The sequence below is a fragment of the Pseudomonas sp. MS15a(2019) genome (genome assembly GCF_013277805.1).
In the GTDB taxonomy this organism is placed as follows: domain Bacteria; phylum Pseudomonadota; class Gammaproteobacteria; order Pseudomonadales; family Pseudomonadaceae; genus Chryseomonas; species Chryseomonas benzopyrenica.
In genome coordinates this window covers 278,902-336,572 of record NZ_VBTN01000011.1, presented here as the reverse complement: position 1 = coordinate 336,572, position 57,671 = coordinate 278,902, and the positions used below count along the sequence as shown (strand labels likewise).

Below are 57,671 nucleotides of genomic sequence, written 5' to 3'. Positions count from 1 at the left end.
GTCGGGGTCAGGTTGAGGACGTTGAAGTCGACCGCGACGCCCGGATCTCCCACTTTGAACACCTGAACCACGGTGCCGGCCTGGTCCACCAGTTGGATGCTGCCGCTGCCCAGCGCGATGCCTTCATCGAACGTCAGACTGATGCGGCTCCCGGTGGGGACATCCTGCGCGTCCAGCGCTGGACTGCTGGCCACCAGGACGGGAGCGGCAAGGTCCACGGTCGGCATACCCAACGAGATCAGGTTGCCCTGGAAGTGCTGCTGCGCCGGGGCGAGGTCCTTGGACACCTGCGTCTGCCCTTGCCACAGGGTATCGCCGTTGTCCTGCAGCAGTAGGATCTCGGTGCCCGGTTTGACGCTGGCGGGGGACGCGATGGACTCGAAACTGCCTCCGGTGGCGGCCAGCAAGGCATCCAGATCGTTGTCGAGCTCGATGGGCGCGCGGGTCGGGTCACCGCTCCAGGTGAACAGGCGGAAATCATGGGTGACCGCGGCGGAGGCGCCGCCGGAAGGACCGGCCAGAATCAGGTAGCCACTGCCATCCAGGGCCCGGTCAATGGAACGAATACCCCGCCCGCCCAGATTCAGCTCGATTGCTTCAAAGGTAGGCGTGATGTTGTTGTCGGTCAGCACGGCCTGATAATTGGTCACGGCCACCAGCAACGCCTTGTCGCGCGATCCGGTATCCAGCTGCGGTGCGCGAAAACCCAGCCAGAGCTGGCTGTCATCGGGGGAAGTGGTCAGGCCTTCGATGGAGAAGCCGTTGACGTTCTCGGGGGCGATACCGGCAGCGGAGGAGACCTTCAGGCCATAGTAGCCCGCCGGCTTGCCGCTGCTGCCACTGGCGTCCCAGGCATCGAGCGCCGCGACCAGGCCCTTGTAGGTCTGGATGCTTGCCGTATCGAACACCGGTTTGCCTTGGGCGTCGGTGGTCAGCTTCACGGCCAGGATGGCTTCGCGTCCCGGCGCCTCCTTGCCGCTCTTGCTGTTGCTGTGCGAACCGGTGAGATACAGGGTGCCCTCGGTACCGAGGGTGCCGGTAAAGGTCATGGCCTCGAAATCCAGTTCGTCGGTCAGACCCAGCACGCCGCCGTAGTCGAATTCGTCGAGCGCCTGGCCACCCTCCCGGTCGTAGACCCTGAGCACATTGCCCTCATCATCGCCCACGATGAGGTATTGGCCCCAGCTTATGACTCCAGACGCATCCGAGGCACCGGCTTGGGTGCCTGCCTCCGGCGTGAAGGTGAAGACGCTGGGCTGAGGCTCGATAGGCGCGGGGGAGGGTACGGCATTGTCGATCAGACGCTCGGTCGTACGGGTGACCAGCTCGGTCAGGGACTGTTCCCCCTGTTGCGCCAGGATGTCGTTCAACTCGGTCAGGGTCGGTGATTCGCCACTGACACCTTGATAGGCAAGGGTCAGTTGCGCCTTGGCCAGCGCATGGGGCTGACCTTCCGGCGAACCCGCCAGTGCCGCCAGCACCTCCGCACGGCTGGTGCCGGCGGCCAATTGCTGGGTCCAGAACTGCAGGCCGTCCGCATCGGCGGGCCGCCCCAGGGCATTCTCATAGGCAGTGGTCAAAAACGCCGTTGCGGAGCCGGCGGCCACCGTTGCGAATTCCGGCGACTGCAGGAACGCCTGCTGGATGTCCTCCAGCGTCGTGCCGTTCTGCAATGCCTGGGTCCAGTACTGTAGCCCCTCGGTATCCGGTAGCCGGCCAAAGCTGCTCAGGTAGAGGGCGACAACAGGGACCATGCCAGTGGCCGCTTCGGTCGAGAGCGAAAGGCCGGTGGCTACCTGGGCAAGGCTGGCATTGCCCAGCTCGACCTGCGCGGTCCAGTACTCGAGTCCGGCGTCATCCGGGGTGCGGCCGAGAATGCTCTGGTAGTAGGCGCTGATGGCTTCGCGAGTAGTGGGCATGGCGCAGGTCCGTCTGATGAAAAGGAGAGACGGAGCCTAACGGGCTGAGTGTTGCAGAAAGATTGCAGGAGCGGAGCGGCTGTCGTTTCCCTTGTCGAAGCTCCACAGCTGGAGGTTCGAGCTGACCCTGTTGGGCTTCGCTACGCTCAACCCAACCTACGTATCGTTGTAGGTTGGGTTGAGACGGCCTCAGCGTCGAAGCCCAACAGCCGGAGATTCAGGCTAGGCCCACTCGTTCTGCCCTACCAGCAGAATGAAGCCATTGCTACCGGTGGTCAGGGCCTGGTTTTCCGTTGAGTCGGAAAAGGATTGCAGGACATTGGCGCGGCTCTGGCCGGTGCCTAGATCGTGCAGCCAGTAGTCGATCCCGGCGGTCTCGCCCGTGCGGCCGAGCACGTTGGCGTACAGCTGAGTGACGTAGGAGCGATCGTCCGTTCCAGAGAACAACCCCTTGAACTCGCTCGACGCGGTAAAGGACTGCGCGATGGTCTGGCTGGTCGTACCCTTGGCGTGGTCGTACATCCAATAATCGAGGCCAGAATAGTCCGGCACCCGGTGGAAGGCCGCGTTGTAGAGACGGGCGATCTGCGCTTGATCTGCAGTCAGGACGTACAGGTTACGATCGCTGAAATTCAGCAGGTTGATATCGTGCAGGTTGACTGCCAGATCGCCGCTGTTGCTGGTCAGAGTGACTACGTTGCCCGCGGCCTGCCACTTGTAGGCACTTGCCGCGTTTTCCAGGCTCAGGACATCGCCGCCGCCGTAACCATAGAGGCTGCCGCGATGATCGCCATCCAGCGACAGGCGATCCTGGAAGAAGAACTCACCATCCTTGCTCCCGCTGTTGACGCCCAGGCCCACTGGTCGCGAGCCGGCATTGAAGGCCGCGCTGTCGTTATTGATGCTGGCCTTCTGGTACCACTGCCAGTTGCCGACATCGCTCATGCTGGCGTAGGTCGACAGCGTATCGCTGGCATTGCCCGAAGACAGCACGCCGCGCAGGTTGCCGCTGCTGTCCAGCAGCGGTCCGCCCGAGGCGCCACTGCCCAGTCCAGTGGAGAACTGATAAGCGGCGACGCCGCTGTACTGGGTCGCCGTGCCGGTATCTTCCATGAGACCAGTGCCCCGACCAGGATAGCCGAGCACGGTGCCAGCGAAGGAGGTGGAGCCACCCAGTGTGGGAGTGAGAGTGCCGGTTACCGAGCCCAGATTGACGTTGAAGCCCAGCAGCGACATGTCGTACTGCGCTTCCGAAGGAGAGACCAACCCGTCACTATTGGCATCCCAGTTGACCACCCGGCTCGACCAGTTGGTCGCCAGATAGGTACCCAACGGAGCCGACCAGGCGCCGGTGGCGTCATTCACGAAGGCGCCCGGCGCGACCATGACCTGGATGGCACCACCGCCGTGATCGGCGTTGTAGACCATGTGGTTGGCGGTAAGGACGTCATTGTTGCCGACTACGCTGCCCGAGCCGCGAAACGTTGAGCCATCTGGAAAGATGGATTCGAGGTAGACGATGCTGCTGTAGGGTGCCGAACGACTGGTGATTTCACGCATGTCAGGAAGATTTCCTGGTATCTGAGCGACAATATTCTAACCCCCGTCGAGTGCTCTATCAGGACATTCGTCGGCTCAGGCAGCCGCCTGGCACCGGCATTCTGGATACTTTGCCTGCCGAGCACCGCACGCTTCCGGCCATATATCTGTGGTAGCATCGCCGGTCTTTTTTGTGTGAGTCGCTCGCACCTCGTCTCATAACTTTCGGAACCGTATCGCGATGGCCCAAAAAACTGCTCTGATCACTGGTATCACTGGCCAGGATGGCGCCTACCTGGCGCAGTTTCTGCTCGGCAAGGGATACAAGGTACTAGGCCTCAACCCCCGGCGTAGCACCTCCGACGTCAACCTGGCACGTCTGGAGTGGTTGGGTATCGCCAAGGACGTCGAGATGATCGACGGCGACCTGCTCGACCTGTCGGGTCTGATCCGCCTGTTCCAGCAATACCAGCCCGACGAGGTGTTCAACCTGGGCGCCCAGTCCTTCGTCAAGACCTCCTGGAACCAGCCGCTGCTGACCGGCCAGGTCAGTGGCATCGGCGCCGTCAACGTGCTCGAAGCGGCCCGTCTGATCAAGCCCGACGCCCGTTGCTACCAGGCCTCCACCTCCGAGATGTACGGCCTGATCCAGGAGCCGGAGCAGCGCGAGACCACCCCGTTCTACCCGCGCTCGCCCTATGCGGCCGCCAAGCTCTATGCCCACTGGATGACCGTCAACTACCGCGAGAGCTTCGACCTGTTCTCCTGCAGCGGCATCCTGTTCAACCACGAGTCCCCGCTGCGCGGCCTGGAATTCGTGACCCGCAAGGTCACCGACGCCGTCGCCCGCATCAAGCTGGGTCTGCAGGACGAATTGCGCCTGGGCAACATCGACGCCAAGCGTGACTGGGGCCATGCCCGCGACTACGTCCAGGCCATGTGGCTGATGCTGCAACAGGACGTCGCCGACGACTACGTCATCGCCACCGGCCGTACCACCACCGTGCGCGACATGTGCCGCATCGCCTTCGACGTGGTCGGCATGGACATGGACAAGCACCTGGTCATCGACCCGGCCTTCTTCCGTCCCGCCGAGGTCGACGTGCTGCTGGGCGATCCGTCCAAGGCCCGCGCCAAGCTGGGCTGGCAGGCCACCACCACCCTCGAAGAGATGATCACCGAGATGGTGGAAGCCGACCTGGCGCGCCTGAAGCCCCTCGCCCGTGCGTGATTTCGCCGGTCAGCCGGTCCTGGTTACCGGCGCCAGCGGCTTCGTCGGCAGCCATCTGCTGCCGGCGCTGGCCGCCGCCTTTCCGGCCGCCGAGCTGCACGGCACCTGCCGTGACGGCTCGCTGCCAAGCCAGGCGCAGGTCGTCGGCCATGCCCTCGACCTGAGCGATACGGCTGCCACCCTGGCACTGGTGCAACAGCTGCAACCGGCCGCCATCGTCAACCTGGCGGCCTTCGCCAGCGTCTCCGGCAGCTTCGCCCAGCCCGAGCGCTGCTGGCAGATCAACCTGCATGGCACCCTCAATCTGTTGACCGCCGCCGCTGCCCTCGAACAGCCCCCGGTGTTCCTGCAGATCGGTTCCGGCGACATGTATGGCGCCAGCTTCAAGCGCCATGCCGAGGTCGACGAGCAGGTGCCCCTACATCCGCTCAACCCCTATTCCGCGAGCAAGGCCGCTGCCGATCTCGCCGCCGCCCAGTTCGCCGCTACCTCCCGGGTGCGGGTGATCCGCGCGCGACCCTTCAACCACAGTGGCGCGGGCCAGGGTAAGGGCTATGTGCTCACCGACTTCGCCAGCCAGATCGCGGCCATCGAGCGCGGCGAGCAGCCGTCCGTGCTGCGCGTCGGCGATCTCAGCGCCCAGCGCGACTTCCTCGCCGTCCAGGACGTGGTCGCCGCCTATGTGGCGCTGCTGGGGCACAGCGAAGACATCCCCAGCGGCACCGCGCTCAACATCGCCTCCGGCCGTCCGCTGCGCGTCCAGGAACTGCTCGACGCCCTGATCGATCAGGCCGCCTGCCCGATCCAGGTCGAGCAGGATCCCGCGCGCCTGCGCCCGAGCGATATCGCCCGCGCCGTCGGCGATGCCGGCGAACTCCGCCGCCTCACCGGCTGGCAACCGCGCATCGAGCCTTCTGCACTCGTCGCCCAGGTCCTCGCGGACTGGCGCCAATCCGGTTCCTGATCTCTGCCCATGAACTACTCGCTGATCCTCAACTTCACTCGGCAGGATCTGATCGATCGCCATTCCGCGTCGGTACTCGGCGCGGCCTGGACCTTCATCCTGCCGCTGGTCAACATCCTCATCTTCACCCTGGTGTTCTCCAACATCATGGGCATGCGCCTGGATGCCATGGGGATGCAGTCCCTCGGCCAGTACAGCTACAGCGTTTACCTGGTCACCGGGCTGCTCGCCTGGAACTGCTTCTCCAACACCCTGACCCGCATCACCCAGGTGTTCCACGAGAAGGCCCACCTGCTGGGCAAGGTCCGGCTGTCGCTCTGGTCGCTGCCGCTGTACATCCTGCTCAGCGAGACGGTGCTCTATGCCATCTCCATGGGCTTCTTCGTCGCCTTCCTGGCGATCATCGGCTTCCATTTCCCGTCCACCGTACTCTGGTGGCCGGTGATCTTTCTCTGCCAGCAGCTGCTGGCCTATGCCCTCGGGCTGATCTTCGCCATCCTTAGCGTCTTTCTGCGCGACATCGGCCAGATCGTCGGCGTGGTCATGCAACTGTGGTTCTGGCTGACCCCGGTGGTCTATGTCATCACCATCATGCCTGAGCGCTGGCACCCCTGGTTCGCCGCCAACCCCTTCTATTACATCGTCGAGGCCTACCGCGCCGCCCTGATCCAGGCGAGCCGGCCGGATCTGCTGGCGATCGGCGTTCTGATCCTGGCGGGCGCCGTGCTGCTGGGCCTGGGCATCGTTCTGGGTCGCAAGCTCGAACGCGACATCCGCGACTTCATCTAGCAGGCCTTCGTCATGCTCCGCGTTTCCCATGTACGCAAGGAATTCAAGCTCTATAGCCGCCCGGCGCTGCGCCTGAAGGAAATCCTCTTCCGCCGCAGCTACCACACCCGCCATGTGGCGCTGGAAGACATCAGCTTCGAGGTCCGTAGCGGCGAGACCCTGGGCATCCTCGGCCGCAACGGCGCCGGCAAGTCCACCTTGCTCAAGATCCTCAACGGCGTGCTGCTGCCCGACGGCGGCGAGATCGACATCAAGGGGCGCGTCACCGGCCTGCTCGAACTGGGCACCGGCTTCGACGGCAACCTCACCGGGGTGCAGAACATCCTCGGCAACGGCCTGCTGCTGGGCATGAACCGCGAAGAGATCGAAGCCAAGCGCGCCGCCATCATCGAGTTCTCCGAGCTGGGTCGCTTCATCGACGAGCCCATCCGCACCTATTCCTCCGGCATGGTCATGCGCCTGGCCTTTTCCATCGCCATCCATGCCGATCCGGACATCTTCCTGGTCGATGAGGCCCTGTCGGTGGGCGACGGCCACTTCCAGCAGAAGTGCATGAGGCGCATCAAGGCCTTCCGCGCCTCCGGCGGCTCCATCATCTTCATCTCCCACGACCTCAACGCCATGAAGATGCTCTGCGATCGCTGCATCGTCCTGAGCGAAGGCCGTGTGGTGGCCGACGACACGCCCGAGGCGGCGGTCAATCGCTACAACCAGCTGCTCGGCGCCGACCGCGAAGAGCTGGAAGTGGAAGCCGAGGAGAGCGGCTACGGCACCGGCGAAGCCCGTATCGAATCCGCCGTGCTGCGTGGCGTGAGTTCCGGCAGCGATACCCTGGCCTGCGGTGACGTCGCCCATCTGGACGTCCGCGTCAGCGCGCGCGAGCACCTGCCCGACGCCACCCTGGGCATGATGATCCGTGACCGCTTCGGCCAGGACATCTATGGCACCAACAGCTTCCTGCTCGGCGTACCCCTGGTGCTGGCCGCGGGCGAAACGCGGGTGCTGCGCTACGAATTTCCCATGCGCCTCGCCCCGGGCAAGTACACCCTGACCCTGGCCCTGCACGAAGGCCCCGACCATACCCGCCACTGCTACCACTGGCGGGACAACTGCATCCGCTTCGAAGTGGCCGGCATCCTGGGCTCGGTCTTCGGTGGCCTCTGCGATCTCTCCGCCGGGTTGCATGACGTGACCCCCGTTTCCCAGCCCGCCTAGGCCCTGCCATGTCCGCTTCCCGTCCCGAACTCGCCCCCTGGTACGCCCTGCTGAACCTGGAGGGCGAGGCGCTGCTGCGCGCGGCCTACCCCTACCTGCTGGGTCGCGAGATCGACCCCGAGGGGCTGGCGCACCATCTGCAGCGCCTGAGCGCCGGTGAAGACAAGCTCGAATTGCTGGCCGGCCTGCGTGATTCCGCCGAGGGCCGTACCCACGGCGCTCCGGTGGCAGGACTGCGCGGCGCGCGCCTGCGCCGGCGCTGCCGCCAGTTGCCGCTGCTCGGCAGCCTGTTGCGCCGCTGCCCGAACGCCCAGCGCCAGCAGCGCGACGCCGCGCGCCACCTGGCCCTGCATGAGCGCCTGGAAGCCCATATCCAGCGCCACGAGCAGCATTACCGGGTACTCAGCGCCGAACAGCAGGTGCTTGGCGCCCGCCAGGCCACGCCCGATCCGGCCCTGGCCGAATTGCGCGAACGCCTGCGCCTGGCCGAGAACCTGAACCAGGAACTCCGCGCCCGTCTGACCGCCCTGGAAAGCGCGCCGCGCGCGGCGGCGTCCCAGCCGGCGCTGGCGACTGCCGTCCAGGCACCCGAGATGGATGCCGCCGAAACCCCGGCCAGCAACCTGCCCAGCGGCACCGTGCCCGACAGCTTCTACCTGGCCTTCGAGGATCGTTTCCGCGGCAGCGCCGAGACCATCAACGCCCGGTTGTCCTACTATCTGCCGACCATCGCCGCCAACCCGGCCCTGGCTCGCGGACTGCCGCTGGTGGACATCGGCTGTGGCCGGGGCGAGTGGCTGGCACTGCTGCCACCTGCGGTAGAGCGCCTGGGCATCGACCTCAATGCCACCAACGTCGAGCTGTGCCGCGCCCGCGGCCTGCCCGCCGAGCACACCGACGCCATCGCCTGGCTGGCCGCCCAACCGGCCGGCAGCATCGGCGCCGTCTCCGCCTTCCACGTCATCGAGCACCTCGGCTTCGAGCGCCTCAACCAGCTGCTCGACGTCTGCCTCCACGCCCTGGCGCCGGGCGGGCTGATCCTCTTTGAAACGCCCAACCCGGAAAACATCGTCACCTCGGCCAACTACTTCTGGACCGACCCCACCCATATCCACCCGCTGCCGCCGGCCTTCACCGAATTCCTGGTGCAGTTCAAGGGCTACGCCCAGGTGGAAATCCACAAGGTCAACGCCGTGGAGCCCGAGCACCGCCTGCACGAAGACAGCGAAGTGGCCCGCCACTGCGACCGCTGGTTCTACGGCCCGCAGGACTACGCGGTGATCGCCCAACGGCCTTGAGGCTTGCAGGCTTCCGGGCCTCGGAAGCCTGGAAAATACCGCTTTCGTGCTCGCTCTGACGCGACCCTTTCCCGGCAATCGGTAGCGAAGGGATAGCCTCGAGTCCGCCATAAAGTGTGAATTGGCTCACTTTTTTCTGTGATCCGCGTGACTTGTTTTGTATCCTCCCTCCGGATCGCCGAGCAAACCTGGCCGCTTCCACACTGGTCACTGCCTCGCATCAGCAACCAAACCTTCAGCTAGGGACAGCCTGAGGTCGTTGACGACCTCTACCGGAGACCAGGGACATGGCCATTACCGCATTGCAGATTCAGAATCTCTATATCGCCTATTTCGGCCGCCCGGCCGAGCAAGCCGGCCTCGATTATTGGAGCGCCCAGGCGGACCTGACCGTCGAGGGCCTCAGCGCCTCCTTTGCCGAACAACCCGAATACCAGGCCGTCTATGGCGATCTTCCCCGCGAAGAAGTGGTCGCCCAGCTCTACCAGAACCTCTTCGGTCGCAAGGCCGAGGGCAACGAGCTGGACTACTGGATCGCCAGCGATGACGTCAGCGTGGACCGCATGGCCCTGGCCCTGGTCAACGGCGCCCAGTCCACGGACCGTGAGCTGCTTGATGGCAAGACCGAATTCGCCACGGCGATCACTGCTGCCCAAGGAACAGCGGCGGACATCGCCTCGGTAAAGCAGGCCTTTAACGACACGACCACCACCATCAGCTTCCAGGGCACCACCTATACCATCGCCGATTTTGCGCGCGAGGTTGGCCCCATCAGTCAGTTCTATCAATTGGCGGCGACCGAGCTGAATACCAACGGTCCCAAGCCTGCCACGCCTGCTCCATCTTCGCCGAGTGCGCCGGCACCTGCTCCTAGCCCTGTGCCGGCGGAGTCCGAAAAGCACTCCTATTCAGTGAATGGCGAAAAGGGTCTTCAGGATGAGACGGGCGCATCGGTCAGCGCAGCGCTTTATTCCCCGAGCACTAGCAAGGCCACTATTGCGCTCAATAACGTAGGTTCTGCAAACATTGCTCTGGCGGATGCCAGCGCCCTGTCTAGCCTGACCCTTGCCGGAACAGTGAGCAATTCGAACTTTTCCAATTACTTGAATATTTCTGAAGCAGGGACTACCGATACGGTAAAGACCTTGAATCTGAAGCTGAGTGGCGGCGACGCTCCAATAACGACCTATATTTCATACGATATGGGCGCCCTAACCAAGATTGACGCTTCTGAGTCGTCAGTAAGATTGACTATCGGTGTTTACCTGGGATCAAAACTTTCTGAACTAATTTCTGGAAGTGGCGGCGACTTTCTTCATATGGGCAGCCTCGATCGAGACTTCTCACTGAATACTGGGGCTGGCAACGATTATATTAGCTTCTCTGGCTTCGGCAGCGATGTTCTGACCAGTACTCACAAGCTCACCATAACGCTTGGAGATGGACAAGACACCTTCAGTGCCATGACATTGAGCAACCTGCGCGGCGCCTACGATACGAGCACTCCAATTGGCATCGCCACAGCCCAGAGCAACCTACAGGCGGGTTTGGTCAAAATCACCGACTTCACCGCAGGTGATATGCTCAAATTTGGCTCTGAGCCCTTCACTGACGATGGAGCAGGATTTTCTGCTGGCGGAAAGTTTGTTGCTCAGACGGATGCTCAGCAGAAAGCCATCAGCACAACTGCAACGCTGGCTGAAGCCCTCCAGCTTGCCGCTAACAATGCCACTGGTGAGGACTCACACGCTCGCAGTACCGCTTTCCAGTATCAGGGTAATACCTACGTATTTGTCGATCACACTTTGAGTAACACTGTCGCGGTAGGTGATGGTCTAATTGAGCTGACCGGCTATCTGGGTAAACTGGACGCCACTAACTTTAGTTTTTTTGAAGATAGCGATGCGCCAAATTATCACATCCAAGGTTTTTCCGGCCTTCAAAATGCAGAGGGCAAAAGCGTAACCAACCTTTCCTATCAAGCGGGTGTGACAGTAGGGAGCATTGAGCTCCGTGAAGCTCAGGAGGCAAAAAATCTTTCTCTTGATGATGCCAGAACGCTCACCGAACTGGCTCTCACAGGAAGCTCATCGGCAGCGGGTGCTCAGTTTTACATCAGCGGAAATGCTGCAACCCAATTGTCCACCTTGAAACTGGCCATCAGCGGTGGCGACACCACGATTGATGCGTCCTTTATGTCTACCCTCACCAGCATTGATGCGTCCAAATCCACGGCCGACCTCACCTTGGTGGACCTGACTCCAGGCTCGCTGTCGGCGCTGTCCACGATTGTCGCCGGCAGCGGTGATGATGTTGTGAGGCTCGGTATCCATCCGGACGTATTCCTTAAAAGTGCCGCTCCTGCCTATGCCAACGGCCTCTCCATCACCCTCGGTGACGGCGCTGACACGCTCCAGCTGCAGAGCCTCGGCAATCTGGTCGGTAGCTTCGCTGTCGATGATTCCACCGAGATAAAAACCGCTAATGCAGCGCTGCAAAAGAGCCTGATAAAGGTCACGGACTTCTCCGCAGAGGACAAGCTCGATGTTGCCAGCGTGTACGGCCTGAAAAACGCGACCTTCACCCAGCAGACCGCAGATCAACAGAATGCCGTTGGCAAGGCGGATACCCTGGCCGAGGCCTTGCAGTTGGCGGCAAACAATGCAGCGGGAGTGGATACCGCTGTGCACAGCACCTCGTTCCAATACGGCGGCAACACCTACCTCTTTGTCGATCACTCCGCCGAGCAGGAGGTTGCTCCGGGCGACGGTCTGATCGAGCTGACCGGCTATACCGGCACGCTCGATAGCCAGAACTTGATTATCGCCGCCTGATCCAGCGAATGATGGGCGCCACTACCTCTCAGAATCCCTGAAGAAGAGGGGCCTGCCTACCGAAGGATTGCTGGGATTCGAGGTAACGTCTGTACGCCTTCTGCCGCTCTGCGGTGGCGTTATCCTTCGCGGCCCTGTCCATAAAAGAAGCCCCTGCGTCATGACTGAAGCAGGGGCTTCTTTATTACCGGGGTATCAGGCGACTGCGATACCCAGGCCGACGATTTCAGTGCCTTCGGCCAAGGGCGTACTCGCCAGCCTGATCAGCGTATCGTTCGCCGCATGAGCAGTACTCCTGTCTGACGCCACTACCAAGCCTTCGCCAGGGCGATGGTATCCAGGGCGTCCAGTGCCGAGTCGCTGGTAGGCGTGAACACACAGGTGTCAGCCTCTTTACCTCCAATCAGCGTATACACGCCGGCTTCGGCACCAATGGTGTCCGCGCCTTCTATTGCCCCCGAGCCCCCTTGAGGATCAAGGGTGTCGTTGGCCAGCAGCACCTTGCCCAGGACGTCGGCTGTGAGCTTGTCGGTCAAGATCGCGCTGTTCAGGCGTATAGCCAACAGCCTCGCCTCTGAAGTGATGCCTGCTAAGGCGCCTTGCGCACCGCTTAGCTTGCCGGGGAGGGCGGTCAGGCTAGTAGTGCTGACCTTGCTCGTGGTGGTACCCATTGATGGCCGCTTGATCCCTAATTGCTTCATTCCAGGCTAAGGCGGAGGGGCGATGACTGAGCCCTAGCCTTTCAAGGGCATGTCATCAGATGGCTATAGATAGAAGGATGCCTCGGCAACCAGACGTGAAGCAGGTCGGTAGCGCCAGATATCGGCAGTTTTTAAGGCTGAGACAAGTTAGAGAACGACCAAATCAGCTTTTTTGCACAGCTCAGGTCGCGGTCAAGACTCGATGAATAGCGGCATCTGGCCAGCTTTTGGCGGCTTTTAAGCGCTTTTCACCAACTTCTGGCTGCTTTGGACACGACCGTTCGTCCGTCCGCAAACGCGACCATTGGTTATGGGAAAGGCAGGACGTGGATCGCAGGCGGTCGTAAAAGTGGAGCGAATGGTCCAGGCGCAAAAGCCAGCAGAAAAATGGCTAGCGTCAGATTTATGGCTTTTTACCGTGGTTTGTGTCCGTTAAACGACGATTCCCCCGGCTATGTCAGCAGGTTGAGAACTTTAGCCTCTATATCAGCGCTATTCACATTCTGTCGACCCAGCAGGTCTCGGTAGGATGAATCCAGCTGAGTAAAGCGTGAAAGGCTCTGAAGAAACGCTTGTTCCCGTCACAAATGTCTGTGTAGGATTGCCGCCGATACCGCTGCTTTGTACGACGAACGCACATCCTGGATGTGAACCTCTTTACAAAGCCGATATCGAAACGAAACCCATCATGGGGGCTTCGCCCCAGCAGTTGGGGTGAGGCGACAGGCCGGTGCCGACGGGCGCCATCCAGTGACGGAAGGCCTGGAGTCGAATTCGACAAATCTTAGGAGATGCAAGGAAATGGCTGTTACCTCTACCCAAGTTCAGAGCCTGTACGTGGCCTATTTTGGTCGTCCCGCCGAGCAGGCTGGTCTGACTTACTGGACCTCCCAGGCTGATGCGACCGTTGACCAAGTCAGCGCTGCTTTTGCTCAGCAAACCGAATACACCAGTGTTTACGGCAGTCTGTCGCGCGCTCAGACCATTGATACCCTGTATCAGAATCTCTTTGGTCGCGCTGCTGAAAGTAACGAACTGAACTACTGGCTGAACAGCACCGACATTACTGTTGATCGTTTGGCTCTGGCTCTGGTCAATGGCGCCACCGGTACCGATCGCGTTCTGCTGGACGGTAAAGTTCAGTTTGCCTCTGCTGCTACTGTTGAAGCTGGTGCTGCTGCTACTGTTTCCCAGGTTGAAGCTGTCTACGATCCGGTTGTCTCCGCTACTATTCCCGCCGGTACCTCGGTATCTCAGTACTACAACAGTGCTGCTACTACTGCTCTGAACACTGCCAAGCTGTCCATCGTTGGCGATGCCGTTCAGAACGCTAATGGCGTGGCTCCTTCCGCTACTGGTTCGGCGACTTTCTTCGGTAACGCAAGCGCCACTCTGGCAGCTACCAATGCCGGTAACGCTACCGTTGCTCTGCCGGGCACCTCGGCTGTAACCGCTCTGACCGTCAATGGCACCGTTGGTGATGCTACCGGTGGTACTGCTGGCTCCAGCACTCTGACCTTTACCGAAGCCCTGGCTACTGGTGAAACCGCTCAGACGCTGACCACTCTGAACCTGGGTCTGTCGAACTCCGCTGTTGCACCGACCGCTACCAATATCGTAGCTACCGGTATCGACAGCCTGACCTCGATCAACGGCTCCAGTTCCTCCGCTGCTCTGACCATCGATGCCACTGACGGTGCTACTGGCAGCGCCGCTGTTAGTTCGCTGATCAATCTGACCAGCCTGCAGGGCGGTTCGGGTAACGACACTCTGACCGCTAGCACCGCTGCTACTGCCGGTACTACTGTTGCTGCTCTGACTGTTGATGGCGGTGCCGGTAACGACACCATCGTTGGTACCGTTGGTCTGTCCGCTCTCACCCTGAATGGTGGTGCTGGCAACGACACCATCACTGCCAACGTGATCGCCACTAGCGCTGCCAATCTGGTAGTCAATGCTGGCGACGGCAACGACACTGTTACCATCAATGCAGCTTTCAGCTCCGCCACTGCTGCCCATGGCCTGCAGGTCAACCTGGGCGCTGGCAGTGACACTCTGAAAGTTGGCACCGTTGCTAACGTTGGTACCGTCGATCTGACCACCGCTACCGGTATCACTGCTGCCAACACCAGCCTGGCTGCTAATACTGTTAAGGTCGCTGATTTCAGCGGTTCGGGTGACGTTCTGAACCTGGCTACTGGCAGCACCTTTACTGCTCTGAATAACACCCAGGCTGCTAACGTAACTGCTTCTGCTACTCTGGCCGAAGCTACTAACGCTGCCCTGTCGGCCGCTCATGGTAACCTTGGTACTACCACTGCAACTTCTTTTGTCTACGGTGGCAACACCTACGTAGCTATCGATGCCAACGCTGATGGCGCTCTGAACGCTAACGATGGCCTGATCGAAATGGTCGGCTTCACTGGCGCTCTGACTTCGGGCACCAACCTGACCATCGGCGGCTAACGCTGACCGATTTGAAAAACGGAGAGCTTCGGCTCTCCGTTTTTTTTTGCTTCAAAAAGCGCTTTCTTGTCATCGTAAATCACCGTGTCTTATCGCTGCCAATGCGCACGAGGCGCAGTCTGGTATTTGTCCAGCCGCGGCATCCTGCCGATTGACAGCGCACCACTTTTCGTCGGCTGTCACTGCAATTTAATCTCTCAGCCCTCGATTCTTAATAAATTCGTTAAATGGATAGCAAACCTTGGCGTGAGTGCCGTTGCCGGATTGAACGCCTGGTCAGTTTCCGGTTTCCTATCGCCGATAACGAGGCGCCCATGAGCTCTCGACCTTCCTTGCATCTCCTTGAGGCCAACCCGGACGCGGCGCGGCCTTTTCTTTTGCCTGTCAAAATGTGAGCTCCGTATCGTTTTCTTTCCCGACTTGCTATACAGGCAGGCTAGCACTGGCTGCCATGGGGGCGGCTGCTTCAGGGAGGAAAGGCGATGGCTACCGGAGATATTCGAATCGATGCACTGCTGGAGCCGGGGCGCATCAGCCTGGCCTACAACCATCAGCCCGGCACGGGCGCGGTCATCAGTTACAGCTTTTTGCGTCAGGTGCCTGGTAACTATGCAGTAGATGACTTTCGGCCTCTCGATGCAGGGCAGCAAGCGGCTGTGCGGGTCCTGCTGACTGAGATATCCAGCCAGATTGGCGTGACCTTCGAGGAAGTAGATCAGGGTGGCTTGCTGCAGTACGGTCTCTATAGCGGACGTACTGGCGTACCCAAGACGCCCGACTACAAGGCGGAAGGAGGTACGACGGACAATGAAGGCATTGTCTGGTTGAACTGGCAGGTTCCGGATGTCGCCAATCTCGGTGGTGGCTATGGTCGCCAGCTTCTAGTTCATGAGACCGGTCACCTGCTGGGCCTCAAACATCCTGGGCAATACAGCCAGTATGACCAAGGCCCCTATCTACCTATAGAGCTTGCCACCGCAGGCAATACCGTCATGGCCTATAACGGCGGTAACACCGAACACTTTGGGGCCTTCGATCTCTTGTCCTTGCAGTATCTCTATGGCACGCCTGGTAATGAAGCGATACCACGCAATACTTTGGCTGCGAATGAGCTTACCAACTATGGAAGCTATGCCAACGATGCGATCCAATTCGACTGGCACTCCTATACGAACCCCTATTCTCCTTCGATCAATGGGCTGGCAGGGCATGATGAGCTGACGATCAATGCCTCCTACAAAGGCGTGTCCGTCAAAACCGGGCAAACCTCTGTGCTGTACAACAAGGAGGGCGGCAGCTATGGCGCGGTCTTCCTGCAGAACGTCGAACGCGTGCACTTCACCGACCGCAGTCTGGCATTGGATACCGACGGTGTGGCTGGCCAGGCCTATCGCCTCTACCAGGCGGCCTTTGATCGCACGCCCGACAAACCCGGCCTGGGCTACTGGATTGACAAGATGGATGCCGGCGCCAGCTTGTACGAGGTAGCTGCCGGCTTTGTCGCCAGCACGGAATTCCAGGCGCTCAACGGCAGCGCGCCGGCGTCCCAGGCACTGGTAGCCAGCCTCTACGGCCATGTGCTGGGCCGCACCGCCGAACAGGCCGGGCTGGATTACTGGACCTCACAACTGCAAAGCGGTGCGCTGGACGCGGCGGGCCTGCTGGCCAGCCTCTCGGAGTCGGCGGAGAACCGTTTGCAGGTCTCCGGGCAGATCGCCCAGGGGATCGAATACCAGCATGTATAGGACGCACACCGCTCGTACAGCTTGTACGAGCGGTGATAGTTGGGCTTATACGAAGTTCTTGAAACCCGAACCGAAGGACGTTACATCCAGCGCCACATCGTCGCTGACATTGATTTGGCTCTCGTCACCCGGGAAGGAAACGTAGCCTTTCAGCCAGAAATGGCGCTTCGCCGAGGCCAGGTGATAGCCACTGGTCTCTTCCCGACCACTTAGGCGTTGAGGGCCCTCGAAGGCGGTTGCGCGTTGGCGAGCGCAAATGGTGATGATGAGATGCGCCATCAGCGGTAGTTCTGGCATCAACTCTTCGTGGAAAGAAGGCCAGTAATCTTTGTCCTCGGGACTCGCTTGCCACCCTTTGATTGCTCTGACCTCTTCGAGATTGGCATAGGGATGCGAGTGGAAGGAGCCCACCAGATCCAACTGTGGCCAGTAACGACGGAAGATGTCGCGCTTGGCGATAATGGATTCGATGTTCGGCGCTACCGAGCCTTGGCGTCGATCAGCGGAGACCTCTACGGTCGCTGTAGTGCAGACAACCCGCGCTGGACGTTCATCGAAGGCGGGTACGCAATAGCCCCAGAGCAAGCCGAAGGTTTCGATCTGGCCGGGTGCGTCCTTCTTGCGGCTACTACGCTCGCGATCAAACTCATAGGCTTCGATGGCAGAGGTCAGCAGCTGGGGGGTTACCGCGTCGTCGACAATAATGTGCGTGGTCATGAAAACATCCTTGTGGTGGGATGCTTTCGAATCGGCCTGGCTAACGGTTTCTTGAGGAAAGATCGAAACGTCTTTGGTAGCCGTGAATTGCGCAGACCTTCTGGAGTACAAGGCTATCAGGAAAAGGCCTGCTGCAATCCTGAACGTGGATAATCCGTGTTCTTCTAAAGCTAAGTTTGGCCGATCAACAGAGCACTTCCAGTGCGGGTCAGCAGGAGAACCTGGACCGAAAGGATCACTCCCCGTAACGCCGAATTCGCGCATCGCGGCGTTGCAGGTCGGAGGTGCAGGCGGCGTCCAGGGTGCCACCGCAATTGGCCAGGTCGCGGCGTACGTCCTTGATCACGGTGGCTAGGCGCTCCGGGCAGTTCAGTTCGGTCAAGGGGATGACCTTGGTCATGGAGCTGCCGCCCTGGCTGTCCTTGACGGTAAGTAGCATGCTGCGGTCGGCAGGGCGTTGGGTGACCTGGCAGCTATGGGGTTCGAGGGCGGTGACTAGGCGGTCGATGGCGTCTTGCATGTGGGATCCTCCTTGAATCGGCACGTGCCGGGGAGGAGGGTAGAGGCCCGTCCTGGGCAAAGGTTCAGCCGCTCTAAGACGGTCCTTTGCTTCCACTCGCGTTTGCGCCTGTCTTGGGGCGGCATCCATGCCGCGCTCAGAGGACCGAACAAGGCGAGTCGTATCCGACTCGCCTTGCCCCATCACTTCATATTGCTGAAAGCCGCCGAGGTGCGGGCGTCGAAGTTGCTCTTATCGCTGTCGCCCAGGCCACGCACCATGGCCAGTACCAGGGTCTGTGGCTTGACGTTGCCGTTGTTCAGCTCGCCGACCCAATAGTTGAGGCCCGCCGTTTCGGCGCTGCGGCCGATGACGTTGGTGTAGACCTTGCTGACCAGCGCTGCATTGCCTAGGCCCTGATACTGGCCACGGTATTCGGGGCTTTCGGTAAAGCTGGCGGCGATCTGGCTCACGTTCATCTCGCCGGAGGCGACGCGGTTGGCCCAGTACTGCAGGCCGGCCAGATCCGAGGCGCGGCCCATGTACGCCAGGTACAGCTGCTGGATGCCATTGAGATCGGCCTGGGTCGCGCTCTTGGGCGTTTGCGTGCCGGGTCCGAAGCTGCTGCAGCTGCTGCCGTCCAGGTACTTGGCCAGGGTCGGCCATTGCGGACGCGTCTGGCCGTTCACCGGCTCCACCGACATGTTGTAGTTGGCCCAGCCGGGGCCGGCCGCCCAATAGGTTGCCGGGATGCAGTTCTGCTTCAGGTAGGCGAGCATGTTGTCCATGATCACGTTCCAGCGCGGATCGCTGTCCGGTATGCCGAATTCGCCAATGAAGCCGCGCTTGCCGTTCTTCTTCAGCCACTCCACGAACGGCCTTACCCGCTGCACGCCGTAGTCGTCCGGGTAGGCGGCGGCGCTGGTGTTGGAATAGTTGCCGCCGCCACCCTCGCCGTCGAAGTAGGTGTGAGCCTCGAAGATCAGGTTGTTGGCTGGATCGCGCAGGCCCAGCAGCGAATCGTTCCACTGCGGCCAGCGGGTGGCCTCGGCCCAGCCGTTGCCCTCTATGAAGATGGGTCGCACGTTGTCCACGCTGCGCACGCCATTGATGCCGTATTGGGCGGCGATGGGCCATTGGGCGGTGGCGTCGTGGGGCTCGTTCATGATGTCGTAGCCATACAGCGATGCCTGGCTGCTCCAGCGCTGGGCGATGCGGGTCAGTACATCCTGATAATGGCTGTAGCTGACGCTGCCGGTGCCGATCACCGTGCCCCGGTACTTCATGTAGTTATGCAGATCCAGGATGATCTTGATGCCGTGGTTCTGCGCATAAAGGAAGGTACGGTCGATCAGCCCGGCATAGGTCGGATCGAAGGCTCCGCCCAGGCTGGGTTGCAGACGTTCCCAGATGATGGGGAAGCGAATCAGCTTGACGCCGCGCGCGCTCCACTGCTGGAAGTAGGCCTCCACCGGAAAGATGTAGTTGCGCTCGTTCAGGCCGGGTAGCACCTGACTAGCGAAGCCGGCGCCGGAAAGGTTGAGGCCGACCAGCTCCACGGCACGCGCGGGAGCGGCGGTGCCCAGCAGGGCGCTCAGGGTCAGGATGCCGCCCAGGGCGGCCAGGGTTCTGCGAAGGGTCATGAGGGTACCGGGATAGGGGCTGCCGCCGGGCTCCTGCCCGGCCTGCCAACTACAAAATTCTGGCGACTGTCCTCAGCCAAGGTTTGGCGCTTTCTTGACGCTTACCGGTCCAGTTTCAAATCCTGTGCCAGAGCTCAATCGATTCGTCTCTGTCTGCTGATTCGGCCAGGCCACATTTTTCTTGACCCTCAATCGCCAGGGCGCCGACGAGACGTTAGGGGCAGGGTGGGGCAGAGGCGTTCATCCAGGGTGCCTGAGCGGGTATCCTTGCCGTCTTCTCGCGATGGCCTGACCATCGTCTCCCCCTGTCCGACCGAGCGCCCCCGTGATGTCTACCCCTGGCCCCGACCTGGATCTTTCCCGTCTCGACGAGCACCTGGCTGCCCTGATCGCCGACATTCGCCAGCGTACCCAGGCGTTGCAGCCTGCGGCCGAGCCCGCCGAACCCACCTGGGACGGCCTGCAGGAACTGGATGACGAGGCGCTGGTGCGTTCGGCCTATCACTATCTGACCGGGCATCCCATCGAGCCGGAGCGGCTGTCCTACTACCTGACCCGCCTACGGGGTGGGGAGGATCGATTCGATCTGCTGGCGGCCATCCATCTCAGTCCCGAAGGCCAGCGCCACGCCGCACCCGCCCCAGGGCTGCGCCGGGCGCTGCTCAAGCGCAAGCTGCGCCGTGTGCCGGTCATCGGACGGTTACTGGGCTTTATGCTGGAGGTCGCCGGTCTGCCGGGGCGGCAGCAGCGCGACAATGCTCGTTACTACCGCTGGCAAAACCAGCTGGCCTTGCAGGCAATCCTGCTGCAGCAGCAGAGCAACCTGCTGGAGTGGCATCAACAGCGCTGGCAGGTCCTGCAGGATCAGGCGCCCGAGCCGCGCCTGGGTGAGCTGGAGCGCGAGTTGGCGACGGTGAAAGCGCAACTGGCCCAGGCCCAGAAGCAGCTGGATCGTGGTGAGCAGGAGCTACGCACACGACTGAGCTTGTTGGAAACCGCGCCTGCCTTGCCCTTAGCGCCTCAGAGCGCGGCCTTGGGCGTACCCCTGGCACTGGAGCGGACGCTGCGTGAGCATTTTGCCTTGGACGATCAGGCGCTGCGTGGACTGCTGGGCTTCTATCTACCTCTGATCGAGGAGTGCCCAGCCTTGCGTCAGGGACTGCCTTTGGTTGAGCTGGGCTGCGGCAATGGTCTCTGGCTGGCCGGCTTGCCCCGGGCGATCAAGCGGCGTGGGATTGAGGCCGACGCTGACCTGGTAGCCCAGGCATGTGGCAACGGGCTGGAGGTAGAGCAGGGCGATGCGCTGAGGTGGTTGAGCGAGCAACCGACGGGCAGTCTGGGCGCCCTGTGTGCGTTCGAACTGGTGGATCGTCTGGACTTGGCGCAGCTGTCCAGTTTGCTCGACGAGGCACTGCGCGCGCTCGCGCCGGGCGGTCTGCTGTTGTTGCAGGCCCTTGATCCCGCCCATGCGTCCAGCGCTTGTGCCTTCTGGCTCGACCCGGCGCGTCAGCGGCCCTCTCCAGCGCCCTTGCTCGAGTTTCTGTGCCGCCATAAGGGCTTTGCCCAGGTTGCCATTCAACGGCCTGCGCAAGCTGAGCTACTACAGGATTTCCAGCGCTCATCGCCGCTCACCTGGCAGCATTACGCAGTCTCTGCCATTAGAGCTGAGACGCCATGAAGCGGGCCGTTACCGCTTTCCACCAGTGGATCGTGGGACCGCTGACGGGCGTCTACGGTTGGGCATATCTGCTCGAGCTGCGTGATACCGCGCGCCGTGCCGGACTGGCCGCCGATCTCTATGCTGACGAACCGCCCGAGCAATGGCGAGAGCAGGTGCGAGCGCTTGCCGATTACCCAATGGGTGGGGCAGACGATCTTCTGCTGGTGCATGGTCAGCCTCAGGCCGAGCACGAACGGCATTTGGCACGTTGCGACGGCCGCGTACTACTCTTGCCAGATGCTGACGCAGAGCCTGCAGCCTTGTCGGAGCTCATCCGACGGCGTCCTATGATCCGCGGGCTTCTGAGTCATGACTCCCAGTTGCTCGAAGCGCTCTATGCCCGAGATGTCACCGTTCCAGTTTCCCGCATCGATCATCCCTCCTGGCAGTTGCCTCCCGTTCCGCCGCCAGCGGATCTAGATCGGCTGCGCCCCTTTACCATCCTCGTGCACGTCGCCGAACTGCAGCATGAGGAGGCGGCCAAAGGGCTACTGCAGTTGGCACAGCAGCCGGGTGCCTCATGGCGTCTGTGTGTCTATGGCGATGAGCAACCATCGCACCGCGCTGATTTTCTCGCTGCTATCACTGCGTTGAATCGCGTTGAGCTAACGGTACTGCGCGCCGATGAGCCGATTCCGGCGGTAGACCTGGCGTTTAGTCTGGAGCCTGCGCCCGACCCAGCCTGGCTACTACGGCTGCTGGCGCTGGGCATTCCGCTGGTGACCAATACTCGCAGTGGGGCAGGGCTGGAAATCCTTGGTGACGGCTGCTGGCCACTGGAGGCCACGGCTCCAGCGCATACCGCTGAAGTCCTCCAACGGCTAATGAACAATCCAGCGCTGCGCTATGAGGTACAGCGGTGTGGTGACATGCAGGCGCGGCGCTGGACGGCCGAAGGCTTCTACCGATGGCTTATCACTTGGCTGGTTGTTCGCGAGGTAGTGCTGCCGCAACCGTGTCGGCAGGGGGTCGACATCCGGGTTGAAGGTCCTTTCGACAGCAGCTACAGCCTGGCGGTGGTCAACCGCGAACTGGCCCGGGGCTTCGCCGCCATCGGTGCCAGCGTGGCGCTACGGGCGACCGAAGGGCCCGGCCCCATTCCCGTGTCCACCGAGTTTCTCGCCGCCGACCCTGCCAGCGCCGCGGCCCATGCCCGTGCCGATCAGTCGGCAGCCGCCGTGTTGCGCCTGCTCTATCCGCCACGGGTGAGCGACATGGCGGGCGATGTCCGGGTGCTGTCCTGCTATGGCTGGGAGGAATCCCTGCTGCCGGTGGAGGCCGTGGCCGGCTTCAATCGCTATCTGCAGCTGGTCACCAGCATGTCCTCCTATGTGACCCGGGTGCTGGAGGACAATGGCGTCGACGTGCCCGTGGTGACCGTCGGCCTGGGCGCCGATCATATCCTGCGCACCCCGGCGGAGCCGGCGCTGCTTGGCCGCGCGCTGCCTGGCAGTGGCACGACGCTGAAATTGCTGCACATCTCGTCCTGCTTTCCACGCAAGGGCGTCGATGTGTTGCTCGACGCCTATGCCCGGACCTTCACGGCAGCAGATGACGTGGTGCTGGTCATCAAGACCTTTCCCAATCCCCATCACGATATCGCCGCCGAGCTGGCGGCCTGGCGCGCGCGGCATCCGGCGGCGCCGGCGGTCGAGCTGTTCGATCTCGACCTGCCCGAGGCGGCGATACGTGCCCTCTACGTCTGGGCAGACGTGCTAGTGGCGCCCAGTCGCGGCGAAGGTTTCGGCCTGCCCCTGGCGGAGGCCATGCTGCACGAGTGCGCCGTGGTCACCACCGGCTATGGCGGCCAGACGGATTTCTGTACGCCCGAGACCAGCTGGCTCATCGATTACCGCTTTACCCGCGCTCAGACCCACATGCAGCTGAGCGGCTCGCTGTGGGCCGAGCCGGATACCGACCACTTGGCGCGGCTGTTGGGCGACTTCGCCGCCGCGCGCCGTGAAGGACGCTGGCAGGCCCTGGTGCGCTCGCGCCTGCTGCGGGCCGACCGCCTGATTCGCCGGGACTACACCTGGGAACAGGTCGCCCGTCGCACCCAAGCCGCCATCGCCCGGGTCCGCGCGCTGCCGCCCTGCAAGCCGCAGCCGCGGGTGGGTACCGTCACCACCTGGAACAGTGCCTGCGGTATCGCCGGCTACAGCCAGCAATTGATCGCCGGCCCCCTGGCGGCCACGCAGATTTACGCCAATCGTCACGTCGCCCTGATCAATCCGGAGGGGCAGGAGATACAGCGGGTTTGGGACCAGGGTGGACAGGATTCGCTCGATGATCTGCTGGAGGCTCTCAGCCGTGAGCCGGTGGACATCCTGCTGATCCAGTTCAACTTCGGCTTCTTCGGCCTGGTCCCCTTCGCCCGCTTCCTGCACGAGGTGCATCAGCGCGGTATCCGTACCCTGGTCACCTTCCATTCCACAGCCGATCTTGATCGGCCGGGCGATCACCGCAGCCTGCGGCAACTGCGCCTGGCGCTGCGCCAGAGCAGTCGCCTGCTGGTCCACAGCCGGCACGACCTCAATCGCCTCAAAGACTTCGGCCTGGCCGATAACTTGATGCTGTTCCCCCATGGGGTGATGCCGCCGCCCAAGGCGCTGGACCTGCCGGACGAGGCCCAGGCCTTGGCCGGACGCCGCATTGTGGCCAGCTACGGCTTCCTGCTGCCGCCCAAGGGCATCCTGCAATTGATCGAGGCCTTCGCCGAGGTCGCCGCCGAGGACGACGACCTCTACCTGCTGTTGGTCAACGCCCAGTACCCGGTACCGGAAAGCGCGGCCCTGGCCGACGAGTGCCGTCAGCGGATCGCGGCGCTGGGCCTGGAAGGCCGTGCGCAACTGATCGACCGCTTCTTGGACGACCGCGAATCCCTGGCCTGGCTGAGCCTGGCCGAGGTCGTGGTCTTTCCCTACCAGCACACCCAGGAGTCTTCTAGCGCCGCGGTGCGCTGGGGTCTGCTGGCCGGCAAGCCGGTGCTCTGCACGCCGCTGGACATCTTCGAGGACGTCGACGAGGCGGTCTATCGGCTCCCTGGCACCGATGCCCAAGCCATCGCCGAGGGGCTGCGCGAGCATCTCGCCGCTGAGCGTCCAGCCCGGCAGGTCGAGTGGCTGCGTAGCCATGCCTGGCCAGCCATCTCTACCCGCGTCGACGGGCTGTTTCGCGCGCTGGCTCAGGAGGCCAGCTTCGATCATTCAGGTATTCAGCCTTTGCAGGACCGATCATGACCGCTGTCGCTGGCCGCCTGGCCGTTCTCGATCAGCCAATGGGCCGTGCCCTCTACTATGGGTTGGCCCTGTTGCTGGGCGTGCTGTACATCGCGCGCATCTTTCCGTGGGACTTTCTAACCGGTCACTCGGGGTTCTTCTTCGACAACCGCACCGATCCGACGCAACACATCACCGGCATGTGGGCCTTCGTCCAGGATCGCTGGCGCTTCCCGCTGCTCTATACCCGGCTGCTCAACGCGCCCGAAGGCCTGTCGGTGGCCTATACCGACAGCATTCCGCTGGCCGCCATTCTGTTCAAGGTGATCTATCCCTGGCTGCCGCCGGGCAGTCACTACTTCGGCGTCTGGACGCTGGGTTGCTATCTGCTGCAGGGACTCGCTGGCGCCTATGCCGCCGCATCCTTTCGCGGCCGTACCCCGGCAGCGCTCCTGGGCGGTACGCTGTTCGCGCTGATGATGCCGGCGCTGATGATCCGAATTCCCCACGCAGCGCTCAATGCGCAATTCCTCATGATCCTGATGCTGGCGCATTACGCCCGGCTATCGCGCGGACAACTGGTTCCGGGGCAATTCTGGCGTTATGGCACGGCGTTGTTGGTGCTCTCGGCCACCATCCACCCCTATCTGATCGCCATGCTCTATCCGCTGTATGGCGCTGTCTCCCTGGCCATTGGCGTTCGTAAGTCCAGTCCCTGGCGTACGGTCGCCGTGGCCCTGGTCGCGCCTTTGCCCCTGCTGGCACTGGTGCTGTACGTGCTTGGCTATCTGAGTTTCAGTCAGGGCATGCCCCCGGCGGAGGTGGGCTACATCGAATCCTCGATGAACCTGCTGTCGCCGTTCCTGGGAACCCATCTGGCGCCCAGCGTGTTCCTGCCGTCCGGCGGGCTGGTCCTGGATGCGACCGGGCTGCAGATTGACGGCCACAACTATCTCGGCGTTGGCCTACTGGCCATGCTGCTGAGCATCCTGGTGCTGGCACCGCGCTGGTTGCTGTCGCAGTGCCGTCAGCACTGGGTGCTGTTGCTGATCTTCATTGGGCTGACCCTCTATGCGCTATCCAATCGCGTGTATCTGGGCGGGACGGCGCTCTTCGAGTACCCGTTGCTACCCGGCGTCGAACAGCTGGCGCGCATCTTCCGGGGCTCGGGACGGTTTTTCTGGCCGGTGGGCTACGGCCTGCTGATCCTGGCCCTGGGCTTCTACCTGACCCGGGCGTCCAGTGTCTGGCGTCTGGCCCTGCTGGCGCTGATCGTGGTGCAGTACGCCGATACCCGCCATCACCGCGGTTACCTGGTGGAGGCGGCCAGTCGCCAACCCCATTTCGACTATGACCGTGCGACCTGGGATGCGCGGGTCGCCTCGGCGACCGAGGTCCACCTGCTACCCAACTACGGCTGTGGCGGCAAACCCTTCGATGCGCTGTTTCTTCAGTACTTTTCCGCACTCCATGCCGTGCCGCTCAACACCGGTTTCATCGCCCGGGTGGTCGGCGACTGCGCGACCAAGGCGGCGGTGCTTGATCGACCCTTGCGGCCTGGCCAGCTCTTCGTCTTCGGGCGTAGCGAGAATGCCTATTCGCGCGAACGGATCGAGCAGGCCATGGGCGGGCACTACGGCCAGTGGTGTCGCGAGGAAGACATCGGCACGGTGTGCCGGATCGAGGCGCCCTGACGGGCGCCTGCATTCAACGCGATATTTCTTTTTCGGTCACCGATTGCTCCGCAGTACCGCGGGGCTTCTGTTCGCGTTTGATCACATAGCGTGGCCGGCGCTTGCTCTCGATGTAGATGCGGCCGATGTACTCGCCCAGCACGCCGATGCCGATCAACTGCACGCCGCCGATAAAGAGGATGGCGGTCATCAGCGAGGGATAGCCGGGTACCGGATTGCCATACAGCAACTTCTCGAAAACCATCAGAGCGGCATAGGCCAGGGCGAACAACGCCACGGCGCCGCCCAGATAGGTCCACAGCCGCAAGGGGAGGGTGCTGAAGGACGTGATGCCTTCCAGAGCCAGGTTCCACAACTTCCAGCCGTTGAACTTGCTGGTACCGGCGCTGCGTTCGGCACGCTGGTATTCGACGATGCGCGTCTCGAAACCGACCCAGGACAGGATGCCCTTCATGAAGAGATTGCGCTCGGGCATCTCCTTGATCGCTTCCACCACCTCGCGACTCATCAGGCGGAAGTCACCGACATTCTCCTCGATGGGGGTATGGGTGATCCGGTTGTGCAGGCGATAGAAGCATTCGGCGGTGAAACGCTTCAAGGTCGTGTCGCTGCTACGGTCGACACGCTTGGCCAAGACCACGTCGGCACCGTCGTGCCACTGCGCCAGCAGGCGCGGCACGACATCCAGGGGATCCTGCAGATCCACGTCGATGGGGACCACGGCATCCCCCCGCGCGTGCTCGATGCCGGCGAAGAGCGCCGCTTCCTTGCCGAAGTTACGGGAAAGATGCAGCACCACGACGCGCTCGTCACGGGCTTGCAGCAGGTCGAGCTGCTGCGCTGTGGCATCACGGCTGCCATCGTTGATGAAGACCAGCTCCAGCGACAGCTGGCTGAGCTCGGGATGATGGCAGACCGCGTCGTAGAACAGGCCAATGGCCAATTCTTCGTTGTAGACCGGAACAACCAGGGAAAGCTGCGGCGTCGTTTTCATCGGAAAGCCCAAAGCGAAGAAGCCAGATAGCTGAAGACGGGGACCAGTGCGGTGGCCACGACGATCGCCAGGAACGCGGACAGTCCCAGGGCGAGCAGACCCGTCAGAAGCAGATTGTTGAGCGCGAAGCCGGCGATAGCCACGACGAAGAAGCGCAGGATCGAGCCTTGGCGAGCAAAGGTCAGGTAGCGGTGACCGCAGTAGGACACGCCGAAAGCCACCAGAAAGGCGACGAGGTTGGCCACGTAGGGCTGCAGCTCGAAGAGCGCCAACAGCGAGCCAGCGACCAGGATATGGACCAGGGTGGCAAGGCCACCCACTAGAATGAAACGCAGCGGTCTGAGCCGGTCGTCATTAAGCATCTGCATCAGGGACATTGGGGTAGGTGACCTCCGGGGACGCGGCAGAATGAATTGAACGGCAAAGTCTACCGAGGGTGTCTGTAGCCGTCTGCCGTACCTGGGCTGGTGGCATCGGGGGCTATCTGCGCATAGACCGTCGCGAGTCGTCGGCCCAGTTGATCCGCCTGGAAGTGCCGCTCGAAATGAGCGCGCGCGGCAGCGCCGAAACGGGCCCGCTCCTCAGGTGCCTGCCACAGCCGCAACAGGGCTTCCCGGATCGCTGCAGAGGTGGGCGCCACATCGAGACCGGTCTGCTCGTGCCGGTTGATCTCGCTCATGCCCGAGCCTATGGCGCAGCTGATCAGCGGCTTGCCGTACATGGCCGCCTCCAGCAGGGCCATGCCGAAGGCCTCCGAACGCAGATGCGAAGGAAAGACAAAGGTCTCGGCGAGGTTGTAGAGCGCCGCCACGTCTTCTTCCGGCAGGCGTCCAAGGAAGTGGCAGTTGCGCAGGCCCAGACGGTGCGCCTGGGCTTCCAGCGCGGCCCGTTCCGGCCCGTCGCCGACGATGGCCAGCGGCATGTCCAGGCCGGCCAGGGCGTCAAGTAGCAGGTGCAGGCCCTTGTAATAGCGCAGCACGCCGACAAAGAGCAGGAAGCGCAGACCCAGGCGCTGGCGCCACTGCGCCAGGCAGGCCTGGGAAGGTTCGGGGTAACTGGCTTCATCGAGGCCATAGGGAATGACCTCGGTGTGCGCCTCCAGTCCGCGCAACTCCTGGCTGCTTCGTCTATAGGGCTCAGTGGCCACGATGATCCGGCTGGCGCGACTCAGGAAGTGGTGCTGCAGAGGGCGATAGAGTTGCAGCAGATGGCGTTGCTTGACGATATCGGAGTGGTAGCTGACCACATAGGGCTTGCCCGGCCGGACCGCCAGTTGCAGGACGTCCATGAACGGCCAGGGGAAGTGATAGTGGATAACGTCGCTGTCGCGCGCTGCCCGGGCGAAGGCCCCGAAGGCCGCCCGGGACAGGCCGGTGGACGCGATGTTGGCGTCTTGGCGCACCCGCTGCACCGGAATGCCCTCGACCTCGATGCATTCAGGGGAGGGCTGTTCGCTAAGGGTCAGGATCCGATTGCTCACCCCCAGCTTGCGCGTCGCGCCGCACATCTGGCGTATTACCTGCTCGATACCGCCATGGGTATCGGGGAGGTAGGTCTTGAATACATGGAGGACACGCATGCGGATCCTGCGCCACGGCTGCCTGAGGGGCGCGAAGTCTAACATGCGGTTTGGCCTGGCTCCCTGACGCCTGGCCGCCTTGGCTTCATGCTAGAGTGCCCGGCTTCACGCCAGCGCTGTCCAGCCCTCGTCCAACTGCTGCCACTCTCGCCATGGTCTTCAGCTCTTTCGCTTTCCTGCTGGTCTTTCTGCCGCTCGCCTTCCTGGGCTTTCTAGGGGTGCGCCGGCTGGGGCGGCAGAGCGCAGTCTTCTTTCTCCTGGGAGCCTCCTGGCTGTTCTATGCCTTCTGGGACTGGCGCTACCTCTTTCTGCTACTGGCCTCCATGCTGGTCAACTACGGGCTGGGCGTGCAGGTATGGCGACAGCGCAGCCGACGCTGGTTGATCTGGGCCCTGGTGTTTAATCTGGGGCTGCTGGCCTACTACAAGTACCTGGGCTTCTTCGCCGGCATGGCAGGGCTGAGCCTGCCTGGCCAATGGGTACTGCCGCTGGCCATTTCCTTCTACACCTTCCAGCAGATCGCCTGGCAGGTGGATCTCTATCGCGGCCGGCTGGCGGCGCCGGGCCGGCTGTGCGACTTCATGTTGTGCGTGAGTTTCTTTCCGCACCTGATCGCGGGCCCCATCTGCCGCCCGAGCAGCCTGCTACCGCAGATCGAGCGCGGTTTCGCTACTCGCCCCTGGCATTGGCAACTCGGCGCAACGCTGTTCGTACTGGGGCTTGCCAAAAAGGTATTGCTCGCCGATAGCCTGGCGCCTGGGGTAGATGGCCTGTTCAACCTGGCCCAGCCGGCGGCGCCCCAGGTTGTGCTAGCCGCCTTGAGCTATGGTCTGCAACTGTATTTCGACTTCTCCGGCTATGCCGACATGGCGGTGGGTCTGGGGCTGATGTTCGGGATTCGCTTGCCCATCAACTTCCGCTCTCCCTATCGCAGCCGTTCGATCATCGAGTTCTGGCGGCGCTGGCATATTTCGCTGTCCCGCTTTCTGCGGGATTACCTCTACATCCCACTGGGCGGTAGCCGCCATGGTCGGGGGCGGCAGTGGCTTAGCCTGCTGATCACCATGCTCCTGGGTGGGCTCTGGCACGGCGCTGGCTGGCAATTCATCCTGTGGGGCGCCGCGCACGGCACGTTGCTCTGTCTGAATCATGCCTGGCGCTGGCTTTCGCCCTGGCGCCTTCCGCAGCCCTTGGCCTGGGCCTTGACGCTGGTGGTGGTGATGCTTGCCTGGATCCCTTTCCGGGCCAGTGACGTCACGCATACCCTAACCTTGTTCACCGCCCTTGGGCAGTGGAGCTGGCCGAGTCTGCCTGGGCTGGGTGTGTTGCTGGTGGAAGCATCTGCCCTGCATCTCGATCATTCGCTCTGGCTGGCAGTACCCCTGCTGCTGGGCGTATGCGTGGTGGCGCCCCGCGCGTTCACCATCGCCCTGCGGTTGTCGTCAGTCTGGCGGGGTCTGGTTTGCGCCATCTTGGTACTGCTGGTAACCAAGGCGATGCTCGCCCGTCCTGATCGGGCCTTTCTCTACTTCAACTTCTAGCGATCATCATGCGACGTACCAGACGCTTTTTCCTGGGGGTATTCATCGGCTGCCTGTGCTTTGGTACTGCCTGGGTCGCGCTAGTCGCAGGCCAGCTCGGCCGGCCCTTCGTCAACAACCTTTGGGTCGAAGGCGCCTATGCCAAGAAGCTGGCCCGCGCGGCGAATGTGCAGGTGCCCAAACTGTTGGTGGTCGCGGGATCGGGGGCCATGTTCGGCATCGATTCACCTCAACTCGAGCAGGCCTTCGGCCGGCCTGTGGTGAACCTAGGGGTCAATGCCGGCATCCTGAGTCCCTACCTACTGATCTACGCACGTCAGGCGGTAAAGCCTGGGGACTGGGTACTGCTGCCGCTGGAATACCCGCTCTATCACGATCGCTTCGAAGTGAATCAGGTCTACCTGGAATACTGGCTGAGTCATCCGGTGACCTATGGCCTGAACCCCTGGCGACTGGCCAAGCTCTTGGCGATGACGCCGCTGGAGCGCGTGATACAGGGCTATCGCGGCGTGCCGGCAGGCTTTCAGGTGGCCGGACTCTACGGTGCGCAGCATCTGGATGATCGCGGCGACCAGACGCTGAGCCGGCATGAGGAGCGCAGTCCTGAGCTGTTCGCCGGCGCGCTTCACTCAGCGGTCCAGCATTACGGTGCTCAGGCCACCGCGCTGAGTGGCAGCTGGAAGCTCTGGCAGACCTTCGCCCAGGAGGTGGAAAAGGCCGGTGGCTGCGCTGTGTTCGTACCGCCTGCCATGCTTGATCGCCCGGCTTACCATGACGATCCGGTCGAGCGGGCTTTTTATGAGGACCTTCCTGCAGCGGCCCGCGCGCATGGTTTGATGTATCTGGGGCGTCCGCTGGATTTCATGTACCCGGCGGATGACTTCTTCGATACCAACTATCACCTGACGGCCGAGGCGCGCCAAAGACATACCGCACGGCTGATCGCCGTGTTGCGATCTTCTTCGGCGCATTGTGGTTTCGTCAGGGCCGCTGGAGGCTGACCGGACCCTTCCAGATCAGCAGGAATTTGCCATCGACCCTTTCCTGGTGTTCCGGCACGCCAAGTTGGCGAATGGCATAGATGACCTGCTGCTCGGTATCGCAGATTAGAAAACTGCCGCCGTTATGGTGCCATTCGGACTTTGATAGCCAGTCGAAGGGTTTAGCCCCTTCGGCATCGATAATGATCGGTGATATTTCGGCGTCTGAAACGACCGCGTTGACACTAGCATTCCAGAACGTTGCATAACCGTCCTGCAGGTTGTGCTTGAGCAATACCTGGGCAAGCGGAAAGCTGCGGTTGGGCGTCGTGTAGTCCCACTTCGGTATGGCCAGAATGGTGGCTGCATAGGCAAGGGCAACACCGCTGCCCAGGACGACCACCCTGCGTTCAACCAGGAGATGACGTCCTAGGACGATAGAGCCGAGGATGAACACCGGGACCATATAACGCGTAGTCATCAGGTTCACCGGCAGATTGCTCAGCACATAGGCGCCCAGCAAAATGGCCGCGCCTAGCAGGCAGCCGATGCTCAGCGTATCCAGTGCCCGGCGTTGCCTGGCGATCCAGTAGAGCGCGCCGAAGAAACCAAAGGCCATCGCGGCATGGAAGGCCTTGCTCAGGCCGCCGCGCGAAAAGATCCGTTGATCAAAGAACTCAGCGTCGAAAAACGCCAGAACGCCTTGCAGAGTCAGTTCAAGGTTTTGCCACAGGGCGGCGTAGCTTGCGAATCTCAACGGTGGTAAGCCGGGCGTGGTGAAGCCGCCTGCGGCCTTGACCACCAGGGCCAGAAGCTTGGACAGGAGCACCGCCACGACGCAGCTGGCAATGATCCACCACAGCTTCGGGTTGTGGCGCGCCTTGATCAGGACGGCGGCGAGCAGGGGCAGCAGCAGAACGTAGCGAACGATGTCGTCACTGAAGAGCACGAGGCCCAGCAACAGGGTCAGCAGAGCCAGACGCCAACGACCCTGGCACTCCTCGTAGGTCTCCACCAGCCACCAGGCCAGCAAGGTCGCCAAATAGGCGCCCATGTGGATGCAGGGAACCAGCAGCAGATTGCTGGCGAAAAAGCCGGGTGCGGCGACGATCACCAAAGGCGGTAGCCCCGAGATACCGCGCTTGCGCACGATGAGATGGGCCGCGACCACCACCACGGCCGCGAACAGCATCCCGGGGACGATATAGGCCCAGCTCAGGTGCCAGCCGAACACCTTGATCAGCACCGCGTACGGTAGGACTTCGGTGAAATAGAAGGAGACCGTGGACAGATTCCAGCCGCTCAGCAGCACGTTGCCGGCAGCAATATCCTGGGCTTCGAGCAGCGCCGATGCGGCATCGGAGTTGAGCGGAACCTGAGTGGCGAAGCAGGAATAGAGAACCGACAGCGCGATGAAACTCAGCAGGTACCAGGCGGTACTGGACTTCAATGAAACAGACATCAACCCCTCCCGTATAGGTTTTGCCGGTTATGCACAGGCGCTCACAGCGCGGCCGCTGTAAGGCTGGCAACGAGAGCCTCGACCCGACTGGCCCAGGTCATTTCTCGTGTACGAACAGTGCCCGCCGTGGTTAGTTGATTGCGCAGCTCCGAATCTTCGAGCAGTCGCTTGAGGCCTTTTGCTATGGATGATTCATCCAGAGGATCGACCAATACCGCGGCGTCTCCTGCAACTTCAGGCATCGAACTCACGGTGGAGGTCAGGACCGGACAGCCGGCGGCCATGGCTTCAGCGATGGGCATGCCATAGCCCTCATAGAGCGAGGGGTATGCCAACAGGGTCGCGTTGGCATAGAGCGCGGGAATATGGCGTTGATCGACATAGCCGAGGAACAACAACTCGCCTGCCCCTTGCAACTTGTCCATCAGCTCGGCCAACTCTGAATTCTGCCAGCCGGGTGCACCTGCCAGGACCAATGGATATCGCTGGCGTAGGGCAGGGGGCAGGCTTTCGAAGGCTCGCAGCAGGCGTGCGAGATTCTTACGGGGCTCAAGTGTCGCCACTGAAAGAATGAACTGCTCCGGAAGGCCCAGGTGCTGGCGGCATTCCTGCCGCTGGGCGTCGGTGATGTTGAAGAAGTCGGTGGCGATACCAGGGCTGACCAGGTCCACAGGCTTTTTCAACTGAAGTGTGTCGACCAGATCGTTACGGATGAATTCCGAGATCGTGATCAGGCGAGTGGAAGCCTCGATGGTGTGTGGGATCAAACGCCGCATTTCATCGATGCGAGCCGGGGGGTGCAGTTCTGGATGACGAAGGTGGGAAAGGTCATAGAGCGTGGCAACGCTGGGACCTTTGAAAGGCAGCAGGAAATAACCGGGCTCCCAATAAACGTAGCCATCCAGCTGCGCACCCCAAGGGCGGAACGCCTTGTTCAACCGTGCCCGATAGAGCCGGCGCAGCCAGGGACGATACCCGAGCCACCGTCGGAGCCGACCGTAGCGTAGCCGGCTGGGCGACGGCGCCTCGCCTTCAGCCAGTCGCTGGAGCTTCGTGCGCAAGGCGGCGCGGTCCATGAGCCCGTCGTCACCATAGGCCTTGATGTCCTCCACCGCGGGATGATCAACGAGCTGCTCCAGCAAATGCAGCGTATAGCGCCCAATGCCGGTCATTGGTGGCTTGAGAACATTGATGGAAACGAAGACCTTCATGTTTGCTCGACAGCTCTGGTTGAACGCGCCCTTCACACGAGGGTGGGGGAGGGGCGTCGGGACGACTCTGCTGCGGGAATCGGTCCGGATGCCTTTCCAGCGCTCTGAACCGACCGGGCAGCCCTGGCGGAAAGGCAGGCATTATCCGGGCTGACCACGATTAGTCCACGTCTGGTAGCAGTTTTATGACCGGCCCCGACGCTGTCGAGACGACCGGACTGGGCGCTGTGTGCCCTGGGCCTTATAATCGCCCGCCAATTTTGGCCCTACGGATCCAGACGCCGGCCCCCGCAGTTTTCCGGTTGGCGCTCCTTCATTTCGGCCTTCCATCGGCCCTTCTCTGGCAGGCCTGCCCGGGCCTAGCGAGGATTTGCGAGTTGCCATGCGTCTACTGATCGAATGCACCTACGTCTACGAACACCCTTCCGACAACTCCGGTATCCAGCGGGTGGTGCGTAACGTCATCAAGCAGCTGCCGCACCTGGATCCCTCGGTCGAGTGCATTCCGGTCATGATGAAGCACGATCAGCTCTACCGGGTGAACAGCCTGGAGCCGCTGGAGGTGGACGAGGGGCGGATCCGTCGCCGCCAGTGGATCGGCCGCCTGGATCGTCTGCAGGATCGCTTCTGGCGCTGGCACGATCGTGTCGAGCAGAAGCTGCCCTACGCTGATCGCTCGCTGCTGCTGCGCCGCCTGTGGTACTGGCCGTGCCGCGCGACCAGCCAGGTCATCCAGTGGCCGCTGAACATCCTGCGCGAGCAGGACTATAAGGCGGGTGAAGAGCCCGAGCGCGCCACCCCGCTGGACATCGAGCCCGGCGACCAGCTGGTGCTGCTGGACTCCTCCTGGCACGCCGATTTCTTCAAGCTCGCCGAATCGCTCAAGGCGCGTGGCGTGGGCATCGTCTCGGTCATGTACGACCTGATCCCGCTCACCCATCCGCAGTTCTGCGACAACCACCTGGTCAAGGTTTTCGATGAGTGGTTCGACTGGATCGCCCGCACCGCGGACGGCTTCATGGCCATCTCCCAGACCATCAGCCAGGAAGTCGAGGCGGAATTGCGCCGGCGCCGCGGCGCCGCGGCCGAGCGCCAGTGGCACGGCTACTTCCAGCTGGGCTCGGAGCTCGACCTGAATGGCAGTGGTGCGGCCTGCGATCCGGAGGTCAAGCGCCTGTTCGACGGCAAGACCCCGGTGTACCTGATGGTCAGCACCATCGAGCCGCGCAAGAACCACGCCTATCTGCTCGACGCCTTCGACCTGCTCTGGGCCAGGGGCGCCGATGTGCGCCTGTGCATCATCGGCAAGGTGGGCTGGAAGACCGAGGCGCTGATCGAGCGCATCAAGATCCACCCGGAATACAAGCGCCGGCTATTCATGTTCAATGGCGCCAATGACACCAGCCTGGAATACGCCTATGCCAATGCCCGGGCCCTGGTGTTTCCCTCCTATGTAGAAGGCTTCGGTCTGCCGCTGGTGGAGGCCATGCAGCGCGGCCTGCCGGCCATGGCCAGCGACATTCCCGTGTTCCGCGAGGTAGGCGGGGATTTCATGGCCTATTTCCAGCTGCAGGATCCGGCCTCCCTGGCCGCGCAGGTGGAGCGCTACGAAGCCGAAGGTACCTTCCCGTCCGCACGCCCGCTGCAGGACTGGGCCTGGGTCGGTTGGCGCGACGCCTCGCTGCAGCTGGTGGAGCGCACCCGCCAGGGCATCCTGCAGCAGCGCCATCTGCCGGCCAGCGATGCCGTGGAAACCCCGGACGTAAGACAGGCTTAAGGCTCTGGCTCCGGTCATCGGGTAGGATCGCGGGCTCCGCGGGTAGGGGGAACACCCCTGAAAAACCTGTGATAGAGTCCGCACCCTGCGGTTTTGTTCCTTCTTGTCCCCGCTGGTATCTGCATGCAATCCAAACCCAAGACAGATCTCGAGCAGGCGTTGATTGCCTGCAAGGGCAGCTTTCTAACGGTCGGCTTTTTCAGCCTCTTCATCAACCTGCTGCTGCTTGTCCCTTCCTTCTACATGCTGCAGGTCTACGACCGCGTCCTGAGCAGCAGCAGCATCACCACGCTGGTGATGCTCACCCTGATCATGCTGCTGCTGATGGCGACCTACGGCGCCCTGGAATGGATCCGTTCGCGCATCCTGGTGCGGGTTTCCACCCGCCTGGATCTGGTGCTCAACGAGCGCCTCTATGACGCCAGCTTCAAGCAGGCGCTCTACACCGGCGGCGCCCAGGCCTCGGCGCAACCGTTGAATGACCTGACCGGCCTGCGCCAGTTTCTGACCGGGCAGGGCCTGTTCGCCTTCTTCGATGCCCCCTGGCTGCCGATCTACATCGCGGTGATGTACTTCTTCCATCCATTGTTCGGCGCCCTCACCGTGCTTGGTGCGATCCTGTTGATCCTCTTGGCCTATGCTAACGAGAAGCTGACCGGCAAGCGGCTGGCCGAAGCCAACCAGGAAAACGCCCGGGCGACCCAGTTCACCAGCAAGAATCTGCGTAACGCCGAGGTGGTGGCCTCGATGGGCATGATGCCCAGCCTGTTCAAGCAGTGGCGCAAGCGCAACACCAATGTCCTGGCCCTGCAGGCACGTGCCAGCGAGCACGGCGGCGCCCTGACCAACCTGTCCAAGACCCTGCGCATGGTGCTGCAGTCGCTGATCCTTGGTCTGGGTGCCTGGCTGGTGATCGATCACCAGATCACCCCCGGTCTGATGACCGCCGGTTCCCTGCTGCTGGGCCGTGCTCTGGCGCCTATCGATCTGATGATCGGCAGCTGGAAAGGCTTCATTTCCGCCCGTGGCCAGTACGCCCGCCTCAACGAGATGATGCGCAACGTGCAGGCCGAGCCGCCGCGCATGTCGCTGCCGGCGCCCAAGGGCAATATCTCGGTCGAGCAACTGATCCTGACGCCGCCTGGCGCCTTCCAGCCGATCCTCAAGGGCATCTCGTTCAACGTCACCGCGGGTGCCTCGGTCGGCATTCTCGGTGCCAGCGCGGCGGGCAAGTCGACCCTGGCGCGGGCGCTGCTGGGCATCTGGCCGGCGCAGAGCGGCAAGGTGCGCCTGGATGGCGCTGACATCGCCCAATGGAAGCGCGAAGAACTCGGTCCGTACATTGGCTACCTGCCCCAGGACATCGAACTGTTCGACGGCAGCATCAGCGACAACATCGCCCGTTTCGGCCAGGTGGATGCCAAGGCCGTGGTCGAGGCCGCCGAACTGGCTGGCGTGCACGAGATGATCCTGCGCCTGCCCCAGGGCTACGACACCATCATCGGCGCCAACAGCGGTGCCCTTTCCGGTGGTCAGCGTCAGCGCATCGGCCTGGCCCGTGCCGTCTATGGCAATCCGCGCCTGGTGGTGCTGGACGAACCCAACTCCAACCTCGACGAGGCGGGCGAGAAGGCCCTGGGGGCTGCGCTACTGCGCCTCAAGCAGACGGGCGCGACGCTGTTCATCGTGACCCACCGCGTCAGCGTCCTGGCCTACGTCGACAACCTCATCGTGATGAACGACGGCCAGATCGTCATGTCCGGCCAGCGTGATCAGGTCCTGGCGCAATTGCAGGGCCGCCCCGCGGCAACGCCCGTGGCCGCCGCTGAAACCGAGTCCCTGCCCAGAACCGATGGCAGCACTGAGCAATCGGGAGGTATGGCCTGATGAATACCCAGTATCTCGCTGAAGCCGAGGCCGAAGGCCTGAAGGTTTCCGACAAGCCGGTCCGTCGACTGGGCTATATCATCCTGATCGTCGTCTTCGGTCTGGGCGGTCTCTGGGCCGGCCTGGCCCCGCTCGACAGCGCCGTGCTCGCCCAGGGCTATCTGACCATCAAGAGCTCACGCAAGACCGTGCAGCATCTGGAAGGCGGCATCGTCAAGGAGCTGATGGTCCACGACGGTGACCACGTCAAGGCCGGCGATACCCTGATGCGTCTGGACGATACCCAGGCCCGTGCCCAGCTCGAAGCGGCGCGCAGCCAGCTGATCGCCTCCCAGGCACTGGAAGCGCGGCTGATCGCCGAGCGCGACGATCGCAACGACGTGACCTTTGGCACCAGCGACTTCCCTGAGGATGACAAGCGCGTCCAGGAAGCCCGCAACAGCGAACGGCAGATTTTCCTGGCCCAGCGCAATGCGCGTCTGGGAGAAATCGACGTCCTCAAGAACAAGAGCGCCGAGCTCGAGCAGCAGATCCGCGGCTTCTCGGCGGTCATCCAGAGCAAGCAGGGTCTGTCGCAGTCCTATGGCAGCGAGATCAAGGACCTGAGCGAGCTGCTCAAGCAGGGCTACGTCAACAACGAGCGCCTGCGCGACCAGGAACGCAACCTCTCGCGCCTGCAGGCCGAGATCGCCGATCAGCAATCTGCCATCGCCCGCGCCAAGGTGCAGATGGGTGAAACCAAGCTGCAGATCCTGCAGACCACCCAGAAATTCAAATCCGACGTGGCCAACAAGCTGGCCGAGACCCAGTCGCGCATCTATGAATTGCGCGAGCGGGTAGGGGCCTTGCAGGACACGGTGAATCGGACGGTGATCAAGGCGCCGGTGGACGGCATGGTCATGGGCCTGGCGGTGCATACCATCGGCGGCGTCGTGGCACCCGGTACCCACCTGCTGGACATCGTGCCGCTCGGCGCCGACCTGCTGGTCGAGGTCGAGGTGCAGCCGAACGATATCGACCGTATCGAACTGGGCAAGCTGGCCGAAGTGCGCTTCAGCGCCTTCAAGAACGCCACCACCCCCATCCTGGAAGGCGAAGTCGTCTATATCTCCGCTGACCGCTTCACCAACGAGCGGACCGGTGCGCCCTACTACCTGGCACGCGTGACCCTGACCGACAAGGGCCGGGCCGACCTGGGCCGTCGCGAGCTGGTGCCGGGCATGCCAGCCGAGGTGCTGATCAACACCGGCGCCCGTACCCTGCTCAACTATCTGCTCAAGCCGGCGCGCAATGCCATGGCGCGTTCGATGATCGAGGAGTAAGGCGATGTTCAAGCCCGCCCGACTGCTTCTCGCCCTGGGTCTGGCCCTGCCGCTGCTGGGTCAGGCGGCGCCTGTCGCCACCCATGAGCCGGCCGCCTACCTGGATCTCTGGCAGCTGTACCAGAAGACCATGGAATCCGATCCCCGCATCGGCGGCGCGGATGCCCAGGTCAAGGCCAGTCAGGGGCAGCAGGACGGTGCCTTCGGCCAGATGCTGCCGCAGCTGAGCGGTGGCGCCTCCACCAGCCGTATCAAGCGCACCGAAGGCCCCCAGACGCTGTTCTACGACGGCCAGACCTACAACCTGAGCCTGACCCAGGCGATCTACAACCCAGCCGCCTGGCGTGGCTTCAAGAAGTACAGTGAGCTCACCAAGCAATATCGCTCGCTGGCCGAAGACACCCGCATCCAGTCCGCCGCGGATGTGGTCCAGCGCTACTTCGCCGCTCTGGCGGCCGAGGATGAACTGGAACTGGCCACCGCCGAGCGCCAGGCGACCCAGCGCAACCTCGACAGCGTCTCGGCGCTGTTCGACCGGCAGCTGGCGACCATCACCGACAAGCTGCAGCTGTCCGCGCGCGTGGACAGCCTGAAGACCGCGGAAATCGAAGCCAAGAACCAGATCCAGGTGACGCGCGAAGCCCTGGCCGAGCTGGTCGGGCGCGATATCTACCAGCCCTTCAAGCGCATCGATGACCGCACCCTCTTCACCGCGTTGCCGGGTACGGAAACCGACTGGGTGCAGTCGGCCATCAATCACAACCCGGCGTTGCAGGCCAAGCAGGAAGCCCTGAATTCGGCCGAGTATGCCGTTAGCGAGGCCAAGGCCGGCCATCTGCCTACCCTGAGTCTGCAATTCGGTGCGCAACGCAGTGACTTCGCCTACGAGAACGTCATCGCCGCGGACGTCGTCGATACCTACTCGGCCAGCCTCAATCTGCAGATTCCGATCTACAGCGGTGGTTCGGTGAGTGCCCGGACGCGCAGTCTGTATGGTTCCCAGGAATCGGCTGAAGAAGACTACGAAGCGGTGCGCCGCCAGGTGGTCAAGGAAACCAAGACCGCCTACCTGAAGAGCTTTGCCAGCCTGAGCAAGATCGAGTCGTCGCGCAATGCGCTGAACTCGGCGGTCAAGGCGCGCGAGGCGAGCGAGAAGTCCTTCTCCTTCGGCGCGGCTACCGCGGTTGACGTGCTGAATGCGGTGCGCCAGGAGTACAGCGCCCGGCGCGACTATCTGCGCGCGCAATACGATTTCATCACCAACCAGCTGGTCCTGCTGCGCTGGAGCGGTGACTTCAAGGATGCCGACATCCAGCGCATCAATGCCTGGCTGACCGTGCCCAAGCCCGACGAGACGCGCAAGACCGGACTCAAGCCGGAAGACGCCGAGCGCGGCTGAAACCTCTCGCAGCGGCAACCAGGGTGTCGGCCTCGAAGCACCGATACCCTGGTTGCGACTCAACCGGCACGGCTGCCGGATCTCTCCCTGCCTCTGCCTGGGCGCCTACGCGCCGCGCCTGGCTTGGCTCAGGCGTCATCTCGCGTTAGGTCCACCTGTTTCTACTTCTTCGTTCCACCCTGTGCGCGATCGGGTTTTCCGAGTAGCCGCAATGGAGTGTTCCGCGTGAATCAGACACATTAAGTCACAATTTTTTAGTCTGTCTATACCGCTCTATTTCGGGCTTCTTGCTGAAGTAGAGTGCTGGTGCGTCCGGGAAACGAGCCGTCTGTAGCCCCTTTTTGCCCGCTGATCGGTTTATCACAATAAATGCGATGTCTGTCACACTTTTTGGGTGATCTTAGCGCCCTGAGCGTTAATGACCATAACCGTAGCGAGGCTAATCAGGTGCAGGATCTGAAGGAATTCACCTTCAAAACTCGCTTGTTGAGCCTGGAGCCGGGCCTGTACATCGCGCGCTATGCCTCCTTGCACGATGCCGAGCGCCCCTGCCTGATCAGCCTGCAACCGACCCTGATCGGCAAGAGCACCGTCGATTTCTTCCCTGGCGAAAGCGTGGTTCGCAACACGCTGGCGCAGCTGGGCGACACCTTGATCATTCGGGTGAAGAACGGCTGCGGGACGCTGCTGATCACCGAGTATCAGCTGCAAGGAGTCAGCCTGCAGACCGTCGACCTGCGGATCGATCGCATCGACACCTCCGAGTCGATCCTGCGCCCAACATCCGGAAATGCCGACATCGGACAGCCCGGGGCCCGGGCAGCGACCGTTGCACTCGAGCTGACCGGACACTTCGCCGAGGGCGTCTCGAGCGTTCACGCCACGACCCTGGGCGACCCTGCGCGAACTCAACGCCTGGAAGGCTTCCGCATCGATTGGCCCGGACGCCCCGCAGGGGTCGATCTCGCCTATGGCTGCCAGATTGCCGGCGTGCTGCAGCCAGCGGTCACTACCGGCCAGTTTCTCGGCGCCTCGAATAAGCAGCTACCCATCACCGCGATCGCCCTTGCCCTGGTCGGTCCGCGCCGGGCCGACTATCGGCTCGAGGCCTGGGCCGGTTTCGCCGGTTTGGCGCCGCAACCCCTTTTGCCCGGTGAGGAGTGCGTTGCCCCGGCGAATGCCTTCCTGACCGCGCTGCACGTATCGATCAACCCTGGCGTCGAGATGAACGCTTGCTGCTACCAGTCTCCCTGGGATGGTCATGACCCCCACCGTTCGATGTGCGCCTTTCGTGAAGAAGCGCTTCAGGAGACTTAACCATGCAATACGATCAGCCCGTCAGCGCTCAATCCGTTCAGAATTCCCTGACCTCCACGTCGCTGAGCTCCAATACCCTGGCGGCCATCTCCTCGGTACTGGGTCTGAACAGCTCGACCAGTGCCAGCGCCAAGGTCGCCGTGACCAACTACGACGGCAGCACCGTCAATACCGTCCACAACAGCAACGGCGAAGCCGTCGCACCGCAGCTGGTCCTGCTCAACAACCTGGGCTCCAGCGGTAGCCAGGTGACCCTGAACATCCCGAACGCGCTGGCCAATGCCCATGCCTTCGTGTTCGATACCCAGGCTACCGTTACCGTGACCTTCGGCGCCTCGGCCCAGACCGCGCAATCCGCACAGGTCATCAAGGACGCACCGGTCAATACCGCCGATTTCGATCGCGTCATCGTCGGTGGTACCGGTGGCAACACGATCACGGTCACCGACAACGTGAATACCTACATCGATGGCGGGGCTGGCAACGGCACCATCACCCTGGCGGGCGGCAGTGATACCGTGGTGCTCCATGGCGGGGTTAACACCATCAAGACCGGTGCCGGCAACGATACGGTCTATGCTGGCAACGGTCATGACACCGTCGACGGCGGTGCGGGTTTTGACGTCGTGGTGGTGAACGGCAAGCTGGCCGACTACGGGGTCAAGGTCGGCAGCGATGGCACCGTCACTCTGAGCAGCACGTCCAGCACTGCGCCTGGGGTCGTTACGGCGAAGGACGTTACCTTCTTTACCGACGCCGATGGCAAGAATTCCCTGACGGTGACCTCCACTGAAACTGAGGCGAGCGCCATTCGGCTGTACGAGGCCCTGCTTGGCCGTGAGGCCGATCAGGCGGGGACGCACTATTGGCTGGACAATGTCGCGGCCAATGGCGGCAACGTGACGGCCATCGCCAACGCCTTCCTGGGCTCCAGCGAGTACCAGAGCAAGATGGGCGGCGCCTCCGACGCGACCTTCCTCCAGTCCCTCTACCAGAACATGCTCGGCCGCAGCGCCGATGCGGCGGGTCTGGCGTACTGGGAGAGTGCACTCGCCGATGGGGCCTCGCGGGCCTCGGTGGTGGTGAGCATCGTGGGCTCGACAGAGGCCCAGAATCACGACACCGGGGTGCTGGTCATCGCCGGCCAGGTCTGACGCCTCACCCCCGACGACGGACCTCCGGCGCGCAGCCGGAGGTCCTCTGTCGTTGGCGCGGGTCCTTGCACGGGAGTTTCGATCTTGAGCTCTGCATCGCTCATGGAGGACTATCAGGCGCTCCGGCAGACCGGCTGCCTGGGGATCGCCGCCGAGCGCCTCGCGCTGGCCCTACGAGTCACCGAACAACGTCCGGTTGCCCTGGTATCCGAAGGGCTGGAGGCCTTGCAGCAAGGCCGGCTGGAAGATGCCTTCCTGGCCTTGGCCGAGGCGGCTACCCGGCTCGGGCCTCAGGGCGAGGTCTGGGCCCTGCTGGGCCATGTGCTGCTGGCGAAGGGTGAACACCAGACTGCCTTCGACCTGCTGTCGGCGCCGGCCAATCCCGCACGCATGACCACCGCGGTCCGTCTCCTGCGCCTGCGCGCCCTGATCGCCTTGCCAGGATTCAAGAATGAACAGCTGGCGGCCGAATTGCCCTATGCCGGCAGTGCCGCCGAATTGGGTCTGCTGCTCGCACATCTGCCGCCGGGCTGCTGGGGGCAGGTGGAATTCGATCCGCTGCGCCGGGAGATCCACGGCTGGGCTCTGGATACCCGCCGCCCTCGACAGTCCCCCCGGTTGACTCTGACGCTGGAGGGGCAAGCGCCGAGCCTTCTGATCGCCAGACAATCCTGTCCGCTCCTGGCGGAGGCGGGCAATGCCGGTACCCATGGCGGCTTTCGTCTGCAGCTGACCGAGGATGTCGCAAGCCTGCGGCTGCAGTGGCCCGACGGCCAGGACCTGAGTGGTAGTCCCCTGGCCACTGGCGTCTTGAGCGTCCCGACCCCCGCGATCCCGTCCGGGCAGTCGCCTGATCCGGTCGTCGATGTGCTGATACCGGTCTATGAGGGGCGGACGGCTGCCCTGGCCTGTATCGAGAGTGTCCTGCGCAGCCGTGCGGCCAATCGCACGCCCATGCAGCTGGTCGTGCTCGATGATGCCAGCCGGGATGCGCATCTTATCCAGGCGCTGGAGGCCCTGGCCGCGGCGGGTGACATCGAGCTGCACCGGCGCCCGGTCAACCTGGGCTTCATCAGGAACATGAATCGCGGCATGACGCTACACGGCCAGCGTGACGTGGTCTGGCTCAACGCCGATACCCTGGTCGCCGGAGCCTGGCTGGACCTCTTGCGCGAGACGGTCCAGGAGCGCCCGGACGCCGCGACCGCCACGCCGTTCAGCAACAACGGTGAGCTGCTGAGCTTTCCGGCCCCTTGCGAGGGCTATCCGCTGCCGACAGCGGACGAGCTGGAGATCCTCAACACCCAGGCGGCAGCGAGCAACGAGCCGGCGCCCGAGGTCGAGGTGGGCTGTGGCTTCTGCCTCTATATCAGACGCTCCGCGCTGGACGATGTCGGCCTGCTCGATGAACTCCATCTCCAGCGGGGCTATGGCGAAGAGACCGACTGGTGCCTGCGTGCCCGCGAGCGTGGCTGGCGGCATCTGGCGGCCCATCGGGTCTTCGTCGGTCACCAGGGTGGGGTCTCCTTCGGCCAGGAGAAACTGGCGCGGGTCGCCTTCAACAATGCGCTGCTGCGCGAGCGCTATCCCGCAGCTGATCGCGCCTTCGAGCGCTACCGCCAGCAGGATCCACTGCGGTCCTATCGAGATCGTCTGCAGCGCGCGCGCCTGGTCTTGCTCGGCCCCCGGATCGCGACGGCGGGCATCATTGCCCAGGTCGCGCCGGCCAGCCATTTCGCACGGCTGGCGTTAGCGGGCGGGGAGGCGCCGGCTTGCACCCTGGCCCATCGGCAGCACGACGGCCAGTTGCTCATCGAGCTACGCCTACATGGCTACGGCTTGCCTGTGCTGCTGGACTATCGCTTGCCCGCCCAGGCCGAGCTGCTGCTGGAGGATCTGGGGCAGCTGGCTCCGGCCCGGTTGCGCTATCTGCAGGCCGCGGACTGCCCCGATGCGCTGCGGGCGCTGCCCCTGCAGTTGAACATTCCCCATGAGGTACAGGGCAGCGATGACTTTGCCTCGCCCTTGCTGGAATCCGCTGCGCTGTTCCTGCAGCGGGCCAGGGCACTACTGACGCCCTATGCGACCCTGACGGCTTCCCTGCACCTGCGCTGTCCGGCAGTACCGGTTATCCAGCTGGCCGCGCCCAGGGCCGGGTCGGCCCTGCCGCGGACGGAGCTGGGCAATGTGCTGATCGGCGATCCTCTGCAGGCACCGGGCCTGGCGCAGCGCTGGCTGGTGGTCTTGCGACGCTGTCGGCGGCGTGGCCTGAAGTGCCGGTTCCTGCTCGGCGATTCCTCACCCTGGACGACGGCGCTGTTGGCCATTGGCAATGTCCGGATGCTTCCCGAGGTCCCCGGCATCGCGCCGCAGCGGCTGCCAGCGCTGGCGGGATGCACCCTCGTCCTCAGTCTGGAGCAGGCCCCGACCACCACCTGGTGGGCCCCCGAGCGCGCCCGTACCGCCGGGCTGGTCTTGCACGCCCCGGCAGGCCGGGTGGCCCACGAGGCGGGCGCCCAGCGCCTCAGTGCACTGCCGCCAGCGCTGGCGGCCGTGTTGAACGAAGTCTTTCCTCTCGGTTTTCTCCATGAATGATTTTGCTCGGTCCGGCTCTGCCATCGTCGAAGGACGTATCGAGGGTTTGTACGGAGGCGTGCTCCAGGGCTGGGCCTGCGACCTCGCCCAGCCGGACCTCAGGCTCGCCCTCGAAGTGCTCGTCGATGGAGCCAGCGTGGCCTTGGTACGCGCCGACGAGTATCAGAACGGGCCTTGCGTTGGCGATGGCTTTCACGGATTTGCTCTGCAGCTGCGCGAGGCCTGGCTGGCCGACGCTCACCAGATCGTCGTACGGGTAGCCAACGGTGGCCCCCGCGTCGGCGACCCCCTGGAGTTGCCGTGCGCAATACCCGTCGCGGCGACCGCGCCTGGCAGCCAGGTCTGGTACGGCGGTGGGTTGGCGGTGACCGGCTGGCTGTGGTCCGCGGAGACGCCAGGGACGCACCTGGAGGTGCGGGCGCGGCTGGCCGATCGGATCGTGGCCCGCGGTCGCGCTAATCTCTGGCACCCCGCCCTCAGCTATCGTCCCGACGCCGATCACGGTTTCCGGCTGGAGCTACCCTGGACGCTGGCTGATGGCGGGCGCCACGAAGTCCATATCGAAGACCCGCAGGGCCGGCCGTTGGCCGGTAGCCCCATCCTCGTCTGCTGCCGGGCCGAAGGCCTTGGCGCCCTGCTGGCCGCCGGCTGGCCGGAGCAGGCCGCGCCCGAGCTGCGTGAACTCGCCATGCGCCTGGCCCAGGACTACGCTCAACGTTGTCCGCGCAGTGCCGGCTTTGGCCACTATCCCCAGTGGTTCGCCCTGCACCAGCGTCCGCCGGCCTTTCCCGAGCAGGTAGCGGACCAACGGATCGCCGTGCTGCTCTATGGCGAAGCACCGGACTATGAACGCCAGGCCTGCCTGGACAGCCTGCAGGCACAGCGTCTGGCGCCAAGCGGTCAGCGGGTCGCCACGGCCGATTTTGCCGAGTCGCTGCGGCAGCTGATCGACGAGGGGGCGGACGGGGTCCTGTTGCTGCCCTTCAGCTCGCGCTTGCGGCCCCAGACGCTGGATCAGCTGGCGCTGGCCTTGCTGGGCCGCCAGGACGAGTTGCCGGCGGCCTGGGCGTTCGCCGATTGTGACCAGGACCAGCCGGACGGCAGTCGCGGCAATCCCTGGTTCAAGCCCAGCTGGGATCTCGATCTCTATCTGGGGACGGATCTGTTTACCGAGACCGCTCTGTTCGGCCGCGCGGTCATCCTTGCGGCGCTGGACGCCCTGGAGCGCACGGCGAAGGCACCGCATGACCGTGAGGCGGTCGTCGCCGCGCTGATCTGGGCGACCCTGCGCGCCGAGCTGCCGGTGGCGCGGGTCGCGCAGGTGCTCAGCCATCGCAGCGCCCTCTGTCCGGCGACGCCCGCCGAGTGCGACCGTCAGAAACCCGAGCGCCTGGAGCGCCTCAACGGGCTGCTGGAGCGACTGCGTCCGGGTAGCCATCTGAGTCGTCAGACGCAGCTGCCGGGCGCGCTGCGCGCCCACTGGGCGCTGCCCGAACGGCTGCCCAGGGTCAGTCTGATCGTGCCTACTCGCAACGCCTTCAGCCTCTTGCAGGCCTGCCTGGAAGGCCTGCTGGAGGCCACCGACTATCCCGCCCTCGAAGTCATCGTCATCGACAACGGCAGCGACGATCCGGCGACGCTGGACTACCTTCAGGCGTTGCAGGCCCGCGGCGTGAAGGTGCTGGCGCATCCCTATCCGTTCAACTACGCCACCCTCAACAACCGGGGGGTGGCGCTGGCGACCGGGGAATACGTGGGTTTCATCAACAACGACATCGAGGTGCTGCACCCGGACTGGTTGCGCGAGATGGTCAGTCTGGCGGCCAGGCCCGAGGTCGGGGCCGTTGGCGCCAAGCTGCTGTGGCGCAACGGGATGGTGCAGCACGGCGGCGTGGTGGTCGGCATCAACGGCCTGGCCGCCCATACCGGCAACCACTGGCTGCGCGAGGATCCCGGCTATCTGGGCCTCAATCAGCTGACCCGTCAGCAGAGCGCCTGTACCACGGCCTGTCTGCTGATGCGGCGCGATCTCTACCTCGGTCTCGACGGCATGGATGCCCAGCGCTATCCGGTGGCCTTCAACGATGTCGACCTGTGCCTGCGCATCGATGCACTGGGCCTGAAGGTACTCTGGACCCCCTTTGCCGAATTGCTCCACGCCGAGTCGGCCACGCGCGGCAAGGACAGCTCCGCCGACAAGGCCGCTCGCGCCCAGCGCGAGCAGCGCGCCCTCTACGAAACCTACTCGACCCAGCAGCTGACGGATCGTTTCTACAGCCCCTCGCTGAACCAAGACTGGGCCCTGGGACCCTACGGCGGTCTCGACCTGGCGCCGGACCGGACATGAGCGGCGATTTGGCCGAGTACTGGCAGGAAGGCCCGCAGGCCCTGCGCGGCAGTGACTACTACCGGGTGCCTATCGCGCGTCTGGCGGTGGCCGGCGTGGCTGCCTTCCATCGGCTGTTCCTGCTGATCTGGCAGGTGCGGCCACTCGATCTACAGCCGCGGTTTCCCCTCGACGACGACGCGGCCCGTGGCGCCTACCTGGGCTGGCTGATCACCTCGGGCAGCCGGGAGTATGCCGCGCTACGGGAACTGGATGACTTCTGGGCCGAACTTTCCGGACCCGCATCCCTGCCGGCGACCGCCTGGTCGGGTGGCGTGTCGCGCCTGATCCTGGCCCTGATCCAGCTGCGTGATGACCTGGGTCTGTCCACCCGCCTGGAGGACGAGCAGGCACAGCGAGCGGCATTGGCCTGGTTCTTCTTTGGCGGTGGCTTTCGGGAATTGGCGCCGGGGTGCTTGGAGATCCCCTTCTGGCAGAAGACCTTTCTGCTGGATGCGGCAGCCATCGAAGATACCCGCTTCGCCCGCCTACTCCATGGGACGCGCGGCGATCTGCAGCAGGCCTTCGACCTGACCACCGCACCGGGCCGGACCGGCTACAGACAGTGGCTGAGCTCGAATGGCCGGCAGGAAACCGCGCTGGATGCGCTGCTGGGGGCAAATCGCCTGGCCTGGCCCGCGCGCAGCGGAAGCGAGCTCCAGCCGTTCGGCGTCAACCTGATCGGCTACGCCTACGGCGAGCTGGGTATCGGCGAGGACCTGCGCATGGCCGCGCGCGCCCTCGAGGCGGCGGGCATTCCCTTCGTCATCCTCAATGTGAGTCCAGGGGTGGACGAGGGGGACCGGAGCGTGGCCGCCTGGGTCGCCGCGGCGCCGCGCTATCGCTACAACCTCTTCTGCCTGACCGCCCTCGAACACGCCCGGGTCTATCTGGAGCAGGGCAGCGGCCTCCTGGCCGGCCGCTACACCATCGGCTACTGGCCCTGGGAGCTGCAGCGCTGGCCGGCGGCCTGGGCGCATAGCTTCGCCCTGGTCGACGAGGTCTGGGCGTCGAGCCGCTATACCGAGACGGCCCTGTCAGCTACCGCGGTGGTGCCGATCTGCCTGATGCCCATGGCCGTGCAGGTAGCCCCCACTGAGCCGCAAGAGCTGCTGCGCCGGCGTTTCGACCTGGTGCCAGGGCGTTACTACTTCGTCTTTTCCTTCGATGGCGGCTCTTCGTTCCGCCGCAAGAATCCCGTTGCCGTCATCAGCGCCTTCCAGGCGGCCTTCGCGCGCGAGGATCAGACGGTCGGCCTGGTGGTGAAATGCATGAGGGCCGACAAGGAGCCAGCCGCCTGGATGGAGCTGCAGGCGCTCGCCGCCGCCGACGAACGCATCGTGCTGATCGACCAGGTGCTCGCCAAGGATGACGTCCTGGCGCTCTATGCCGCCTGCGACTGCTTCGCTTCCCTGCACCGGGCCGAGGGTTTCGGCCGCGGTATCGCCGAAGCCCTGCTGCTGGGACTGGACGTGGTGGCCTCTGCGGCGGGCGGCAACCGGGATTTCTGCACGGGCGTCGCCGGGGTCGAACTCATTCCCTGCGCGGTGGTGGCAACCGGCGCAGCGGACTACCTCGAAGGCGCGGACAACTTCTGGGGCGAGCCTTCTCAGCCTGATGCCGTGCAGGCGCTGAGAAACCGGGCGAGCGCCCGGGCGGGCAGGGGCGAGCGAGGCGCGACGCTGGGCGGATTCGCTCCGGACACGGTGGGCAGGCGTTATGCGGCGAGACTTTTGGAGCTGGATCAGCAGAGGCGTTAAGGCAACATGGAAACCACGTTCATCGGGTGCGTCGACACCAGCGCCACCAAGCGCATAGAGGGCTGGGCCTACGACAAGGGCGCCCCCCTGGAGCGGGTCAAGGTCGTGGCGATCCAGTCCGGCAAGATCATCGCGTCCGCGGTAGCGAACCGCTTCAGAGCCGATCTGAAGACCATCCTCGGCAGCGATGGCTGCCAGGGCTTCATCCTCGACTTGCCCAGTCTGAAATCCTTCGAGCCCATCAGGGTAGTGGTCAGGGACAGCCAGTACGAGCTGACCAACAGCCCGGTCATCGCCAACCTGGAAGATGCCCTGACCTGCATGCAGGACACGGGACTTTACGAGCTGTCCGGCAGCGACATCCTGCCTGAGGAGTTGCGCAAGGTGACCCTGATCCGCAACTGCTACACGCAGCTGCTGGGGCGCCTGCCCAATGCCGAGGAAGCCCGGACCGCCATCGCCTTCCTGCTGGAAAAGAGCGTTTTCGAGTGGGTCCTTTCCATTCTCTACGCCGAAGAATTTCTCGGTCGCAAGCTGGATATCGGTCGCCTGCCCCAGGCGCTGGTCAGCCTGGCGCTGGCCGCCGATGGCCTGACGACCAACTGGGAACGCCTGCTGTTCTGCCTGACGCGCACGACCAACCTGGGCGATTCGCAGCAGCTGACGCTGCTGCTCCAGGACTGGACGACGGCGCCGGTCCTGGGTTGCTTCACCCTTGCGGAAGACAATGCCGTGATCGGCTGGGCGGTGGATACTCGCAATCCCTACCTGGCCGTTTCCCTGAGCCTGGAATTCGGCGGCGAGATCCGCCATATGGAAACGGCCGGGGCACCGTACAGCCTGGTCTTTCAAATTCCCCAGTTGGCTGGCGCGAGCCCGTCGAAATTGCCGCAGATCGTGGCGAATGGCTGTTCCCTGCCTTTTCTCAAAACAACCATCACGCCCTACGAGGCCTTGCTGAAAAAGGCAACCATCTACCACACGCCCCTGTGGGATGCCCTGATTCGGTCCAACGCGGCTGCCGTGCTCAAGCAGGATTCGATCCTGAGTCGGATGGACGACGGCAGCCATGCCTACATTTCCAAGTACATGGAGCACGTCCATTACGAGCGCTTTGGCCAGGCGGCAAATCTGCAATCACTCAGGGGCCGCACCGAACTGGTGAGCTGGTATGTCAATGAATTCCGCGAGCAGTGGCAGGCCAGCACGGTGTTTCCGGTGTCCGCCGGACTGATCGACTATCTCCAGGGCTGCGCCTTCAGCGACGAAGTGACCGAGCAGTTCGTCTCCAGGCTGGTGTTCCTGTTCTGGAAGAAGCATGAGGCGGACAAGGACAGCCTGTTCTCCCGGCCCCAGTACCTGCACCTCCTGTATCGCCTGATCTCTTCACCCAATGCCGGATCCGCGGCCTTCCTTAGGCTGTGCGGTGAGCGCCTGATCCGACCGTTGCAGGCGCGTCATCCGGATTCCTCCCGGTTGCCCTTCGACATCAACTGGTATTGGCGGATCGCCCTGGACGAGGAGCTGCGCGATGCCGGTGTTCGCGAGGTCTCGGCCGCCCGCTATGTGGAATTCACCTTCAACAAGGTCTTTTTCTGCTGCGCCTCCGGCTTTCACGTCGATCTGCTGCCTGGCGCCTGGCTCGATTACTGGCGGGGCGATGTCGGTGATGGCCTGGGTCGGGCCGAATGGGTCATGGCCAAGGCCTTGCTGGGCTACGAGCCCAGCTCCGAGGTGGCCAGGCAGTGGCTGGCGGACGTGTTGTACCGGCGCTATCCACAGTTGCAGATCCTGCAACCAGGTGAGGGCGCACAGGACCAGGGGCAGCTGTCCGAGCGGTTGCGGGCCCTGATCGAAGGCACCTGCCCCCTGGAAAACAAGGTCTTCGTCATCGGCCATACCTCCCAGACCGGACTGGGGGCCAATCTGCGTATGACCGTCGAGGCGCTGAAGGGACTCGGCATCAGACCGGCCATCGTCTCCGTCGACAAGGACGAACTCGAGCTGGGCGGAGAGCAGTGCCGCGAGGCTACCGAGGTCGAGCGGCCGGTGATCATCTTTCACGTCAATGCTGATCGGATTCCCTACGAGTGCTCGCGCTTGCCGGCGGATCTGCTGGAAAAGGCCCACAAGATCGGCTTCTTCCTCTGGGAGACCTCCAGTCCGCCGCTCAGCCATGGCCTGGGCCTGGACCTGATGGATGAGATCTGGGTCCCTACGGAGTATCTGCAGGACATCTATGCCCGTGTCACCACCACGCCCATCATCAACGTCGGCAAGGGGATTGCCGTACCGGTAGCCTTCGAGCCGTTCGAGCGAAAAGCCATCGGCCTGGCCGAAGAGGACTTCGTCTTTCTCTCGATCGGTGACTTCCACAGCTCGATACCCAGAAAGAATCCGCTCTCCGTGGTGCAGGCCTTCAAGGCCGCCTTCCCCTCTGAGGAGGGCGTGAAGCTGGTGCTCAAGATCAGGAACGTCGACTTCGAGCACTGGTGCAACAAGGGCGGCTACTGGGACCGGGTGCTGGAGGCCATCGGCGGTGACGAGCGCATCAGCATCCTCGACCATGACCTTTCCGCCAGCCACTACTGGGGCCTGCTGGACAGCTGCGATGCCTTCGTCTCGCTGCACAAGTCGGAAGGCTTCGGCTACGGCATCGCCCATGCCATGTTGCTGGGCAAGCCCACCGTCGTGTCCGACTATTCGGGACCCCGGGATTTCTGTACCGACGCCACCAGTTTCCTGGTCGCGGTCGAGGAGGTACGGGTCGAGGAGGGCGAGATGCCGACCCTGGTGGCGGGTGCCGTCTGGGGCAGTCCTTCCATAGCGGCGGCAGCGATCCAGCTGCGCCGACTCTACGAAGATCGCCCGGAGGCCCAGCGGCGCGCGACGAACGCCCAGGCCTTCATGCGCGCGAACTATTCGCTGGCCGCGCTCTCACGGACCTACGGCGCCAGGCTGGGACGCTAGCCACGGACATTCCGGCGGAGAGGCGTGCGGTAGACCTCTCCGCCGGTTTACCGAGGCTAGGGTCTGGGAATGACGGTTACAAAGCCTCTATCCGATCTTCACCAGCGAAGATCGGATGCGGCTGAATGGATTGGGGAGAGGTCCTGGACGGGGGCAGCCACGGCAGAGGTGGCTTGTCCAAGACCTTGAAGAAGATGGTGCCGGCACCAGGAGTCGAACCCGGGACCTACTGATTACAAGTCAGTTGCTCTACCAGCTGAGCTATACCGGCAAGGGGACGCCATTATAGCCATGGGAAAGCCCTTGTAAACCAAGGATGTGCGACGGTTAAGGCTGACGTAAGCCAGCTGCGGCTAAAATGACGCAAAGAGCTTGCGAGGAGCCGCTGATGAGAACCAAAACCCTGGCCGTCCTGGCCGCTGCCCTGGCCGGTTGCACCAGCCAGGCGAATCTTGAACGTAATCCGCCCATGGAGCTGCGCACGGGCAAGAGTGCTGAGGACTATCGCACCTGTCTGGTGGCCGGCCTGGAGAAGGATGGTCGGCACGTGCTGGTCCAGCCGCAGGGCAGCAGTGGGCAGCGCGTGCTGGTGGATAGCAAGGTGCCGGGCGCCACGGCGGCCATCATCGACATCGGGTCGGCGTCGCGCGGTACGCGCATCCAGCTGCGTGAGCAGATGGCCAACAATCCGCTGCGGCCGCGGACCATTCTGACGGCGGTGAAGGATTGTCTGTGAAATGAGCGGCTAGGCAGGCTGCCCTCACCCTGGCCCTCTCCCCGAGGGAGAGGGGGAAGAGCGGACTGCCCGTCGTCACCTGGAAAGGCATATACAAGAAGGGCGCCCGAGGGCGCCCTTCTTGCGTTCCGCTGCCTGGGATCAGGCGGCCGGTTGGTCACGACGCTGCGGGACGGGCTCGGCGGCGCGCTGGCCGTTGACGTCACGCATGGGAGTACCCCGTACCGGGGCGCCGTTGGCGACGTAGTAGGCGGCATTGCTGCGCGGCAGTGGGGCGCGTCCGCGGATTTTGTCGGCGATCTTCTCGGCGATCATGATGGTCGGGGCATTGAGGTTGCCCGTCGCGATGATCGGCATGATGGAGGCGTCCACCACGCGCAGGCCTTCCAGGCCGTGCACGCGACCGGCGCCGTCGACCACCGCCATGTCGTCGGTACCCATCTTGTTGGAGCAGGACGGGTGGTAGGCGGTCTCGGCGTGGGAGCGCACGAAGGCGTCCAGCTGGGCATCGGTCACGCAATCGCGGCCCGGGTTGATCTCTTCGCCACGATAGGGATCCAGCGCCGGCTGCTGCATGATTTCGCGGGTCAGGCGAATGCCGTCGCGGAATTCGCGCCAGTCCTGCTCGGTGCTCATGTAGTTGAACAGGATGCTCGGATGCTGGCGCGGATCGCGCGAGGTCAGTTCGATGCGGCCGCGGCTGGGCGAGCGCATGGAGCCGACGTGGGCCTGGAAGCCATGGGCTTCGATGGCGTTGGTGCCGTTGTAATTGATGGCGATCGGCAGGAAGTGGTACTGGATGTTGGGCCAGTCGAATTCCTCGCTGGAGCGGATGAAACCGCCCGCCTCGAAGTGGTTGCTGGCGCCGAGGCCGGTGCCCTTGAGCATCCATTCCAGGCCGATCTGCGGCTGGTTGTACCACTTCAATGCCGGGTACAGCGAGACCGGCTGCTTGCACTCGTACTGCAGGTACATCTCCAGGTGGTCCTGCAGATTCTGGCCGACGCCGGGCAGGTCATGGACGACCGGGATGTCGAAGCGACGCAGCAGCGGCGCAGGGCCGACGCCGGAGCGCTGCAGGATCTGCGGCGAGGCGATGGCGCCGGCGCAGAGCAGGACTTCACGACGGGCGCGCACGGTGATGGCTTCCAGGGAATCGCCCTTCATGTAGGCGACGCCGTTGGCGCGCTTGCCCTCGAAGAGGATGCGATCGGTGGTGGCGTGGGTGACGATGGTCAGGTTCGGGCGACCCTTGGCCTGGTCCAGATAGCCGCGCGCGGTGCTGGAGCGACGGCCGTTCGGGGTGACGAAGCGGTCCATCGGACCGAAGCCTTCCTGCTGGTAGCCGTTGAGGTCTTCGGTGCGCGGATAACCCGCCTGGACACCGGCTTCGACCATGGCTTCGAACAAGGGATTGGTATTCGGCTTGGCGGTGGTCACCGAGACCGGGCCGTCGCCGCCGTGCCAGTCGTTGGCCCCGGCGTCGCGCTTCTCGGCCTTGCGGAAGTAGGGCAGGCAGTCGAGGTAGGTCCAGTCGTCCAGGCCATCGAGTTGCGCCCAGTTGTCATAGTCCAGGGCGTTGCCGCGGATGTAGCACATGCCGTTGATCAGCGAGGAGCCGCCCAGGCCCTTGCCCCGACCGCATTCCATCCGGCGGTTGTCCATGTGCGGCTCGGGCTCGGTCTGATAGGCCCAGTTGTACTGCTTGCCCTGCAGCGGGTAGGCGAGGGCGGCCGGCATCTGGGTACGGAAGTCCAGGCGGTAGTCGGGGCCGCCGGCTTCCAGCAGCAGGACGGTGACGTCCTGGTCTTCGGTCAGCCGGGTGGCCAGGACGTTGCCGGCCGAGCCGGCGCCTATGACGATGTAATCGAATTCGTGTGCCATGAAAAAGTCTCCTCCTGACGGCGGGTGGGGTCGGGCCCCAGCCCCGGGCCCTCTCCAGCGGAGAGGGGAGAAAAGCGCTACGGAAGCGGCTTAGAAGATCGAGGCGTAATCGCCCAGCTCGACCTGCACCGACTTGATGCGGGTGTAGTGGCCGAGGGTGGTGAGGCCGTTTTCGCGACCGACGCCGGAGTGCTTGTAGCCACCCACCGGCATCTCGGCGGGGGATTCGCCCCAGGTGTTGATCCAGCAGATGCCGGCTTCCAGGCGATGGATCATGCGGTGGGCACGGGCCAGGTCACGGGTGACCACGCCGGCCGCCAGGCCGTACTCGGTGTCGTTGGCGCGGCGCACCACCTCGTCCTCGTCGGCATAGGCCAGGATGCTCATGACCGGGCCGAAGATCTCTTCGCGGGCGATGGCCATGTCGTCACGGCAATCGGTGAAGACGGTGGGGGCGACGAAGTTGCCCTTGGCCAGTTCGCCCTGGGTGACGCGTTCGCCACCGGTGAGCAGGCGGGCGCCTTCGGCCTGGCCCTGGGCGATGTAGCCCAGCACCTTTTCCATGTGCGGGGTGCTGACCAGCGGCCCGAAGTTGGTCTCGGCGGCCAGGGGATCGCCCAGCTTGATGCGCTTGACCCGCTCCACCACCTTGGCTTCGAAGTCGGCCTTGAGCGCCTGGGGCACGAAGACACGGGTGCCGTTGGTGCAGACCTGGCCGGAGCTGAAGAAGTTGGCCATCACGGCGATGTCGGCGGCGCGCTCCAGATCGGCATCGTCGCAGACGATCAGCGGCGACTTGCCGCCCAGCTCCATGGTGACTTCCTTGAGGGTCGAGCCGGCGGCGCTGGCCATGACCTTCTTGCCGGTGGCGACGCCGCCGGTAAAGGAGATCTTCTCGATGCCGGGATGCTCGGTCAGGGCCACGCCGACTTCCGGGCCGACGCCATTGACCACGTTGAACACGCCATCGGGCAGGCCGGCCTCGGTGTAGATCTCGGCCAGCTTCAGCGCGGTCAGCGGGGTGACTTCGCTGGGCTTGAAGATCATGGCATTGCCGGCGGCCAGGGCCGGGGCGGATTTCCACAGGGCGATCTGGATCGGGTAGTTCCAGGCGCCGATGCCGGCGACCACGCCCAGCGGCTCGCGGCGGGTATAGACGAAGGAGGTCTCGCGCAGCGGGATCTGCTCGCCTTCCAGGGCCGGAACAAGGCCGGCGTAGTACTCGAGCACGTCGGCGCCGGTGACGATGTCCACGGCCTGGGTCTCGGACAGGGCCTTGCCGGTGTCCAGGGTTTCCAGCAGCGCCAGCTCATCGTTGCGCTCGCGGAGGATGTCCACGGCCTTGCGCAGGATGCGCGAGCGCTGCATGGCGGTCATGGCAGCCCAGACCTTCTGACCTTCGGCGGCAGCGGCCACCGCCTTGTCCACGTCGGCGCGGCTGGCGCTCTGCACCACGGCAAGCACCTCGCCGGTGGCGGGATTCAGGGTTTCGAAGGTGGCGCCACCGGTAGCGGCGACATAACGGCCACCGATGTAGAGCTGCTGTTCGGCGAAACGGGCCATGGACGTTCTCCCAGGCTGGGCGGGCGTCGTGGCACCCGCAAGGAACACAGGGGGCGCGAAAGAAGGAGCTCTTTGCGCCAGCGATGAATCCAGTCTACTTAATTTTTATTGAACGTTCAATCAATGAAAAATTCATAGGCGTGCCGAGACGGGCTGATGGGCGGCCCAGAGCGGTTCGATCAGAGAGGGATGGATAAGGGAAAGCGGGAGGGAAGCCCCGGCCGGAGCGGACCGGCCGGGGTTGCAGCGGTCAGGGAGCGGTCAGGCCTTGGCCAGTTGCAGGTCCAGGTAGTCGTAGGCGATCTGCAGGGCCTGCTGGGTGTTGAAGGCGTCGCCGGAGAGGGCGCCGCGCAGCCAGAGGCCATCGATGATGGCGGCCAGGCCGCGCGCCGAGGCGCGGGCCTGCTCATGGGGCAGGAGGCGCCGGAATTGCCAGCAGAGGTTGGAATAGAGGCGCAGGTCGTTGATGCGTTGCAGGCGGCGCAGATTGGGCTGGTGCATGCTGGTGGCCCAGAAGGCCAGCCAGGTCTTCATGGCCGGGCCGCTGACCTGGGTATCGTCGAAGTTGCCCTGGATGATGGCGCGCAGGTTGGCGGCCGGGTCGTCACCGGGCAGGGCGGCGCGGCGTTCGCGCACGGCCTGGCGCAGGGCATTCATCAGATGCCGCATGGTGGCTTCGAGCAGGCCGTTCTTGTCCTGGAAATAGTGGCTGATAATGCCGTTGGAGACGCCGGCCTTGCGGGCGATGAAGGCGATACTGGCGTCGCCCATGCCGACTTCGTCGACGGCTTCGAGGGTCGCGGCAATGAGCTGCGAACGGCGGATGGGCTGCATCCCGACCTTGGGCACGAGGCATCTCCTGAACAGAGCGGAAGGAGCCTCGGAGGGTAACTATTTTTTATTGAACGTTCAATCAATAAAAACGGTCACCACCTCTTGGATTGTGCCCTGGCTGGAACGGT

At 63.4% G+C, this 57,671-nt stretch carries 39 protein-coding genes and 1 tRNA gene (1 of these 40 running past the window's edge); 24 read left to right on the top strand and 16 right to left on the bottom strand.

Going from position 1 to position 57,671, the window contains the following annotated elements; all coding sequences use genetic code 11:
* Both FEZ61_RS18640 and FEZ61_RS18635 read right to left on the bottom strand, forming a co-directional pair.
* Positions 1-1,937: the 5' portion of a DUF4214 domain-containing protein gene (locus tag FEZ61_RS18640; protein ID WP_346342871.1), read on the bottom strand. The gene continues 745 nt to the left of window position 1, outside the view; the window shows 1,937 of its 2,682 coding nt (coding positions 1-1,937); it begins with the start codon at positions 1,935-1,937; its stop codon lies off the left edge, out of view.
* 204 nt (positions 1,938-2,141) lie between these two features.
* The gene (locus FEZ61_RS18635; RefSeq protein WP_173149929.1) at positions 2,142-3,479 is read right to left on the bottom strand and encodes a DUF4214 domain-containing protein; all 1,338 of its coding nucleotides are present in this window, start codon (positions 3,477-3,479) and stop codon (positions 2,142-2,144) included.
* A 220-nt stretch (positions 3,480-3,699) separates the two neighbouring features.
* On the opposite strand from FEZ61_RS18635, the gene FEZ61_RS18630 reads away from it, so the two are divergent.
* The 6 genes from FEZ61_RS18630 (at position 3,700) to FEZ61_RS18605 (ending at position 11,789) form a co-directional block, all read left to right on the top strand.
* Positions 3,700-4,689, top strand: a complete 990-nt coding sequence (locus FEZ61_RS18630; protein ID WP_017641611.1) for a GDP-mannose 4,6-dehydratase — start codon at positions 3,700-3,702, stop codon at positions 4,687-4,689.
* Positions 4,682-5,653, top strand: coding sequence for a GDP-mannose 4,6-dehydratase (locus tag FEZ61_RS18625; RefSeq protein WP_017641612.1), 972 nt, complete (start codon positions 4,682-4,684; stop codon positions 5,651-5,653). Before FEZ61_RS18630 ends, FEZ61_RS18625 begins: the two co-directional genes overlap by 8 nt.
* A gap of 9 nt (positions 5,654-5,662) precedes the next feature.
* A complete protein-coding gene (locus FEZ61_RS18620) occupies positions 5,663-6,442 on the top strand; it encodes an ABC transporter permease (RefSeq protein ID WP_017641613.1) in 780 nt (259 codons plus the stop codon).
* A gap of 12 nt (positions 6,443-6,454) precedes the next feature.
* Positions 6,455-7,657, top strand: coding sequence for an ABC transporter ATP-binding protein (locus FEZ61_RS18615; RefSeq protein ID WP_017641614.1), 1,203 nt, complete (start codon positions 6,455-6,457; stop codon positions 7,655-7,657).
* A gap of 8 nt (positions 7,658-7,665) precedes the next feature.
* On the top strand, positions 7,666-8,955 hold the full coding sequence (locus FEZ61_RS18610; RefSeq protein WP_173149927.1) for a class I SAM-dependent methyltransferase: 1,290 nt from the start codon (positions 7,666-7,668) through the stop codon (positions 8,953-8,955).
* A 287-nt stretch (positions 8,956-9,242) separates the two neighbouring features.
* On the top strand, positions 9,243-11,789 hold the full coding sequence (locus tag FEZ61_RS18605; RefSeq protein ID WP_173149925.1) for a DUF4214 domain-containing protein: 2,547 nt from the start codon (positions 9,243-9,245) through the stop codon (positions 11,787-11,789).
* A gap of 308 nt (positions 11,790-12,097) precedes the next feature.
* Here FEZ61_RS18605 and FEZ61_RS18600 read toward each other — a convergent pair whose 3' ends face one another.
* Positions 12,098-12,460, bottom strand: a complete 363-nt coding sequence (locus FEZ61_RS18600; protein WP_173149923.1) for a hypothetical protein — start codon at positions 12,458-12,460, stop codon at positions 12,098-12,100.
* 831 nt (positions 12,461-13,291) lie between these two features.
* Here FEZ61_RS18600 and FEZ61_RS18595 point away from each other — a divergent pair.
* Both FEZ61_RS18595 and FEZ61_RS18590 read left to right on the top strand, forming a co-directional pair.
* Entirely contained in the window at positions 13,292-14,956 is a 1,665-nt protein-coding gene (locus FEZ61_RS18595; RefSeq protein ID WP_173149921.1) for a DUF4214 domain-containing protein, read from the top strand.
* A gap of 482 nt (positions 14,957-15,438) precedes the next feature.
* Entirely contained in the window at positions 15,439-16,701 is a 1,263-nt protein-coding gene (locus tag FEZ61_RS18590; RefSeq protein ID WP_173149919.1) for a DUF4214 domain-containing protein, read from the top strand.
* Positions 16,702-16,746: 45 nt separating this feature from the next.
* Here FEZ61_RS18590 and FEZ61_RS18585 read toward each other — a convergent pair whose 3' ends face one another.
* The 3 genes from FEZ61_RS18585 to FEZ61_RS18575 form a co-directional block, all read right to left on the bottom strand.
* A complete protein-coding gene (locus FEZ61_RS18585; protein ID WP_173149917.1) occupies positions 16,747-17,418 on the bottom strand; it encodes a hypothetical protein in 672 nt (223 codons plus the stop codon).
* 235 nt (positions 17,419-17,653) lie between these two features.
* The gene (locus FEZ61_RS18580; RefSeq protein WP_173149915.1) at positions 17,654-17,938 is read right to left on the bottom strand and encodes a DUF3509 domain-containing protein; all 285 of its coding nucleotides are present in this window, start codon (positions 17,936-17,938) and stop codon (positions 17,654-17,656) included.
* Positions 17,939-18,120: 182 nt separating this feature from the next.
* Entirely contained in the window at positions 18,121-19,560 is a 1,440-nt protein-coding gene (locus tag FEZ61_RS18575; RefSeq protein ID WP_173149913.1) for a cellulase family glycosylhydrolase, read from the bottom strand.
* Between the two features lie 328 nt (positions 19,561-19,888).
* On the opposite strand from FEZ61_RS18575, the gene FEZ61_RS18570 reads away from it, so the two are divergent.
* On the top strand, positions 19,889-21,238 hold the full coding sequence (locus FEZ61_RS18570) for a class I SAM-dependent methyltransferase (RefSeq protein WP_242455199.1): 1,350 nt from the start codon (positions 19,889-19,891) through the stop codon (positions 21,236-21,238).
* Here FEZ61_RS18570 and FEZ61_RS18565 read toward each other — a convergent pair.
* Positions 21,202-21,480, bottom strand: coding sequence for a hypothetical protein (locus FEZ61_RS18565; protein ID WP_173149908.1), 279 nt, complete (start codon positions 21,478-21,480; stop codon positions 21,202-21,204). The genes FEZ61_RS18570 and FEZ61_RS18565 overlap by 37 nt on opposite strands.
* Positions 21,481-21,567: 87 nt before the next feature.
* Between FEZ61_RS18565 and FEZ61_RS18560 the strand changes: the two genes are divergently transcribed.
* Positions 21,568-24,519: a glycosyltransferase gene (locus FEZ61_RS18560; RefSeq protein ID WP_242455193.1), complete on the top strand. Its 2,952-nt coding sequence runs from the start codon at positions 21,568-21,570 to the stop codon at positions 24,517-24,519.
* Positions 24,516-26,192 carry a DUF6311 domain-containing protein gene (locus FEZ61_RS18555; RefSeq protein WP_173149906.1) on the top strand — a complete coding sequence of 559 codons (1,677 nt, stop codon included), beginning with the start codon at positions 24,516-24,518 and terminating at the stop codon, positions 26,190-26,192. The genes FEZ61_RS18560 and FEZ61_RS18555 overlap by 4 nt, the downstream gene beginning before the upstream one ends.
* Positions 26,193-26,205: 13 nt before the next feature.
* Here FEZ61_RS18555 and FEZ61_RS18550 read toward each other — a convergent pair whose 3' ends face one another.
* Genes FEZ61_RS18550 through FEZ61_RS18540 form a run of 3 tightly spaced genes read right to left on the bottom strand, consistent with a single transcriptional unit; the run spans position 26,206 to position 28,765 of the window.
* Complete coding sequence (locus tag FEZ61_RS18550) at positions 26,206-27,186, bottom strand: glycosyltransferase family 2 protein (RefSeq protein ID WP_017641628.1); 981 nt, start codon at positions 27,184-27,186, stop codon at positions 26,206-26,208.
* Positions 27,183-27,563 carry a GtrA family protein gene (locus FEZ61_RS18545; protein ID WP_017641629.1) on the bottom strand — a complete coding sequence of 127 codons (381 nt, stop codon included), beginning with the start codon at positions 27,561-27,563 and terminating at the stop codon, positions 27,183-27,185. The genes FEZ61_RS18550 and FEZ61_RS18545 overlap by 4 nt, the downstream gene beginning before the upstream one ends.
* Positions 27,564-27,613: 50 nt before the next feature.
* Positions 27,614-28,765, bottom strand: coding sequence for a glycosyltransferase (locus tag FEZ61_RS18540; RefSeq protein WP_173149905.1), 1,152 nt, complete (start codon positions 28,763-28,765; stop codon positions 27,614-27,616).
* A gap of 152 nt (positions 28,766-28,917) precedes the next feature.
* Between FEZ61_RS18540 and FEZ61_RS18535 the strand changes: the two genes are divergently transcribed.
* Both FEZ61_RS18535 and FEZ61_RS18530 read left to right on the top strand, forming a co-directional pair.
* Positions 28,918-30,306: an MBOAT family protein gene (locus FEZ61_RS18535; protein ID WP_173149903.1), complete on the top strand. Its 1,389-nt coding sequence runs from the start codon at positions 28,918-28,920 to the stop codon at positions 30,304-30,306.
* Between the two features lie 8 nt (positions 30,307-30,314).
* Positions 30,315-31,307 (top strand): hypothetical protein, encoded by a 993-nt coding sequence (locus FEZ61_RS18530; protein ID WP_173149901.1) that lies wholly within the window; start codon positions 30,315-30,317, stop codon positions 31,305-31,307.
* Here the strand turns inward: FEZ61_RS18530 and FEZ61_RS18525 are convergent.
* Positions 31,288-32,748, bottom strand: coding sequence for a hypothetical protein (locus FEZ61_RS18525; RefSeq protein WP_173149899.1), 1,461 nt, complete (start codon positions 32,746-32,748; stop codon positions 31,288-31,290). The genes FEZ61_RS18530 and FEZ61_RS18525 overlap by 20 nt on opposite strands.
* A 41-nt stretch (positions 32,749-32,789) precedes the next feature.
* Positions 32,790-33,959, bottom strand: coding sequence for a glycosyltransferase family 1 protein (locus FEZ61_RS18520; protein WP_173149897.1), 1,170 nt, complete (start codon positions 33,957-33,959; stop codon positions 32,790-32,792).
* A gap of 382 nt (positions 33,960-34,341) precedes the next feature.
* On the opposite strand from FEZ61_RS18520, the gene FEZ61_RS18515 reads away from it, so the two are divergent.
* The 10 genes from FEZ61_RS18515 (at position 34,342) to FEZ61_RS18470 (ending at position 52,526) form a co-directional block, all read left to right on the top strand.
* Entirely contained in the window at positions 34,342-35,736 is a 1,395-nt protein-coding gene (locus FEZ61_RS18515) for a glycosyltransferase family 1 protein (protein ID WP_173149895.1), read from the top strand.
* A 123-nt stretch (positions 35,737-35,859) separates the two neighbouring features.
* Positions 35,860-37,623, top strand: a complete 1,764-nt coding sequence (locus tag FEZ61_RS18510; protein WP_173149893.1) for a type I secretion system permease/ATPase — start codon at positions 35,860-35,862, stop codon at positions 37,621-37,623.
* Positions 37,623-38,945 (top strand): HlyD family type I secretion periplasmic adaptor subunit, encoded by a 1,323-nt coding sequence (locus tag FEZ61_RS18505; RefSeq protein ID WP_173149891.1) that lies wholly within the window; start codon positions 37,623-37,625, stop codon positions 38,943-38,945. The genes FEZ61_RS18510 and FEZ61_RS18505 overlap by 1 nt, the downstream gene beginning before the upstream one ends.
* 4 nt (positions 38,946-38,949) lie before the next feature.
* A complete protein-coding gene (locus tag FEZ61_RS18500) occupies positions 38,950-40,344 on the top strand; it encodes a TolC family outer membrane protein (RefSeq protein ID WP_173149889.1) in 1,395 nt (464 codons plus the stop codon).
* 447 nt (positions 40,345-40,791) lie between these two features.
* On the top strand, positions 40,792-41,661 hold the full coding sequence (locus tag FEZ61_RS18495; protein ID WP_346342869.1) for a cell wall-binding repeat 2 family protein: 870 nt from the start codon (positions 40,792-40,794) through the stop codon (positions 41,659-41,661).
* A gap of 2 nt (positions 41,662-41,663) precedes the next feature.
* Complete coding sequence (locus FEZ61_RS18490; protein ID WP_173149887.1) at positions 41,664-42,815, top strand: DUF4214 domain-containing protein; 1,152 nt, start codon at positions 41,664-41,666, stop codon at positions 42,813-42,815.
* A gap of 84 nt (positions 42,816-42,899) precedes the next feature.
* Complete coding sequence (locus FEZ61_RS18485; RefSeq protein ID WP_173149885.1) at positions 42,900-45,410, top strand: glycosyltransferase; 2,511 nt, start codon at positions 42,900-42,902, stop codon at positions 45,408-45,410.
* On the top strand, positions 45,403-47,757 hold the full coding sequence (locus tag FEZ61_RS18480) for a glycosyltransferase (RefSeq protein ID WP_242455192.1): 2,355 nt from the start codon (positions 45,403-45,405) through the stop codon (positions 47,755-47,757). Before FEZ61_RS18485 ends, FEZ61_RS18480 begins: the two co-directional genes overlap by 8 nt.
* On the top strand, positions 47,754-49,556 hold the full coding sequence (locus FEZ61_RS18475) for a glycosyltransferase (protein WP_173149883.1): 1,803 nt from the start codon (positions 47,754-47,756) through the stop codon (positions 49,554-49,556). The genes FEZ61_RS18480 and FEZ61_RS18475 overlap by 4 nt, the downstream gene beginning before the upstream one ends.
* A gap of 6 nt (positions 49,557-49,562) precedes the next feature.
* Positions 49,563-52,526 (top strand): glycosyltransferase family 4 protein, encoded by a 2,964-nt coding sequence (locus FEZ61_RS18470; protein ID WP_173149881.1) that lies wholly within the window; start codon positions 49,563-49,565, stop codon positions 52,524-52,526.
* A gap of 195 nt (positions 52,527-52,721) precedes the next feature.
* Here FEZ61_RS18470 and FEZ61_RS18465 read toward each other — a convergent pair.
* Positions 52,722-52,797 (bottom strand) — tRNA-Thr (locus FEZ61_RS18465).
* Positions 52,798-52,914: 117 nt separating this feature from the next.
* Here FEZ61_RS18465 and FEZ61_RS18460 point away from each other — a divergent pair.
* Complete coding sequence (locus FEZ61_RS18460) at positions 52,915-53,262, top strand: hypothetical protein (RefSeq protein ID WP_017641691.1); 348 nt, start codon at positions 52,915-52,917, stop codon at positions 53,260-53,262.
* A 141-nt stretch (positions 53,263-53,403) separates the two neighbouring features.
* Here the strand turns inward: FEZ61_RS18460 and betA are convergent, their stop codons facing one another.
* The 3 genes from betA to betI form a co-directional block, all read right to left on the bottom strand.
* Positions 53,404-55,146: a choline dehydrogenase gene (gene betA, locus FEZ61_RS18455; RefSeq protein ID WP_173149879.1), complete on the bottom strand. Its 1,743-nt coding sequence runs from the start codon at positions 55,144-55,146 to the stop codon at positions 53,404-53,406.
* Between the two features lie 90 nt (positions 55,147-55,236).
* Complete coding sequence (gene betB / locus FEZ61_RS18450) at positions 55,237-56,709, bottom strand: betaine-aldehyde dehydrogenase (RefSeq protein WP_064309161.1); 1,473 nt, start codon at positions 56,707-56,709, stop codon at positions 55,237-55,239.
* Between the two features lie 261 nt (positions 56,710-56,970).
* Positions 56,971-57,558, bottom strand: a complete 588-nt coding sequence (gene betI, locus FEZ61_RS18445; protein WP_017641694.1) for a transcriptional regulator BetI — start codon at positions 57,556-57,558, stop codon at positions 56,971-56,973.
* Positions 57,559-57,671: the final 113 nt, after the last annotated feature.

What these genes read in the sequence shown, in the direction of transcription:
- FEZ61_RS18580 (WP_173149915.1), bottom strand. Translation starts at nt 17,938, where the DNA reads ATGCAAGACGCCATCGACCGCCTAGTCACCGCCCTCGAACCCCATAGC.
- betA (WP_173149879.1), bottom strand. Translation starts at nt 55,146, where the DNA reads ATGGCACACGAATTCGATTACATCGTCATAGGCGCCGGCTCGGCCGGC.
- FEZ61_RS18620 (WP_017641613.1), top strand. Translation starts at nt 5,663, where the DNA reads ATGAACTACTCGCTGATCCTCAACTTCACTCGGCAGGATCTGATCGAT.
- FEZ61_RS18610 (WP_173149927.1), top strand. Translation starts at nt 7,666, where the DNA reads ATGTCCGCTTCCCGTCCCGAACTCGCCCCCTGGTACGCCCTGCTGAAC.
- FEZ61_RS18615 (WP_017641614.1), top strand. Translation starts at nt 6,455, where the DNA reads ATGCTCCGCGTTTCCCATGTACGCAAGGAATTCAAGCTCTATAGCCGC.
- FEZ61_RS18560 (WP_242455193.1), top strand. Translation starts at nt 21,568, where the DNA reads ATGATCCGCGGGCTTCTGAGTCATGACTCCCAGTTGCTCGAAGCGCTC.
- FEZ61_RS18460 (WP_017641691.1), top strand. Translation starts at nt 52,915, where the DNA reads ATGAGAACCAAAACCCTGGCCGTCCTGGCCGCTGCCCTGGCCGGTTGC.
- FEZ61_RS18570 (WP_242455199.1), top strand. Translation starts at nt 19,889, where the DNA reads ATGTCTACCCCTGGCCCCGACCTGGATCTTTCCCGTCTCGACGAGCAC.
- FEZ61_RS18550 (WP_017641628.1), bottom strand. Translation starts at nt 27,186, where the DNA reads ATGAAAACGACGCCGCAGCTTTCCCTGGTTGTTCCGGTCTACAACGAA.
- FEZ61_RS18490 (WP_173149887.1), top strand. Translation starts at nt 41,664, where the DNA reads ATGCAATACGATCAGCCCGTCAGCGCTCAATCCGTTCAGAATTCCCTG.
- FEZ61_RS18540 (WP_173149905.1), bottom strand. Translation starts at nt 28,765, where the DNA reads ATGCGTGTCCTCCATGTATTCAAGACCTACCTCCCCGATACCCATGGC.
- FEZ61_RS18530 (WP_173149901.1), top strand. Translation starts at nt 30,315, where the DNA reads ATGCGACGTACCAGACGCTTTTTCCTGGGGGTATTCATCGGCTGCCTG.
- FEZ61_RS18555 (WP_173149906.1), top strand. Translation starts at nt 24,516, where the DNA reads ATGACCGCTGTCGCTGGCCGCCTGGCCGTTCTCGATCAGCCAATGGGC.
- FEZ61_RS18605 (WP_173149925.1), top strand. Translation starts at nt 9,243, where the DNA reads ATGGCCATTACCGCATTGCAGATTCAGAATCTCTATATCGCCTATTTC.
- FEZ61_RS18575 (WP_173149913.1), bottom strand. Translation starts at nt 19,560, where the DNA reads ATGACCCTTCGCAGAACCCTGGCCGCCCTGGGCGGCATCCTGACCCTG.
- FEZ61_RS18545 (WP_017641629.1), bottom strand. Translation starts at nt 27,563, where the DNA reads ATGTCCCTGATGCAGATGCTTAATGACGACCGGCTCAGACCGCTGCGT.
- FEZ61_RS18505 (WP_173149891.1), top strand. Translation starts at nt 37,623, where the DNA reads ATGAATACCCAGTATCTCGCTGAAGCCGAGGCCGAAGGCCTGAAGGTT.
- FEZ61_RS18515 (WP_173149895.1), top strand. Translation starts at nt 34,342, where the DNA reads ATGCGTCTACTGATCGAATGCACCTACGTCTACGAACACCCTTCCGAC.
- FEZ61_RS18520 (WP_173149897.1), bottom strand. Translation starts at nt 33,959, where the DNA reads ATGAAGGTCTTCGTTTCCATCAATGTTCTCAAGCCACCAATGACCGGC.
- FEZ61_RS18470 (WP_173149881.1), top strand. Translation starts at nt 49,563, where the DNA reads ATGGAAACCACGTTCATCGGGTGCGTCGACACCAGCGCCACCAAGCGC.
- FEZ61_RS18595 (WP_173149921.1), top strand. Translation starts at nt 13,292, where the DNA reads ATGGCTGTTACCTCTACCCAAGTTCAGAGCCTGTACGTGGCCTATTTT.
- FEZ61_RS18500 (WP_173149889.1), top strand. Translation starts at nt 38,950, where the DNA reads ATGTTCAAGCCCGCCCGACTGCTTCTCGCCCTGGGTCTGGCCCTGCCG.
- FEZ61_RS18525 (WP_173149899.1), bottom strand. Translation starts at nt 32,748, where the DNA reads ATGTCTGTTTCATTGAAGTCCAGTACCGCCTGGTACCTGCTGAGTTTC.
- FEZ61_RS18480 (WP_242455192.1), top strand. Translation starts at nt 45,403, where the DNA reads ATGAATGATTTTGCTCGGTCCGGCTCTGCCATCGTCGAAGGACGTATC.
- FEZ61_RS18585 (WP_173149917.1), bottom strand. Translation starts at nt 17,418, where the DNA reads ATGACCACGCACATTATTGTCGACGACGCGGTAACCCCCCAGCTGCTG.
- FEZ61_RS18535 (WP_173149903.1), top strand. Translation starts at nt 28,918, where the DNA reads ATGGTCTTCAGCTCTTTCGCTTTCCTGCTGGTCTTTCTGCCGCTCGCC.
- FEZ61_RS18565 (WP_173149908.1), bottom strand. Translation starts at nt 21,480, where the DNA reads ATGCCGTTCGTGCTCGGCCTGAGGCTGACCATGCACCAGCAGAAGATC.
- FEZ61_RS18475 (WP_173149883.1), top strand. Translation starts at nt 47,754, where the DNA reads ATGAGCGGCGATTTGGCCGAGTACTGGCAGGAAGGCCCGCAGGCCCTG.
- betB (WP_064309161.1), bottom strand. Translation starts at nt 56,709, where the DNA reads ATGGCCCGTTTCGCCGAACAGCAGCTCTACATCGGTGGCCGTTATGTC.
- FEZ61_RS18630 (WP_017641611.1), top strand. Translation starts at nt 3,700, where the DNA reads ATGGCCCAAAAAACTGCTCTGATCACTGGTATCACTGGCCAGGATGGC.
- FEZ61_RS18510 (WP_173149893.1), top strand. Translation starts at nt 35,860, where the DNA reads ATGCAATCCAAACCCAAGACAGATCTCGAGCAGGCGTTGATTGCCTGC.
- FEZ61_RS18600 (WP_173149923.1), bottom strand. Translation starts at nt 12,460, where the DNA reads ATGGGTACCACCACGAGCAAGGTCAGCACTACTAGCCTGACCGCCCTC.
- FEZ61_RS18590 (WP_173149919.1), top strand. Translation starts at nt 15,439, where the DNA reads ATGGCTACCGGAGATATTCGAATCGATGCACTGCTGGAGCCGGGGCGC.
- FEZ61_RS18635 (WP_173149929.1), bottom strand. Translation starts at nt 3,479, where the DNA reads ATGCGTGAAATCACCAGTCGTTCGGCACCCTACAGCAGCATCGTCTAC.